At 70.9% G+C, this 56,049-nt stretch carries 52 protein-coding genes (2 of these 52 cut by a window edge); 29 read left to right on the top strand and 23 right to left on the bottom strand.

Features of this window, described 5'->3' with window-relative positions; all coding sequences use genetic code 11:
- From ACWGST_RS05195 to ACWGST_RS05175, 5 genes are all read left to right on the top strand, one after another.
- Window positions 1–274, top strand: the 3' portion of a protein-coding gene (locus ACWGST_RS05195) for a TetR/AcrR family transcriptional regulator (protein WP_452045587.1). Its footprint begins 305 nt before the window's first position; the window shows 274 of its 579 coding nt (coding positions 306–579); its start codon lies off the left edge, out of view; the stop codon is at window positions 272–274.
- Between the two features lie 4 nt (window positions 275–278).
- Window positions 279–1,490: an ROK family protein gene (locus ACWGST_RS05190; protein ID WP_452045586.1), complete on the top strand. Its 1,212-nt coding sequence runs from the start codon at window positions 279–281 to the stop codon at window positions 1,488–1,490.
- A gap of 159 nt (window positions 1,491–1,649) precedes the next feature.
- Entirely contained in the window at window positions 1,650–2,966 is a 1,317-nt protein-coding gene (locus ACWGST_RS05185) for an MFS transporter (protein WP_452045585.1), read from the top strand.
- A 10-nt stretch (window positions 2,967–2,976) separates the two neighbouring features.
- Complete coding sequence (locus tag ACWGST_RS05180; RefSeq protein ID WP_452045584.1) at window positions 2,977–4,488, top strand: carboxylesterase/lipase family protein; 1,512 nt, start codon at window positions 2,977–2,979, stop codon at window positions 4,486–4,488.
- 85 nt (window positions 4,489–4,573) lie between these two features.
- The gene (locus ACWGST_RS05175; RefSeq protein ID WP_452045583.1) at window positions 4,574–5,797 is read left to right on the top strand and encodes an ROK family protein; all 1,224 of its coding nucleotides are present in this window, start codon (window positions 4,574–4,576) and stop codon (window positions 5,795–5,797) included.
- On the opposite strand, the gene ACWGST_RS05170 is transcribed toward ACWGST_RS05175, so the two are convergent.
- On the bottom strand, window positions 5,749–6,540 hold the full coding sequence (locus ACWGST_RS05170) for a polyprenol monophosphomannose synthase (RefSeq protein WP_452045582.1): 792 nt from the start codon (window positions 6,538–6,540) through the stop codon (window positions 5,749–5,751). The genes ACWGST_RS05175 and ACWGST_RS05170 overlap by 49 nt on opposite strands.
- Before the next feature lie 196 nt (window positions 6,541–6,736).
- On the opposite strand from ACWGST_RS05170, the gene ACWGST_RS05165 reads away from it, so the two are divergent.
- Together ACWGST_RS05165 and ACWGST_RS05160 are read left to right on the top strand one after the other, a co-directional pair.
- Window positions 6,737–7,570 (top strand): alpha/beta fold hydrolase, encoded by an 834-nt coding sequence (locus ACWGST_RS05165; RefSeq protein WP_452045581.1) that lies wholly within the window; start codon window positions 6,737–6,739, stop codon window positions 7,568–7,570.
- Window positions 7,567–8,865: a hypothetical protein gene (locus ACWGST_RS05160; RefSeq protein WP_452045580.1), complete on the top strand. Its 1,299-nt coding sequence runs from the start codon at window positions 7,567–7,569 to the stop codon at window positions 8,863–8,865. Before ACWGST_RS05165 ends, ACWGST_RS05160 begins: the two co-directional genes overlap by 4 nt.
- Before the next feature lie 42 nt (window positions 8,866–8,907).
- On the opposite strand, the gene ACWGST_RS05155 is transcribed toward ACWGST_RS05160, so the two are convergent.
- Complete coding sequence (locus ACWGST_RS05155) at window positions 8,908–9,729, bottom strand: LLM class F420-dependent oxidoreductase (protein ID WP_452045579.1); 822 nt, start codon at window positions 9,727–9,729, stop codon at window positions 8,908–8,910.
- 89 nt (window positions 9,730–9,818) lie between these two features.
- Between ACWGST_RS05155 and ACWGST_RS05150 the strand changes: the two genes are divergently transcribed.
- Window positions 9,819–10,256, top strand: a complete 438-nt coding sequence (locus ACWGST_RS05150) for an Lrp/AsnC family transcriptional regulator (RefSeq protein WP_452045578.1) — start codon at window positions 9,819–9,821, stop codon at window positions 10,254–10,256.
- A gap of 6 nt (window positions 10,257–10,262) precedes the next feature.
- Window positions 10,263–10,640 carry a GntR family transcriptional regulator gene (locus ACWGST_RS05145; protein WP_452045577.1) on the top strand — a complete coding sequence of 126 codons (378 nt, stop codon included), beginning with the start codon at window positions 10,263–10,265 and terminating at the stop codon, window positions 10,638–10,640.
- Between the two features lie 37 nt (window positions 10,641–10,677).
- On the opposite strand, the gene ACWGST_RS05140 is transcribed toward ACWGST_RS05145, so the two are convergent.
- On the bottom strand, window positions 10,678–11,868 hold the full coding sequence (locus ACWGST_RS05140) for a RimK family alpha-L-glutamate ligase (protein ID WP_452045576.1): 1,191 nt from the start codon (window positions 11,866–11,868) through the stop codon (window positions 10,678–10,680).
- A gap of 18 nt (window positions 11,869–11,886) precedes the next feature.
- Here ACWGST_RS05140 and ACWGST_RS05135 point away from each other — a divergent pair, with 18 nt between their 5' ends.
- Window positions 11,887–12,378, top strand: coding sequence for an ATP-dependent zinc protease family protein (locus tag ACWGST_RS05135; RefSeq protein WP_452045575.1), 492 nt, complete (start codon window positions 11,887–11,889; stop codon window positions 12,376–12,378).
- A gap of 25 nt (window positions 12,379–12,403) precedes the next feature.
- Here ACWGST_RS05135 and ACWGST_RS05130 read toward each other — a convergent pair whose 3' ends face one another.
- Window positions 12,404–16,096, bottom strand: coding sequence for a proline dehydrogenase family protein (locus tag ACWGST_RS05130; protein ID WP_452045574.1), 3,693 nt, complete (start codon window positions 16,094–16,096; stop codon window positions 12,404–12,406).
- A 253-nt stretch (window positions 16,097–16,349) separates the two neighbouring features.
- Between ACWGST_RS05130 and ACWGST_RS05125 the strand changes: the two genes are divergently transcribed.
- Complete coding sequence (locus ACWGST_RS05125; protein ID WP_452045573.1) at window positions 16,350–17,366, top strand: LysR family transcriptional regulator; 1,017 nt, start codon at window positions 16,350–16,352, stop codon at window positions 17,364–17,366.
- A gap of 25 nt (window positions 17,367–17,391) precedes the next feature.
- Window positions 17,392–18,186 carry an META domain-containing protein gene (locus ACWGST_RS05120; protein ID WP_452045572.1) on the top strand — a complete coding sequence of 265 codons (795 nt, stop codon included), beginning with the start codon at window positions 17,392–17,394 and terminating at the stop codon, window positions 18,184–18,186.
- 28 nt (window positions 18,187–18,214) lie between these two features.
- On the opposite strand, the gene ACWGST_RS05115 is transcribed toward ACWGST_RS05120, so the two are convergent.
- Complete coding sequence (locus ACWGST_RS05115; RefSeq protein ID WP_452045571.1) at window positions 18,215–19,216, bottom strand: helix-turn-helix transcriptional regulator; 1,002 nt, start codon at window positions 19,214–19,216, stop codon at window positions 18,215–18,217.
- A 60-nt stretch (window positions 19,217–19,276) separates the two neighbouring features.
- On the opposite strand from ACWGST_RS05115, the gene ACWGST_RS05110 reads away from it, so the two are divergent.
- From ACWGST_RS05110 to ACWGST_RS05095, 4 genes are all read left to right on the top strand, one after another.
- A complete protein-coding gene (locus ACWGST_RS05110; RefSeq protein ID WP_452045570.1) occupies window positions 19,277–20,254 on the top strand; it encodes an ATP-binding cassette domain-containing protein in 978 nt (325 codons plus the stop codon).
- Between the two features lie 131 nt (window positions 20,255–20,385).
- The gene (locus tag ACWGST_RS05105; RefSeq protein ID WP_452045569.1) at window positions 20,386–21,201 is read left to right on the top strand and encodes an ABC transporter permease; all 816 of its coding nucleotides are present in this window, start codon (window positions 20,386–20,388) and stop codon (window positions 21,199–21,201) included.
- 71 nt (window positions 21,202–21,272) lie between these two features.
- The gene (locus ACWGST_RS05100; protein WP_452045568.1) at window positions 21,273–22,370 is read left to right on the top strand and encodes a tellurite resistance/C4-dicarboxylate transporter family protein; all 1,098 of its coding nucleotides are present in this window, start codon (window positions 21,273–21,275) and stop codon (window positions 22,368–22,370) included.
- Window positions 22,371–22,404: 34 nt separating this feature from the next.
- A complete protein-coding gene (locus ACWGST_RS05095; RefSeq protein WP_452045567.1) occupies window positions 22,405–24,090 on the top strand; it encodes a phytoene desaturase family protein in 1,686 nt (561 codons plus the stop codon).
- Window positions 24,091–24,099: 9 nt separating this feature from the next.
- Here ACWGST_RS05095 and ACWGST_RS05090 read toward each other — a convergent pair whose 3' ends face one another.
- Window positions 24,100–24,477 (bottom strand): hypothetical protein, encoded by a 378-nt coding sequence (locus ACWGST_RS05090; protein ID WP_452045566.1) that lies wholly within the window; start codon window positions 24,475–24,477, stop codon window positions 24,100–24,102.
- Between the two features lie 99 nt (window positions 24,478–24,576).
- Here ACWGST_RS05090 and ACWGST_RS05085 point away from each other — a divergent pair, with 99 nt between their 5' ends.
- Complete coding sequence (locus tag ACWGST_RS05085; protein ID WP_452045565.1) at window positions 24,577–25,083, top strand: SRPBCC family protein; 507 nt, start codon at window positions 24,577–24,579, stop codon at window positions 25,081–25,083.
- Window positions 25,084–25,181: 98 nt separating this feature from the next.
- Window positions 25,182–26,279, top strand: coding sequence for an AI-2E family transporter (locus ACWGST_RS05080; RefSeq protein ID WP_452045564.1), 1,098 nt, complete (start codon window positions 25,182–25,184; stop codon window positions 26,277–26,279).
- 2 nt (window positions 26,280–26,281) lie between these two features.
- On the opposite strand, the gene ACWGST_RS05075 is transcribed toward ACWGST_RS05080, so the two are convergent.
- Both ACWGST_RS05075 and ACWGST_RS05070 read right to left on the bottom strand, forming a co-directional pair.
- Window positions 26,282–26,839 carry an acyl-CoA thioesterase gene (locus tag ACWGST_RS05075; protein WP_452045563.1) on the bottom strand — a complete coding sequence of 186 codons (558 nt, stop codon included), beginning with the start codon at window positions 26,837–26,839 and terminating at the stop codon, window positions 26,282–26,284.
- A 129-nt stretch (window positions 26,840–26,968) separates the two neighbouring features.
- On the bottom strand, window positions 26,969–28,105 hold the full coding sequence (locus tag ACWGST_RS05070; protein WP_452045562.1) for a bifunctional 2-methylcitrate synthase/citrate synthase: 1,137 nt from the start codon (window positions 28,103–28,105) through the stop codon (window positions 26,969–26,971).
- Between the two features lie 235 nt (window positions 28,106–28,340).
- Between ACWGST_RS05070 and ACWGST_RS05065 the strand changes: the two genes are divergently transcribed.
- Complete coding sequence (locus ACWGST_RS05065) at window positions 28,341–29,282, top strand: hypothetical protein (RefSeq protein ID WP_452045561.1); 942 nt, start codon at window positions 28,341–28,343, stop codon at window positions 29,280–29,282.
- Window positions 29,283–29,364: 82 nt separating this feature from the next.
- Here the strand turns inward: ACWGST_RS05065 and prpB are convergent, their stop codons facing one another.
- Genes prpB through ACWGST_RS05050 form a run of 3 tightly spaced genes read right to left on the bottom strand, consistent with a single transcriptional unit; the run spans window position 29,365 to window position 32,977 of the window.
- Complete coding sequence (gene prpB, locus ACWGST_RS05060) at window positions 29,365–30,264, bottom strand: methylisocitrate lyase (protein WP_452045560.1); 900 nt, start codon at window positions 30,262–30,264, stop codon at window positions 29,365–29,367.
- Complete coding sequence (locus ACWGST_RS05055) at window positions 30,264–31,802, bottom strand: MmgE/PrpD family protein (RefSeq protein ID WP_452045559.1); 1,539 nt, start codon at window positions 31,800–31,802, stop codon at window positions 30,264–30,266. The genes prpB and ACWGST_RS05055 overlap by 1 nt, the downstream gene beginning before the upstream one ends.
- A 17-nt stretch (window positions 31,803–31,819) precedes the next feature.
- Window positions 31,820–32,977 carry an enoyl-CoA hydratase/isomerase family protein gene (locus ACWGST_RS05050; RefSeq protein WP_452045558.1) on the bottom strand — a complete coding sequence of 386 codons (1,158 nt, stop codon included), beginning with the start codon at window positions 32,975–32,977 and terminating at the stop codon, window positions 31,820–31,822.
- A gap of 30 nt (window positions 32,978–33,007) precedes the next feature.
- Here ACWGST_RS05050 and ACWGST_RS05045 point away from each other — a divergent pair, with 30 nt between their 5' ends.
- The gene (locus ACWGST_RS05045) at window positions 33,008–33,646 is read left to right on the top strand and encodes a LysE family translocator (protein ID WP_452045557.1); all 639 of its coding nucleotides are present in this window, start codon (window positions 33,008–33,010) and stop codon (window positions 33,644–33,646) included.
- A 170-nt stretch (window positions 33,647–33,816) separates the two neighbouring features.
- The gene (trhO, locus tag ACWGST_RS05040; protein ID WP_452045556.1) at window positions 33,817–34,722 is read left to right on the top strand and encodes an oxygen-dependent tRNA uridine(34) hydroxylase TrhO; all 906 of its coding nucleotides are present in this window, start codon (window positions 33,817–33,819) and stop codon (window positions 34,720–34,722) included.
- Between the two features lie 27 nt (window positions 34,723–34,749).
- Here trhO and ACWGST_RS05035 read toward each other — a convergent pair whose 3' ends face one another.
- Window positions 34,750–35,346, bottom strand: a complete 597-nt coding sequence (locus ACWGST_RS05035) for a TetR/AcrR family transcriptional regulator (protein ID WP_452045555.1) — start codon at window positions 35,344–35,346, stop codon at window positions 34,750–34,752.
- A gap of 105 nt (window positions 35,347–35,451) precedes the next feature.
- Here ACWGST_RS05035 and ACWGST_RS05030 point away from each other — a divergent pair, with 105 nt between their 5' ends.
- A complete protein-coding gene (locus ACWGST_RS05030; protein WP_452045554.1) occupies window positions 35,452–36,711 on the top strand; it encodes an FAD-dependent monooxygenase in 1,260 nt (419 codons plus the stop codon).
- A gap of 92 nt (window positions 36,712–36,803) precedes the next feature.
- Here the strand turns inward: ACWGST_RS05030 and ACWGST_RS05025 are convergent, their stop codons facing one another.
- The 3 genes from ACWGST_RS05025 to ACWGST_RS05015 are packed head-to-tail and all read right to left on the bottom strand — an operon-like array spanning window position 36,804 to window position 40,996.
- Entirely contained in the window at window positions 36,804–38,258 is a 1,455-nt protein-coding gene (locus ACWGST_RS05025; protein WP_452045553.1) for an aminobutyraldehyde dehydrogenase, read from the bottom strand.
- A 9-nt stretch (window positions 38,259–38,267) separates the two neighbouring features.
- On the bottom strand, window positions 38,268–39,686 hold the full coding sequence (locus ACWGST_RS05020; RefSeq protein WP_452045552.1) for an NAD(P)/FAD-dependent oxidoreductase: 1,419 nt from the start codon (window positions 39,684–39,686) through the stop codon (window positions 38,268–38,270).
- Window positions 39,683–40,996, bottom strand: a complete 1,314-nt coding sequence (locus ACWGST_RS05015; RefSeq protein ID WP_452045551.1) for a nucleotide disphospho-sugar-binding domain-containing protein — start codon at window positions 40,994–40,996, stop codon at window positions 39,683–39,685. Before ACWGST_RS05015 ends, ACWGST_RS05020 begins: the two co-directional genes overlap by 4 nt.
- 121 nt (window positions 40,997–41,117) lie before the next feature.
- Between ACWGST_RS05015 and ACWGST_RS05010 the strand changes: the two genes are divergently transcribed.
- On the top strand, window positions 41,118–41,726 hold the full coding sequence (locus ACWGST_RS05010) for a TetR/AcrR family transcriptional regulator (protein WP_452045550.1): 609 nt from the start codon (window positions 41,118–41,120) through the stop codon (window positions 41,724–41,726).
- Here the strand turns inward: ACWGST_RS05010 and ACWGST_RS05005 are convergent.
- From ACWGST_RS05005 to ACWGST_RS04990, 4 genes are read right to left on the bottom strand one after another with little or no spacing between them, the layout of a single operon-like run.
- Window positions 41,708–42,925, bottom strand: coding sequence for an ABC transporter ATP-binding protein (locus ACWGST_RS05005; protein WP_452045549.1), 1,218 nt, complete (start codon window positions 42,923–42,925; stop codon window positions 41,708–41,710). The two genes, ACWGST_RS05010 and ACWGST_RS05005, sit on opposite strands and share 19 nt — an antisense overlap.
- Window positions 42,922–43,782, bottom strand: coding sequence for an ABC transporter permease (locus ACWGST_RS05000; RefSeq protein WP_452045548.1), 861 nt, complete (start codon window positions 43,780–43,782; stop codon window positions 42,922–42,924). Before ACWGST_RS05000 ends, ACWGST_RS05005 begins: the two co-directional genes overlap by 4 nt.
- Window positions 43,775–44,671, bottom strand: a complete 897-nt coding sequence (locus tag ACWGST_RS04995; RefSeq protein WP_452045547.1) for an ABC transporter permease — start codon at window positions 44,669–44,671, stop codon at window positions 43,775–43,777. Before ACWGST_RS04995 ends, ACWGST_RS05000 begins: the two co-directional genes overlap by 8 nt.
- 4 nt (window positions 44,672–44,675) lie before the next feature.
- A complete protein-coding gene (locus ACWGST_RS04990) occupies window positions 44,676–45,779 on the bottom strand; it encodes a polyamine ABC transporter substrate-binding protein (protein ID WP_452045546.1) in 1,104 nt (367 codons plus the stop codon).
- Window positions 45,780–45,899: 120 nt separating this feature from the next.
- On the opposite strand from ACWGST_RS04990, the gene ACWGST_RS04985 reads away from it, so the two are divergent.
- Entirely contained in the window at window positions 45,900–47,072 is a 1,173-nt protein-coding gene (locus ACWGST_RS04985) for a hypothetical protein (RefSeq protein WP_452045545.1), read from the top strand.
- A complete protein-coding gene (locus ACWGST_RS04980) occupies window positions 47,036–48,004 on the top strand; it encodes an SIS domain-containing protein (protein ID WP_452045544.1) in 969 nt (322 codons plus the stop codon). The genes ACWGST_RS04985 and ACWGST_RS04980 overlap by 37 nt, the downstream gene beginning before the upstream one ends.
- Here ACWGST_RS04980 and ACWGST_RS04975 read toward each other — a convergent pair.
- From ACWGST_RS04975 to ACWGST_RS04960, 4 genes are read right to left on the bottom strand one after another with little or no spacing between them, the layout of a single operon-like run.
- A complete protein-coding gene (locus ACWGST_RS04975) occupies window positions 47,952–49,385 on the bottom strand; it encodes an LssY C-terminal domain-containing protein (RefSeq protein ID WP_452045543.1) in 1,434 nt (477 codons plus the stop codon). The genes ACWGST_RS04980 and ACWGST_RS04975 overlap by 53 nt on opposite strands.
- A 35-nt stretch (window positions 49,386–49,420) precedes the next feature.
- Window positions 49,421–50,047, bottom strand: a complete 627-nt coding sequence (locus ACWGST_RS04970; RefSeq protein ID WP_452045542.1) for a response regulator transcription factor — start codon at window positions 50,045–50,047, stop codon at window positions 49,421–49,423.
- Window positions 50,044–51,873 carry a sensor histidine kinase gene (locus tag ACWGST_RS04965; protein ID WP_452045541.1) on the bottom strand — a complete coding sequence of 610 codons (1,830 nt, stop codon included), beginning with the start codon at window positions 51,871–51,873 and terminating at the stop codon, window positions 50,044–50,046. Before ACWGST_RS04965 ends, ACWGST_RS04970 begins: the two co-directional genes overlap by 4 nt.
- A gap of 49 nt (window positions 51,874–51,922) precedes the next feature.
- Complete coding sequence (locus tag ACWGST_RS04960) at window positions 51,923–52,633, bottom strand: hypothetical protein (RefSeq protein ID WP_452045540.1); 711 nt, start codon at window positions 52,631–52,633, stop codon at window positions 51,923–51,925.
- A 107-nt stretch (window positions 52,634–52,740) separates the two neighbouring features.
- Between ACWGST_RS04960 and ACWGST_RS04955 the strand changes: the two genes are divergently transcribed.
- The 4 genes from ACWGST_RS04955 to ACWGST_RS04940 form a co-directional block, all read left to right on the top strand.
- Window positions 52,741–53,958, top strand: a complete 1,218-nt coding sequence (locus ACWGST_RS04955; protein ID WP_452045539.1) for a cysteine desulfurase-like protein — start codon at window positions 52,741–52,743, stop codon at window positions 53,956–53,958.
- Window positions 53,959–54,028: 70 nt separating this feature from the next.
- Complete coding sequence (locus tag ACWGST_RS04950; protein WP_452045538.1) at window positions 54,029–54,802, top strand: isocitrate lyase/PEP mutase family protein; 774 nt, start codon at window positions 54,029–54,031, stop codon at window positions 54,800–54,802.
- A gap of 196 nt (window positions 54,803–54,998) precedes the next feature.
- Window positions 54,999–55,898 carry an ABC transporter ATP-binding protein gene (locus ACWGST_RS04945; protein WP_452045537.1) on the top strand — a complete coding sequence of 300 codons (900 nt, stop codon included), beginning with the start codon at window positions 54,999–55,001 and terminating at the stop codon, window positions 55,896–55,898.
- Window positions 55,895–56,049 carry the 5' end (the start) of an ABC transporter permease gene (locus ACWGST_RS04940; RefSeq protein WP_452045536.1) on the top strand. Its footprint extends 676 nt past the window's final position, so only the first 155 of its 831 coding nucleotides appear in the window; it begins with the start codon at window positions 55,895–55,897; the stop codon falls past the right edge of the window. The genes ACWGST_RS04945 and ACWGST_RS04940 overlap by 4 nt, the downstream gene beginning before the upstream one ends.

The raw sequence follows: 56,049 nt of genomic DNA, 5'->3' as shown, positions 1-56,049 counted from the left end.
CTACGCCCAGCTCTCGACCGAGGCCGGCGACCCCGCGCACCCCTCGCACGAGTACTTCGTCGAACGCTACGCGGCGTTCCGCGAGTTGTTCGGCGGCATGCTGCGCGACGAGCAGGCTGCGGGCCGCATCGACGCCGACATCGACATCGACCGCGTCGGCAACCTCTTCCTCGCCGCCGCCGACGGCCTGCAGACCCAGTGGATGCTCGACCCCTCGATCGACATGGCCGAGCACGTCGCGTACCTCTGGCAGCTCATCACCCGCAAGGCCTGAGCGGATGCCTCGGCTCCCCCGTTCGCTCGTCTCCGGTGACGTCCGCCGGCACAACCTCACGATGGTGCTCGAGCACATCGTGACATCGGGTCCGAGCGCACGAAGCGAGATCGCCGAGGCGACCGGACTCACGCGTGGGGCGGTGACGGCACTCACGGCGGCGCTCACGAAGGCGAGGGTGCTCCGTGAGACGGATCCGGTCGCGACCGGAAAGGGTCGGCCGATCACGAGGCTCGAACTCACGGCCGCCGACCTCGCCATCCTCGCAACCCAGATCGATGCCGACAGCGCCACGGCACTCTTGACCAGCCTCGCCGGCGACGAGCTGTATCGAGTCTCCGAGCGGCATGGGCGCCCGATGGGCGACCCCGACGCCGTGCTCGACGTGCTGGCCGCGGTGACCGGCGATGCGCTCGATGCCGCGACCGAACTCGGTCGCCGCGTGGTCGAGCTGCCGATCGTCGTCTTCGCCCCGGTCGGCGGCGAGCCGCCCGTCGTGCTCACCGACACCGATCTGGCGTGGGACGAGGTCGACGTGATCGGCGGGCTGCGCTCGCGGCTCCCGGCGCTTCCCGAGAATGTCGGACTCGAGTCCGACGGCTGGCTCGCCGCCGGGGCGGAGCGGACGGCTCTCGGGAGCGCCGAGAGCATGCTCTACATCAAGAGCAACTCGGGAATCGGCGGCGCGATCCTCCAGAGCGGGCGCCCCGTCGAAGGGGCGCACGGTGTCGGCGGAGCGCTCGGCCATATGGCCATGGTCCCAGATGGCGCACTCTGCGACTGCGGGCAACGCGGATGCCTCGTGACCGTGGCCGGCCCCGACGTGCTGCTCGAGCGAGCGGGCCTCGCCGGTCTCGTCGCAGCGCGCGGTCTCACCGCAGCGCTCGACGAACTCTCGTCGCAGATCATCGCCGGCACGACGCCCGCCGCTGCAGCCTGGGCCGACGCCCTGCCGTGGATCGCGCGTTCACTCCAGGTGCTCTCGCTCGCGACCGACCCCGAGGTCATCGTGATCGGCGGGTTCTGGGCGGCGCACACCGCATCGATCGAGCACGCCTTCCGCGCGAACCGCCCGACGCTCGCCGAGGCTCGAGACGGCCGCTCGGCGATCCCCGCCGTGCTCGCCGGACGCCTCGGAGCCGACGCCGCGCTCCTCGGAGCCGTCTGGGCCGCTCGCGACGCCGTGCTCGGAGACCCGGGTCGCCTCGGTCTCTGACCCCATCGGGCGCGGCCCGATCGCGGCGATCCGCCCGACGTTTAGTTCAACGGTTGAATTTCGAACGGAATCGGCGCATACTCATTGCCGAGCGCTATTCGGTTTTCGCTCGGATGAGCGCGCCCCCACCCGGCAGTTCTCAATGAAGAGGAGCCACATTTGTCCATCCCACCCGCCGGCCCCGGCGACCCCACCGCCCTCATCGCGCCGACCGGCGCGATCTCGACCACCGAACCCATCCCCGGCGAAGCGCCCGCGAGCCCGCCGCCCACCAAGCGCACGCTGCCCGGCCTCCTCAGCGTCTCCCTTGCGCTGTTCGCCACGTATGCGGGCCTCATCGCCATCCTGCTCCCGATCCAGGTCGCCCGCATCGACGAGGCGAACAAGGTCGCGAACCTCGCGATCATCGTGACGACCTCCTTCGTGTTCACCCTCTTCGCCCAGCCGATCGTGGGCGCCATCAGCGACCGCACGCGTTCGCGCTTCGGACGCCGTGCACCGTGGATGGTCGGCGGTGCGCTCATCGGCGGCGTGCTGCTGTTCGGCATGGGCTACCTCGACTCGATCCTCTGGCTCACGATCTTCTGGGTGGTCATCCAGGTGTCGCTGAACGCCCTGCAGGGCCCGATGTCGGCGATCACGCCCGACCGCTTCCCGCGCGACAAGCGCGGAATCGCGAGCGCGATGTTCGGCCTCGGCATGCAGATCGGCGCGACCCTCGGCATCGTCATCGCCGGCCAGTTCGCCAAGAACGTCGGCATCGGCTACACGGTGTTCGGCGTCATCGTGATCGTCGTGACGATCGCCTACGTCGTCATCGACCGCGACTGGTCGTCGAAGGAGGCATCCGTCGAGCCCTGGAACTGGAAGGCGTTCCTCGGAGGCTTCTGGATCAACCCGAAGCAGAACCCCGACTTCGCCTGGGCGTTCACCGCCCGCTTCCTGTTCATGCTCGGCTACTTCGTCATCGCCGCCTACGGTCTCTACATCCTGACCGACTACATCGGCATGTCGCTCGAAGACGCTGCCGGGGCGCAGGTCACCCTGACGCTCGCCGGCCTCGTGCCCACACTCCTCGCGGTGGCCGTCTCGGGCTGGTGGAGCGACAGGATCGGCCGTCGCAAGGTGTTCATCTACGCGTCGTCGCTGATCATGGTCGCGAGCCTCGCATTCCCGCTGATCATGCCGAACATGACCGGCATGCTCCTCATGAACATCATCATCGGCTTCGGTTTCGGCTTCTACATGTCGGTCGACACCGCGCTCATGACCGAGGTGCTGCCCGGCGGCGGCAAGGACGCCGGCAAGGACCTCGGCATCCTGAACATCGCGACCAACATCCCCCAGGCGATGAGCGCGGCCATTGCAGGCCTCATCATCAGCGCACTCGGCGGGTACGCGATGCTGTTCGTGTTCGCCATGATCTTCGTCGTCATCGCGGCGATCGCCGTCGCACCCATCAAGAGCGTTCGATAGGAGCACCACCATGACCCAGACCGGCACCGAGACGACCGGCACCGAGACGTTCGTCGAGGTCGACACCACCGCGGGCAGCGTACGCGGTGCGTGGCGCGGCGAGCCCGGTACGGCCGAGGCATCCGCGGCGTTCCTCGGCATCCCCTTCGCCGAGGCGCCCGTGGGCGAGCTGCGCTTCGCCGCCCCGGTGCCGAAGGTGCCGTGGCAGGGTGTTCGCGACGCCCTCGAGTTCGGTGCGACCGCGCAGCGCGGCGACCCCGGCGTGACGCTCATCCCCGAGCCCAGCGTGCCGGGCGAGTCGACGCTCAACGTCAACGTGTTCACGCCGTCGCCCGCGACAGCCGAACCGGGCACCGACGAGGCGCTGCCGGTGCTGGTCTGGATCCACGGCGGAGGCTACTTCGCCGGCTCCCCCGCGAGCCTCTGGTACGACGGGCGCCGCTTCAACCGCGACGGCGTCGTGACCGTGACGATCTCGTACCGGCTCGGCTTCGACGGCTTCGGCTGGATCGAGGACGCACCCTCCAACCGCGGCATCCGCGACTGGCTGCTCGCCCTCGAGTGGGTGCAGCAGAACATCGCGCGGTTCGGCGGCGACCCCTCGCGCGTCACGATCGCCGGCCAGTCGGCCGGCGGCGGCGCGGTGCAGACGCTGCTCGGCATGGAGGCGGCGCAGCACCTCTTCCACGCCGTCTACTCGATCTCGGGGGCCACCGCCGACGTCACGCCCGAGCGCGCCGAGAAGTTCGGCCGCGAGTTGGCCGCGACGCTCGGTGTGGCGCCCACCCGCGCCGGGTTCGGCTCGCTCAGCGAGGAGGCGATCCTCGAGGCGCAGAAGAAGGCGACCGAGATGACGGCCGAGTCGTTCACGAGCTTCATCGACGATGGCCTCGCGCTCGGCCCGACCATCGACGGCGAACTCCTGCTTCGTCCGACGAACGAATCGTTCGCTGCCGGTGTCGGCGCCGACAAGCCGCTCGTGCTCGGTGCCACCGACGACGAGTTCTCGATGGTCTTCGCCGATGCCGAGAAGAAGATGCGGTGGATCCCGAAGTCGTTCATGCTGAAGAAGCTCGGCATGCCGAAGGCGAAGCTGAAGCCGTACCTCGCGGCGAACGCCGACGTCGCGGCAAAGGGCACCGCGCGCATCGGCGGCCGGTTCCTGACCGACCGCATGTTCCGCGTCGCGCTGCTGAAGACCGTGGCCGAGCGCGGCGAAGCACCCACGTGGGTGTACCGCTTCTCGTGGCCGTCGGGCACCTTCGGCTTCGCCGAGCACTGCCTCGACGTGCCATTCTTCTTCGACTGCCTCGACTCGATCGCCATCGAACCTCTCGCCGGGCCGAACCCGCCGCAGAGGCTCGCCGACGAGGTGCACGGCGGCGCCGTCGCGTTCGTCACGAAGGGCGAGCCGGGCTGGCCGCGATACACGGATGCCTCGCGCAAGACGCGCGTCTACGACACCCCGTCGATCGTAGTCGCCGACGGCTACGCGAGCGTGCGCCCGCTGCTCGCCGGCTGAGTTCGGCTCGCCGGCCGGGCCTTCGGCTCGTGTACCCCGAATGGGGTACGTGACCCGGAGGCCCCGTTGCACGCATGCTTCTCACATGACATCGGCCGGCGAGACCTCCGTTCCAACCACCGGCCCGCTCGACGAGGTGCATCGAGAGCAGTCCGCTCGACTCGTCGATCACCTCGTCGACCATGGGTCGGCGACCCGCAGCGAACTCGCCGCCGCCACCGGTCTGGGGCGGGGTGCGATCGCCGGGCTCACCTCGCGCCTGCTCGACGCCGGTGTGCTGCGAGCCGGGGCTGCGGATGCCGCGGGCGACCACCGCACGGCGCCGCTCACGCTCGCCGCGGCCGACCACGTGCTCGTCACGGCCCACCTCGGCCCCGACGACGCCGTGGCCACCATCGCCACGCTCGCGGGCGAGGAGCTGGCCCGGTTCACCGCACCGCTCGACGCCGACGGCACCCCGCTCGAACTGCTCGCCGTCGTGCTCGGCCGGGCCGTCGCCCGCGCCGACCGGGCCCCGAGGCCGATCGCCGACATCACCGTGCTCGTCGACGGCGCGGTCGCCGGCGTCCCCTCGGTCGTGCTCGCCGACGACCGGCTCGGCGTCGAGCCGGTCGACGTGCTCGGCGAGCTGCGGGCGCGCACGCCCGGCCTGGCGGAGGTCGAAGCGACCCTGCCCGTGCCACTCGCGCTCATGCCGGCTGCGATGGCCGCGGCATCCGTCGAGCTGGCGGACATCGGCTCACGCGACCTGCTCTACATCACCGGCGACACGGCCCTCGCGGCCGCCGCCGTCGTCGACGGCCGGCCGCTGCGCGGCGCCCACGGCCTCGCGTCCACGTTCGCGCACCTGCCGATCGTGTCGGGCGGCGTGCGTTGCGAGTGCGGGCAGCGCGGATGCCTCGCGACCGTCGCCTCGCCCGAGATCGTGCTCGAGCGCGCAGGACTCGCCGAGTTCGCCGCGGCGCACGGCCGGGTGGCCGCCCTCGACGAGCTCATCGTGCTGGTCGAGGCCGCCGACGACCGGGCACGCTGGTCGTGGCTCGATGCGGCGCTGTGGATCGGGCGGTCGCTGCAGATCGTGGCACCGACGCTCGACCCGTCGCACATCGTGGTCGGCGGCTACTGGGCCGCTCTCGTCGGCGACATCGAGACCTCGTTCCGCGACAACCGGCCGACGATCGGCGGCGGTGCCCTCGAGTCGATCCCCGCGATCGTGGCGTCTCGGCACGGCGGCGAGGCCGCCGTCGCCGGCGCCCGCCGTCAGGCGCGAGAGCGCTTGGTCTCGGATCCGTTGTCGCTCACCGGCTGAGGCAGCCCGCGGCCGAGCCGGCTGCGGATCCCCCAGCCGGTCACACGCAGCATCGCCTCGACGACGATGCCGGCGCTCATCTTCGAGCGGCCGCGCTCGCGCTCGACGAAGGTCACGGGCACCTCGACCACGGTGAGCCCGGCCTCGCGCGCGTGCCAGAGCATGTCGACCTGGAACCCGTAGCCGCGCGTGTGCACGTCGTCGAGCCGGATGCGGCGCAGCGCGTCGGCGCGGAACGCCCGGTAGCCGGCCGTCGCATCGCGTGTGGGCAGCCGCAGCACCCATCGCGCGTAGGCGCTGCCGCCGCGCGAGAGCAATTGCCGGTGGCGCGGCCAGTTCTCGATCGAGCCGCCCGGGATCCACCGCGAGCCGATCACGAGGTCGACCGGCGCGGCACCCGCCTCGACCGGCCCGGCGAGCGCGTCGAGCAACCGGGTGAGCTGCTCGGGCTGGTGCGAGCCGTCGGCGTCCATCTGCACGATCGGGTCGTAGCCCTCGGCGAGCGCCCACGCGAAGGCGTCGAGGTACGCCGCCCCGAGGCCGTTCTTCGCGGTGCGGTGCAGCACGCGCACCGAGGCATCCGTCGCCGCCATCTCGTCGGCCAGCGCGCCGGTGCCGTCGGGCGAGGAGTCGTCGACGACGAGCACGGTCGCCGTCGGCACGGCCGCGCGCACACGGGCGATGATCGCCGCGACGTTCTCGCGCTCGTTGTAGGTGGGGATCACCACCAGGGCTCGGGTCATCCCTCGAATCGTAGTCGCCCGACGGTGCCGGTCGCAGCGGTCTCGGCCACGCCGAGCCGCCCTCGGTCGCCCGAGGAGTACGGGCGGACGAGCAGAATCACCCTGCATGCTCCCGGAGGCTTGCCACGCCAGGGCGGCGGTGATGGACTGGGCGAGCGGGCACCCCGCGACATCCATCTGCAGAATCGAGGGCACCATGACGTTCATCACCGTCGGAACCGAGAACGGCACGCACATCGAGCTGCACGTCGAAGACCACGGCAGCGGTCAGACCGTCGTGCTCATTCACGGGTACCCGCTGAACGGCCGCTCGTGGGAGAAGCAGTCGGCAGCGCTGCTCGCCGCCGGCTACCGGGTCATCACCTACGACCGCCGCGGCTTCGGCATGTCGAGCCAGCCGACCGCGGGGTACGACTACGACACCTTCGCGGCCGACCTCGACACGATCCTGCGCTCGCTCGACGTTCGCGACGCCGTGCTCGTCGGCTTCTCGATGGGCACGGGCGAGGTCGCCCGGTACCTGAGCAGGTACGGCAGCGAGCGGGTCGTGAAGGCGGTGTTCCTCGCCTCGCTCGAGCCGTTCCTGCTGCAGACCGACGACAACCCGACGGGCGTGCCCGCCTCGGTCTTCGACGGAATCGAGCAGGCCGCCGTCGCCGACCGCTACCAATGGTTCGACGACTTCTTCCAGAACTTCTACAACCTCGACGAGAACCTCGGCTCGCGCATCAGCGAGGGCGCAGTGCGTGCCAGCTGGAACATCGCCGCAAGCGCATCGTGGTTCGCGTCGTCGGCCGTCGTGCAGTCGTGGCTCACCGATTTTCGCGCCGACATCGTGAAGATCGACGTGCCGGCGCTCATCGTGCACGGCACCGCCGACCGCATCCTGCCGATCGACGCGACCGGGCGCGAGTTCACGAAGCGCTTGCCGGCCGCCGACTACCGCGAGATCGAGGGGGCGCCGCACGGCCTGCTCTGGACCCACGCCGCCGAGGTGAACGAAGCGCTGCTCGAGTTCCTGGCGAAATGAGCGACGACGCGGCCGACGCCGCCGACGCCGCGCTTCGCGCTCGCATCGCGCGTCTGCAGCGCATCGCGTTCGGCGCCGGGTCGGCTGAGGCCGAGCGGCAGGCGGCCGCCGCCGAGCTCGACGAGGTGCAGCGAGCGGTGGCGGATGCCGCGGCGACCCGTTCGATCGGCGCGGCCGGGGGTGTCACCGGGGCCGGGGCGGAAGGCGCTGTCGATCGCGGCGGGGCCGATCGCGGCGGCGGGGCCGCCGCCGGTCTGGCCCCGCCGCCGGTCGAGCCGCTCTTCGAGCCCGCGCCCGAGCTCGCGTCGGCTCTGGCGCGAACGTCGGCTCGCGGCATCCGCTGGGCGATCGTCGCCGGTGCCGTCGCGCTCGCGCTCGGCATCGGCATCGGCTGGCAGCTCGGCGGCCGCCAGCCGGCGCCGCTCGTGAACCCGGCACCGACGCCCGCGCCGACCGTCGCGGCAGGCGGCTCCGCCGCACCGATCCGCCGGCTCGCCGCAGAGACCCCCATGGTCGGCGTGTTCGACCGCGCCCCGGTCGCAACCGACGCACTCGACGCCGCCACGATGCAGCTCCACGGTCTCGACGCGTCGAGCGCACGCCTCCTGCTGAGTCAGGCCGACGGGCTCGGAGTCTTCGGTGTTCGCCGCGGCGACGAGGTCTGCCTGTTCGTGAGCTATTCCGCCGGGACGAGCGACGGCGCCCCGGCCTGCACGAGCGGCGGCATCGGCGACGAGGGCGTTCGAACCACCGTCGCACGCACCGGCGCCGCGACGAGCGTGCGCTGGCGACCCGACGGCACGGTCGAGTTGCGGCCGAACGGCGGGCGCCTGCCGCCCGACACCGCAGACGCGAACGCTGCCGAGACGGGCGTCGACGTCTCCACCCCGGGCGCGCTCACCCAGGGCGAGTACCTCGCCGCGCAGCCGGTGGCCGTGCAGTCACCCGCGGCGGCGGTGTTCTCACGGCCCGCGACCGCGGCTGACGTGCCGACGATGGACCCGGGGACCGACCCCTTGAGCCCGTTGATCGACCTCGGCGTCGGCCCCCTCGAGTTCCGACTGCTCGCGACGAGGGGTGACGGGTTGCCCGTCTACGCCGCACGCAGCGACTCGGAGTTGTGTCTGCTGGCCGAGTTCGGCGCCGGCAGCAGTGCGGGCACGTGCACGACCGACGGCCGGCTTCCGTTCGACGGCCTGCACCTCAGCGCATCGATGAGCGGCAACTCGATGCCGAGCGTCGACGTGGCCTGGCACCCCGACGGCATGCTGACGGTGCAGACGCTGGGCGGGTAGGCGCTCGTAGCTCGACGCGGGTCACCCGCTCAACGCCCGCGTTCAGCCGTTCTTCGCGTCGCGCCAGGCGAGCCAGCGCCGCACCGGGGCGAGGTCGTAGCCGGGCCCGCCGATGCCGATCGTGAACAGCCGCACGCCGCCGGCGTAGAGCGCCTCGGCATGCTCCACGTCGTGGCCGGCACGGTCGAGTTCGTTCGAGATCGTGATCTCCGAGACATCCCGGCCCACCTGCTCACCCCAGCGGGCCAGCACGTCGCGCTTGTGAGCCAGCTCGTCGGGAGCCACGAAGGAATGCCAGATGTCGGCGTGCCGGGCGACGATGCGCAGCGTCTTCTGCTCGCCCTTGCCGCCGATCATCACGGGGATGCGGCGGGTCGGCGGCGGGTTCAGCTTCGCCCAGCGCGCCTCGATGCGCGGCATCGCCTCGGCGAGCGCGTTCAGCCGCGAGCCGCGGGTGCCGAACTCGTAGCCGTACTCGTCGTAGTCGCGCTCGAACCAGCCGGCGCCGGTGCCGAAGATGAAGCGGCCGACGCCCGAGCCCTTCGCCGAGATGTGGTCGAGGGTGCGGGCCATGTCGGCCTGCAGATCGGCGCCGCGGTACGAGTTGCAGTTCACGAGCGTGCCGAACTCGATGCGCTCGGTCTGCTCGGCCCAGGCACCGAGCATGCTCCACGCCTCGAAGTGCCGGCCGTCGCGGTCGCCCGTGAGCGGGAAGAAGTGGTCCCAGTTGAAGACGACATCGACGCCGAGCTCTTCGAGGCGCATCACGGTGTCGCGAATGGCGACGTACTCGGCGTGCTGCGGCTGCACCTGCACGGCCAGACGCACGGGGGAATCGGGGCGCGCGGGGGAATCGAGGGGCATCCCGCCAGCCTATGCGGGATCGCGCGGGACACGCATGAATTGTGCGCCGAGCGCTGTGAGAACGCAACGGATCGACATACAATCCGAGCATGGACAACCTCGATCGCGCCATCCTCGACCTCCTGCGGCAGAACTCCCGGGCCGGATACGGCGACATCGGGTCATCGGTCGGCCTCTCGGCGTCGGCCGTGAAGCGCCGCGTCGACCGGCTCGTCGCCGACGGCGTCATCCGCTCGTTCACGATCCAGGTCGACCCGACCGTCGACGGCATGTCGACCGAGGCGTACGTCGAGCTCTTCTGCCGCGGCACGGTCGCCCCCGACGAGCTCCAGCGCATCCTGCAGGGCGTGCCCGAGGTCGTCTACGCGGGCACCGTGACCGGCAGCGCCGACGCGATCGTGCACATGCGCGCCCGCGACATCACTTCGCTCGAAGATGCGCTCGAGCGCGTGCGCATCGCGCCGAACGTCGACCACACCCGCAGCGCGATCGTGCTGTCGCGACTGGTCAACCGCAACAGGGACTGACGGCGAATGGATGCCTCGGGCCTCGGCCTCTCGATCGACGCGAGCTCTGCGGCCGCGCCGTTCGAGCAGCTTCACGCGGCCGTCGTCGACGCCGTGCGCTCGGGCCGCATCGCGCCCGGCGCCCGTCTGCCGACCGTGCGCGCCCTCGCCGAGCGACTCGACCTCGCGGCGAACACCGTCGCCAAGGCGTACAAGGCGCTCGAAGCCGACGGCGTGATCGAGGGGCGAGGCCGGAACGGCACGTTCGTCGCCGAACACGGCGACCCCGGTGAGCGGGCCCTGCAGCTGGCCGCGGCCGACTACGCCGCGCTTGCGGGCAGGCTCGGCGTCGAAGCATCCGCTGCGCTCGCGATCGTCGGCACCGCGCTGCGCAGCCGCGGCTGACTGCTCGGCGACCCGGCCCCGGCCCGACCGCGCCGGGTCACTCCTCGGGGATCGGCTGCTTCGGCAGCTTGCGCACCTTCGAGCGGCGGCGCCGGCGCTCGGGGATCATCGAGCGCATCTCCTCGAGCCGCCCGAAGCAGAGCAGCCGGTCGCTCGCCTCGAGCAGCACGCCCTTGCGCGGGTTGGGAATCACCGTGCTGCCGCGGTGCAGGGTGAGCACCGTGATGTCGCGATCCCACAGGCCGGACTCTCCGATGGTCTTGCCCACGAGGTCGGCGTTGGTGTGCACGAGCAGTTCGGCGACGCCATACCCCGTCGAGACCGTGAGACGCTGCCGCACGTCGATCTCGGGGAACGCGACCTGATTCGCGATGTAGTCGATGATCGCGCCGGCGACGTCGAGGTTCGTCGCCGTCTCGATGCCCTGCAGGCCCGGCGAGGAGTTGACCTCCATGACGAGCGGGCCCTCGTCGCCCTCGAGCATGTCGACACCGGCGACGCGCAGCCCCATGATCTGCGCCGACCGCACGGCGGCCTCTTCGTACTCGGGCGTCAGCTCGACGGGCTCGACGATGCCGCCGCGATGCACGTTCGAGCGGAACTCGTCGCCGCTCGCGACCCGTCGCATCGCCGCCACCACGCGGTCGCCGACGACGAGGGCCCGGATGTCGCGGCCCCGACTCTCGGCGATGAACTTCTGGATCAGCACGTTCTGCTTCGTCGAGTGCAGGGTCTCGATGATCGCCTCGGCGACCTTCACCTGCGGGGCGAGGATGACCCCGATGCCCTGCGTGCCCTCGAGCAGCTTGATCACGACCGGGGCGCCGCCGACCCGCTCGATCGCCGGGCGCACGTCGGCGCGGTTGCGCACGAACGCGGTGGGCGGCAGCGCGATGTTGTGCCGCGACAGGATCTGGCTCGCACGCAGCTTGTCGCGCGCATTCGAGATGCCGTTGGCGGTGTTGGGCGTGTAGACGTCCATCTGCTCGAACTGACGCACGACGGCGGTGCCGAAGTACGTGATCGAGTTGCCGATGCGCGGCAGGATCGCGTCGTAGTCGCTCAACTGGCGGCCGCGGAACTGCAGATCGGGTTCGGCCCCCGCGAGGTCGATCGCGAACCGGAGCGTGTTCAGCACCTTGACCTGGTGCCCCCGCTGCTGGGCGGCGGCGCGCAGCCGCTGCGTCGAATACGACTGCGGCGCGCGTGAGAGGATCGCGAGTTTCATGCGGGGTGCCCTGCCAAGATGGACGATGTGACGGAGAACTCCCATTCAAGCACCATCGCCGGGTGGCGCGAATGGGTATCCTTGCCTGCACTCGAGGTGCCGTGGATCAAGGCGAAGCTCGACACCGGCGCGCGCACCTCGGCGCTGCACGCCTTCGACGTCGAGGAGTTCGAGCGCGACGGCGCGGCATGGGTGCGGTTCGGCGTGCATCCCTGGCAGGACTCCGACGTCGACGCCGTCGTCGTCGAGCGCCCCGTGCACGACCGGCGCTCGGTGCGCAGCTCATCGGGCCACACCGAAGAGCGCATCGTCGTGCTCATGGATGTCGTGCTCATGGGCCGTACGATGACGGCCGAGGTCACGCTCACCAATCGCGACGAGATGGGCTTCCGCATGCTGATCGGGCGCGAGGCCCTGCGGCAGGGCTTCGTCGTCGACGCGGCGCGGTCGTTCATCGGGGGGCGCGCGCCACGAGGCATCCGCCGCCGCAATCGCGGCCGCCCCGCGTGATGTTCGCTTCGCAAGAGGTCCGGGGTTAGATGATGCCTTGCGAGAGGGTCGTGGGGTTGCCGAATCGGTGGTTCGTGATCGAGATCGCCTGCTCGTGCAGGAACGGCAGCAGCTCGACCCGGCCCGAGGGCGTGACGGGGTGCGACCACACTGCGACATCCGGGCTGCCGTCGAGCGCCTCGGCGAGCGCGGTCGCCCCCGAACCCGCCGACTGCGCGTCGCCGCCCACGAGCCGCACGCGCGACGTGGTGATGCCGCCCTTCGCAGCGCGGGCGAGCCACGCGGCGTCGCCCTCGCGCACGACGCGGATCTCGCGTGCTGAGAGCAGCGTGCGCACGCCCTTCGGCAGGTCGACCGCGGTCGAGACGGTCAGCGGCGACTTCGCGAGCAGACCGGCCGCGATGATGCGGAGCCCCTCGGCGAGGCTCGCCTGCTCGCCGATTCGCACGGTCACGGGCAGCGGCCGGTAGCGGAAGAGGTTGCGCTCGGCGCCGACGCCCGAGACGTCTTTCACCACGCCGTATTCCTCGGCCCAGGCGAGCTCGTCGGAGAGGGCCGAGCGGCGCAGCACCTCGAAGGAGTCGAAGTCGAGCGCCGACTGCGACGCCTCGATGAGCTCGGCAACGCGCTTCTCGAGTCCGCGCAGATGCAGCGTGCTCGACGCCGCCCCGTGCTGCGGCAGCCACTCGCCGAGCCCGAAGAGGTAGTTCGGGCCGCCGGCCTTGGCGCCCGCGCCGACGGACGAGCGCTTCCAGCCGCCGAAGGGCTGGCGCTCGACGATCGCGCCGGTGATACTGCGGTTGACGTAGAGGTTGCCGGCCTCGACGCGGTCGAACCACGTCGCGAGCTCGTTCGAGTCGAGCGAGTGCAGGCCCGCCGTGAGCCCGTAGTCGACGGCGTTCTGCAGCCTGATCGCCTCGTCGAGGTTCTTCGCATGCATGACGCCGAGCACGGGGCCGAAGAACTCGGTGAGGTGGAAGTACGAGCCGGGCGCGACGCCCGTGCGGATGCCCGGTGACCAGAGCCGACCGGTGTCGTCGAGCTGCTGCGGCTCGACGAGCCACTCCTCGCCGATGCCGAGCTGGGTGAGCGCGTGCAGCAGCTTGCCGTTCGCGGGCTCGACGATCGGGCCCATCTGGCTCGTCGCCTGCTCGGGCCAACCGACGCGCAGCGAACGGGTCGCGTCGACGAGCTGACGGCGGAACCGCTCGGACTTCGCGACCGAGCCGACGAGGATGACGAGCGAGGCGGCCGAGCACTTCTGCCCCGCGTGCCCGAAGGCGCTCTTGACGACATCGGATGCCGCGAGGTCGAGGTCTGCCGACGGCGTCACGATGATCGCGTTCTTGCCGCTCGTCTCGGCGAGCAGCGGCAGGTCCTTGCGGAACGAGCGGAACAGCTGCGCGGTCTCGTAGGCGCCGGTGAGGATGACCCGGTCGACCGCGGGGTGCGACACGAGCTCGCGGCCGAGTTGACGCTCGCCGATGTCGACGAGTGCGAGGAGTTCGCGCGGGATGCCGGCCTCCCACAGCGCCTCGACCATGACCGCGCCCGAGCGCTGGGCGAGCTTCGCGGGCTTGATGATGACGCCCGAGCCCGCGGCGAGCGCGGAGAGCACGCCGCCGGCCGGGATCGCGACGGGGAAGTTCCACGGCGGTGTGATGACCGTCAGCCGCGACGGCACGAAGGTCGCACCCTGCACGTGATCGAGCTCGCGGGCGCGCTCGGCGTAGTAGTGCGCGAAGTCGATCGCCTCGCTGATCTCGGGGTCGGACTCGGCGATCGTCTTGCCGGTCTCGGCGGCCATGATCTCGATGAGACGGTCGCGGTTCGCCGCGAGCGCGTAACCGGCACGGTGCAGCACGGCGGCACGCTCGGCGCCGGGCAGTTCGCCCCAGGCGCGGCCGCGGGCGGCGACGGTCTGGATGACCCGCTCGAGCGTCGCGGCATCGTCGATGCGGGCCGCGGCGATCGTGTCGAGGCCGAGCCGGGTGCCGGGCACCCGCTCGAGGATGCGGCGGCCCCACTCGCGGTTCGGCGCGAGGGCCGGGTCGGTGTCGGGTTCGTTGCGGAAGCCCGGGGTGACACCCGGACCCGTCGGCATGTCGCTCGCTGAGCTTGTCGAAGCGAACTCATTGCCCCCTTCGACAAGCTCAGGGAGCGATTCCGACCCGCGGGTGATGCCGAGCACGACGCTCGTGAGCGACGGGTCCTCTTCATGCTCGGTGCCGGGCGCCGGGGCATCCGGAATCATCATGGCGGCCGCGAGCGTCTCATCGGTCCACTCGGTGCGGCGGTTCTGGGTGCGATTGGGGGCGGGCGCCGACGTGACCGTCGGCTCGAGGGCCGCGAGCGAAGCGAGGTAGCGGTCCTGCTCGCGCTGGAACAGCGGCTCGCTCGTGGCGAGCTCGAACACGGCCGACATGAAGTTGTCGTGGCTCGCGTTCTCTTCGAGCCGGCGGATCAGGTACGCGATCGCCACGTCGAACTCGCTCGGGTTCACGACGGGCGTGTAGAGCAGCAGGTTGCCGACGTCGCGGCGCACGGCCTCGGCCTGGCCGGTCGCCATGCCGAGCAGCATCTCGAACTCGACGCGCGAGTCGACGCCGCGCTCGCGGGCGGTGAGCCAGGCGTGCGCGACGTCGAAGAGGTTGTGACCGGCCACGCCGAGCTTGACGGCGTCGGTGCGCTCGGGCGTCATCGACCAGTCGAGCACGCGCTTGTAGTTCGTGTCGGAGTCCTGCTTCGAGCTGTAGGTCGCGACCGGCCAGCCGTGCACGGCGGCGTCGACGTGCTCCATCGCGAGGTTCGCGCCCTTGACGATGCGCACCTTGATGGGCGCGCCGCCGGCGCGGCGACGCTCGGTGGCCCACGCCGTGAGCTCCTGCATCGCGCCGAGCGCGTCGGGCAGGTAGGTCTGCAGCACGATGCCGGCCTCGAGGCCGCGCAGCTGCGGCTGGTCGAGCAGGGTCGTGAAGACCGCGATCGTCAGGTCGAGGTCGCGGTACTCCTCCATGTCGAGGTTGATGAACTTGCCTCTGCCGGTTGAGCCCGCCGAAACCGAGCTCTTCGCCGCAAGCTCGTAGAGCGGCGTGAGCTTCGCGACGACCTTGGCGACGGCCTCGTCGAACGACCACATCGAGAGCTGGCTGACGACGCTCGAGACCTTGATCGACACGTAGTCGACGTCGTCGCGCGCGAGGAACTCGTACGTGCCCGCGAGGCGGCGGTCGGCCTCCTCCTCACCGAGCACGGCCTCGCCGAGCAGGTTCAGGTTCAGGCGGTTGCCCGACTGCTGCCCATTCCCTTGGCGCAGGGTCGCGATGGCTGGGCCGAGCTTGTCGGGAGTGGCGTCGAGCACGAGGTGGCCGACCATGGCGCGCAGCACCCGGCGCGCGATCGGGATGACGATCCACGGCAGCACGGGGGCGACGACGCCGCCGACGCGGATGGCGGCCTTCAGGTACCAGGGCAGGAAGCCCGGCGTGAGCTTCGCGACCCGTTCGAGGTTGCGGCCCGCGACGCCGAGGTCTTCGGGGCGCATGACGCCGTCGACGAAGCCGACGGTGAAGTCGAGCCCGCGCGGGTCCTTCAGCACGCCGGCGAGGCGCTCGGCGGCGGGGTCGGCGGGGTGCTCCGCGCTCTCGGCGAGCCAGCGTCGCACGAGTGCGACGACGTGATCGGTGCTCGGCCGGGCGTCTGTGGCGGCGTTCGACATGGTCACGAGGGTATGTCCTTTGCTTGGTTCGGTGGGCCTGGGTCGGGCCGGATCGGCTCGCGCACGAGTGTCGCGCGCGCCTATCGGAATTCAGTATGCGCCGCGACATCCATTCGGTAAAGCGAATGAATCTGAACGATACTGTTCAGAAGAATCAACGAATTGAACGGCTCGACCGCCTCCTGCCTCGAGTTGCCCGAATCTGTACAAGAATGGGCGACTCGAGGAAGGGCAGCCGAGAGGAGGAGTCCTCATGCTCGACGTGCGACGCCTGCGGCTGCTCGTGGAACTGAACGACCGCGGCACACTCTCGGCCGTCGCAGAGGCGCTCTCGTACAGCCCGTCGTCGGTCTCGCAGCAGCTCAGCCAACTCGAGCGCGAGGTCGGGGTGCCGCTGCTCGTGCAGGTCGGGCGCCGCGTGCAGCTCACTCCGCAGGCCGAGGTGCTCGTGGGGCACGCCCGCACCGTGCTCGACCGACTCGAGGAGGCGGAGTCCGATGTCGCCCGTTCGCTCACCGCGGTCGGCGGCACGGTGCGCATCGCCGTGTTCCAGTCGGCTGCGCACGCCGTGGTGCCGCAGGCGCTCACCCTGCTGCGTACCGAGCACCCCGCACTGCGGGTCGAAATCACCGAGCGCGAGCCCGACGCCGGTCTCTTCGAGGTGTCGGCGCGCGACTTCGACCTCGCGATCGCCGAGCAGTACCCGGGGCACACTCGCGCGAGCCGCTCCGATCTCGACCGGGTGCAGCTCGTCGCCGACACCATTCGGCTCGCGCTGCCGCCCCAGCTCACCCGTTCCCGCGGAACGAAGCTCCGCGACGCCGCGACATCGGGCGCTTCGGCCGGGGGGCCGGATGGTGCATCCGCAGAGGCGCCCGCCCGACGAGGCGGCCCGGTCGCCTCGCGCGAGTACTCGCTCGCCGGAGCATCCGACATGCCCTGGGTGCTCGAGCCCGAGGGCACGGCCTCGCGCGAGTGGGCCGAGCAGCTCTGCCGGGAGGCCGGGTTCGAGCCCGACGTGCGGTTCGAGACCGCCGACCTCATGGCGCACATCCGCCTCATCCGCTCGGGCAACGCCGTGGGGCTCCTGCCCGACCTCGTGTGGGCGGGCGAGACGCCGAGCGTGACCCTCGTGGATCTGCCGGGGAATCCGGAACGCGAGGTGTTCACCTCGACGCGGCACGCCGCTGCCGACCGGCCGGCCGTCGTCGCCTGCCGCGACGCCCTCGCTCGGGCGGCACGCGCAACGGCGACGCCGTCGGCGCGCTGAGAATTCCGCTCAGTACACTGTGCCCATGTCACGAACGCTGCAGCGCCTCGCCCTGTCCGGAACGATCCTGCTCGCGGCGACGATGCTGGCCGCCTGCGCCGGCGACTCGGGCACCGGGCCGACCGACGACCCCGTCGACCCCGTCGGCACCTGGGGCGACGTCGCCGCCACCGGCGAACCCTCGCTCGTGCTCGGCGACGACGGATCGCTGACCGGCACGGACGGCTGCAATCGCCTGACCGGCACGTGGACCGCCGAGGCCGAGACGGTCACGTTCGTCGACGTCGCCTCGACGCGCATGCTGTGCGAGGGCGTCGACACGTGGTTGGCCGCCCTCGCGACCGGCACGATCGCCGGCGACACGCTCACCGTGTTCGACGGATCTGACAAGAAGATCGGCACGCTCGACCGCTCCGACGACGCAGCCGCGACCGGCACGGACACGGGTTCGAAGACCGGCACGGAGACCGGCACGGACACCGACTCGAAGACCGGCACGGAGACCGGCGCGGATGCCGCTGCCGCCGCCCTGTTCGTCGGCACCTGGGGTATCGAGGCCACCGGCACCGGCGAACCGTTCATCACCATCGCCGCCGACGGCACCGCGAGCGGAAACGACGGCTGCAACGGGTTCAGCGGCACGACCTGGACCCTCGACGGCGACACGATCACGTTCGCGGGCGGCGCGACCACGCTGATGGCCTGCGAGGGCGTCGACCCGTGGCTGGGCCGGATGTCGACCGCGGTCATCGACGGCGACACGATGATCTTCTTCGACACGTCGTGGAACGAGATCGGCACCCTGCAGCGCACGGCGTAGTGGACGCCGCGCCGCTCGGCCGTACACCTCACTCCCGAGCGGATGCCGCCGCGAAGCGCTCAGCCTGCATCGCAAGGAAGTCGAGCACCTCGGGCTCGCCTTCGACGCGGTAGCGCACGCCACGCGGCATCCACAAGAGGGCCATCGACAGGCTCTCGACCGACTCGGCCTCGAGCGGCCACGCGCAGTGCTCGGCGTCGATCGCGACGACGTCGCGGCCGTACCAGCCGAGGTGCTCGACGAGCGCGGCCCGGGGCGTCTCGACGATGACGCGCGCCGTGACGCTCCGGTCGCGCCAGCGCACCGAGGCCTCGACCCGCGTGCGTGCGTCGTCGTCGTTCATGGGCCGCGGCTCGAACCGCACGCGCGTCTGGAAGACGTCGCTCATGCGGTCGAGCCGGAACGTCCGCCAGTCCTCGCGCTGGCGATCCCACGCGAGCAGATACCAGCGCCGCGCGACGGGCACGAGCCGGTACGGCTCGACGACCCGGGCCGACGCCTCTCCCGCGGCATCCGTATAGGTGAAGCGCAGCCGCTCCGAGTCGCGGCAGCCGAGCGCGAGGAGTCCGAGCAGTTCGGCGTCGACCTCGGGAGACGGTCGGCCCGAGCGCGCCGACCCGGGTCCGGCGGTGCCCGGCCCACCCGTCGCCGCGTGCGACTGCAGCGCCTCGATGCGTCGGCGCAGGGCCGGCGGCAGCACCTGCTCGATCTTCGCGAGGGCGCTGAGCGTCGTGTGCTCGGCGCCGCGCAGGCCCGCCGTCGCCTGCGACCTCAGGCCGATCGCGATCGCAACCCCCTCGTCGTCACTGAGCAGGAGCGGCGGCAGGCCGGTGCCCGCCTCGAGGCGGTAGCCGCCGGTCGAGCCGCGGGCCGACTCGATGCCGTAGCCGAGCTCGCGCAGCCGGTCGACGTCGCGCCGCAGTGTGCGGTCGGAGACGCCGAGCCGGTCGACGAGTTCGCGCGCCGACCAGTGCCGGTGACTCTGCAGCAGGGAGAGCAGTTCGAGGGTTCGCGAGGTCGTTGCGGCCATGTTCCGATTCTCTCACGAAACAGGACAGAAACTGACCGGATGCCTCGGAAGACTGCAGATATGACGAACCAGATGATCTCCGCTCAGGGCCTCACGAAGACGTTCCCCGCCAAGGGGAAGGTCGTCGAGGCCGTCCGTTCCGTCGACCTCGAGGTCGGCGCCGGCGAGCTCGTCGCCTTCCTCGGCCCGAACGGCGCCGGCAAGTCGACGACGCTTCGCATGCTCACCACGCTGCTGCCGCCGACGAGCGGCGAGGCGATCGTCGCGGGCTGCGACATCCGCCGCGACCCCGCCGGCGTGCGCCGCCGCATCGGCTACGTCGGGCAGGGCAACTCGGGCGGGCACACCCAGCGCGTGCGCGACGAACTGCACGCTCAGGGCGCCTTCTACGGCATGGGCCGCCGTGAGACCCGGGCCCGCGCCGCCGAGCTGATCGAGTCGCTCGAACTCGGTCAGGTCGCCGGCCGCCAGGTGCAGTCGCTGTCAGGCGGCCAGAAGCGCCGGCTCGACATCGCGCTCGGCCTCATCCACCGGCCCGAGCTGCTGTTCCTCGACGAGCCGTCGACGGGCCTCGACCCGCACAGCCGGGCGAACCTGTGGGAGCACATCGTCGAGCTCCGCCGCGAGACCGGCACGACGATCTTCCTCACGACGCACTACCTCGACGAGGCCGACCAGCTCGCCAAGCGCGTCATGGTGATGGACCACGGGCAGGTCATCGCCGACGACACGGCCTGGGCGCTCAAGGAGTCGCTCGCGGGCGACCGGGTCGCGCTCACGTTCGATTCGGTCACGGATGCCGCAGCTGCCGCAGCCCGCATCGGCGGCGAGGCATCGGGGTCGGTCGTGACGGTCACCGCGCCCGGCGGCGATCGGGCGCTGCCCCGATACATCCGCTCGCTCGCCGACGCCGGGCTCGACGTCGTCGCGGCGACGCATCGGCAGCCGACCCTCGACGACGTGTTCCTCGCCCTCACCGGGCGCACGCTCCGCGAGGAGGCCGCCCACGCCGAGGCGGCCGACGCCGTCCTCGCCTGATCCTGCCCCGCGTCTGCAGGAAGAAATGCCGAAACCACGGCCGAAAACCAGGCCCGTGACGGCGAGTCACCCAGAAGTTCCTGCACTTCACGAACCACGAACCACGAACCCCGAACCTGAAAGGAACCACCATGAACACCATCGACCGGTCCCACACGGATGCTCGCGCCCACACCGACGTATCCGCCCGCCCGACGGGTTTCCTCCACGACACCGCCTCGGTGTTCGTCCGCGAATCCCGACCGCTCGTGCGCGACCCGTTCAGCGTCGTCTTCTCGCTCGTGCAGCCGCTCGTCTTCCTCGGCCTGTTCGGGCCGCTGCTCATCGGCGCCTCAGGCGGCGACGCCGCAGGCACGCTGCAGTGGTTCGTGCCCGGCATCCTCGTGATGGTCGCGCTGTTCGGCACGGCCTCGACGGGTGCGAACCTGCTCTTCGAGATGCAGACGGGTTCGCACGAGCGCACGCTCGTCGCGCCGCTCTCGCGCAGCGCCCTGCTCGTCGGGCGCGCCCTCAAAGAGGTCGTGCCGCTCGTCATCCAGGGCACGATCGTCGTGCTCGTGGCCGTACCGTTCGGCTTCTCGCTCGACGCGCCGGGCCTCATCGCCGGCCTCGCCGTGCTCGCCGTCTTCGGCATCGGCTTCGGCGCCCTGAGCTACTCGCTCGCGCTCGCCTGCCGCAATCGCGACTGGATGTTCTGGATGGTGCACCAGACCCTGCTGTTCCCGCTCATGATCCTCTCGGGAATGCTGCTGCCGCTCGAAGACGGGCCCGCATGGATGCAGGTCGCCGCGGCGATCAACCCGCTGAGCTACCTCGTCGGCGCCGAGCGGGCGCTGCTCGCGGGCGACTTCGGCGCACCGGCGGTCATCGGCGGCGTCATCGCGGCCGCCGTGACATGCGCGATCGGCATCGTGGTCGGCGTGCGGTCGATGAAGCGCGCAGCCTGAGGCCGTGCCCGCCCGGGAACGCAGCGATTTTTCACGTTCGCCTTCCCGCGGCGGGCCACTAGCCTGAGGGCGTGTCCACGCTGAGCCCACCGTCGAGCGAACAGCACAGCTCGTCGAGCGATCAGCGCAGCACATTGCCCTCCCGCGTCGATGCGGCGGTGAGCGGGCTCACGCCGGGCTATTTCGCGCTCGTGATGGCGACCGGCATCCTCTCGGTCGGCATGCGCACGAGCGGCGCGATGCCGATCTCGATGGCGCTGCTCGTCATCGCCGCCGTCGCCTACGTCGTGCTGGTGACCCTGAACGTCGTGCGACTCGTCCGCCATCCCGCCGCGATGGCGGCCGACTTCGCGGATCCGGCCCGGGCGTTCGGCTTCTTCACGTTCGTCGCCGCGACCTGCGTGCTGGCCAGCCGGCTGGTACTCGAAGATCTGCACGCCCTGGCGGTCGTGATGCTGCTGATCGCCGCACTGGCCTGGATCGCCCTGGGCTACACCGTTCCGTGGACGGCGGTGCTCGTGCAGCGCACGAAGCAGGCGCTGGCGACGGCGAACGGCACCTGGTTCATCTGGGCGGTGGCCAGCCAGTCGATCGCGGTGCTCGCGGCGACGCTGCAGGCGCACCTGCCCGAGGAATGGCGGCTGGCGATGGCGCTGCTCGCGGTGTTCTCGTGGTCGGTCGGCACCTTTCTGTACTGCGCGGTCGGCGTCTTCGTGGGCGTGCGCATGCTGGCCTACCCGTTCCGCCCCGCCGATCTCACTCCGCCGTACTGGGTCGCGATGGGCGCGACCGCCATCACCGTGGTCGCCGGCGCCCGCATCGTCGAGATGGCCGACGCCCCGATGGTCGACGCAACGCGCGGGCTCATCGCCGGTGCCTCGGTGTTCTTCTGGGCATTCGGCACCTGGCTCATCCCGCCGCTCGTGATCGCGGGCTACTGGCGGCACGTGCGCCACCGCATCCCGCTCCGCTACGAACCGACACTGTGGAGCATCATCTTCCCGCTCGGCATGTACGGCGTCGGCTCCCAGCTGCTCGGCGACGTCGACCACCTGCCGATCGTGCACGCCATCGGCGCCGTCGAGATCTGGATCGCCCTCGCGGCCTGGCTCGCCACCTTCACGGCGATGCTCGTCTCGATCTGGCGCATCCTGCGCCCCAGAGAGTGAGCCGGCCACGGCCCCGCTCGTCTACGCTCGTGGGATGCCCCACGACGTCGTGATCATCGGCGGCGGCCACAACGGCCTCACCGCAGCCGCCTACCTCGCCCGAGCCGGCAAGCGTGTGCTGCTGCTCGAACGGGCCGACCACCTCGGCGGCGCCGCCGTCTCTGCGCAGGCGTTCGAGGGCGTCGATGCGCGCCTCTCGCGCTACTCGTATCTCGTGAGCCTGCTGCCGCAGCGCATCGTCGACGAGCTCGGCCTCGACGTGCGGCTCGTGCGACGCCGGTACTCGTCGTACACGCCCGACCCGGCCGACCCCGAGCGGGGCCTGCTCATCGATCGAGAGGCCGGTGCCGAGGCATCCAGCGCATCGTTCGCTCGCGTGGGCGCAGCCGACGACGAGGCCGCCTGGCGGGCGTTCTACGCCGACACCGCGCGCCTGGCCGAACGCCTCTTCCCGACCCTCACCGAGCCGCTGCCGACTCGCGACGAGGTGCGCAGCCTGATCGGCGACGACCGCGTGTGGCGCGAGTTCGTCGAGTGCCCGATCGGCGAGACGATCGACGCCCGTTTCGCGAGCGACCTGGTGCGCGGCGTCGTCGCGACCGACGGGCTCATCGGCACCTTCACCGAGCTCGACGACCCCGCGCTCGACGCGAACCGCTGCCTGCTCTATCACGTCATCGGCGGCGGCACCGGCGACTGGGACGTGCCGGTCGGCGGCATGGGCGCCGTCACCGGCGAACTCGCACGGTCGGCCCGCGAGGCCGGAGCCGAGCTGGTCACGGGCGCAGAGGTCGTGTCGGTCACCCCTGAGGGCGAGGTGCGCTGGCGAGCGGACGACGTGCAGGGCGAGCGGATGTCGCGGGCCGACGTCGTGCTCGCGAATGTCGCACCCCCGGTGCTCGACCGCCTCGTCGAGGCGGGCACCTCGTCGCCCGCGCCCGCTCGACCCGCGGGTGTCGCCCCGCGCGACCAACCGCCGTTCAGCGACGACCTCATGGTCGTGCCGGGCGGTGTGCCCGCGGTCGTGCGCGAGCGACTGCGGGCGCTGCACGCCCCCGAGGGCGCACAGGTGAAGGTGAACCTCCTGCTCACCCGGCTGCCGAAGCTGCGCGACCCCGACGTCGCACCCGAGGCCGCGTTCGCCGGCACCTTCCACATCAACGAACTCGAGTCGCAGCTCGACTCGGCGTACCGCACGGCCGCTCGCGGAGGCATCCCGTCGCCGCTGCCGTGCGAGGTCTACTGCCACACCCTGAGCGACCCGTCGATCCTGTCACCTGAGCTCGCGGCATCCGGGGCCCACACCCTGACCGTCTTCGGACTGCACGTTCCGCACCGCCTGCTCGAGCGCTTCGACAACGACGATCTGCGCGAGCGGTTGCAGGCCGCGGTGCTCGACTCGCTGAACTCGGTGCTCGCCGAGCCGATCGAGGGCGTCATCGCGACGGATGCCGCGGGCCGCCCCTGCGTCGAGACGAAGACGACGCTCGACCTCGAGCGAGCGCTCGCGATGCCGGGCGGCAACATCTTCCACGGGCCGCTGTCGTGGCCGTGGGCCGAACCGGGCGCCGCGATCGAGACGCCCGCCGAACGGTGGGGCGTGGCCACGGCGCACCGGCGCATCCTGCTCTGCGGATCGGGTGCCGTGCGCGGCGGCGCCGTCAGCGGCATCGGCGGGCACAATGCCGCGATGGCCGTGCTCGAGCACGACGAGCTCTGAAGCCAGAGGTCAGAAGACGAAGAGCTGACCGAGCACCAGGATGGCGATCACGAACAGCACGATGATGGCGCCGACGATCGAGAGCGACTTCACCGAGAGCTTCGCGACGCCGTAGCCCACGAGGAACGGCAGCGCGAGCAGGAAGATCGTCACCATCCACCAGAAGAACTGGTAGCCGCCCTGAGTCGCCTCCGAGAGTCGACCGGCGAAGAGCTGCTGCGAATGCGGGGTCGTCGCGAACGTGAACGCGGCCGACAGCGGAATCGCGATGAACGCGAACACGATGAGGCCGGCGAGCGCACCCCAGAGCCCGCTCTTGCCCTCGGTGATGTCCAGCGCCTCTTCGTGCCCCGCGGAATTCTTGCCTGCATGCCCCTTGGAATTCATGCGCCCACTCTACTGGTCACGCGCCGCATGACGCGGCGGCATGCTGGCAGTTCCACACCTTCGGGATTAGCCTGAGGAGACGAGCGAACGGGGGCCGAGATGACCGCGAAACCGACCGGGCACTACGTGCTGAAAGACGACGGCCTGTACCTGCAATTCGACCGCCTCTTCCACGCCCCCATCGAGGACGTCTGGTTCAGCCTCACGAACCCGAACGCCATGCGCACCTGGATCGGCACCTACACGGGCAGCCCCGCGACCGGCGGCGTCCGGTTCCGCATGGAGGCCGAGGGTCAAGGCGAATGGCAGAACGTCTCGATCCTCGAGTGCGACGCGCCGCACCGCTTCACCGCCGACTCGGGCTCGGGCCCGACCGGCATCCGGCTCTTCTGCCACCTCGTCGAGGGCGGCGGCATGACGACGCTCACGCTCGGCCAGCGACTGCACGACCCGTCGGAGGCCGCCGACATGGGCCCCGGCTGGGACTACTACCTCGACCGGCTCGCGGCGGCCCGCGCCGGTGCTCCGCAGCCCGCCTGGGAGACCTACTTCCCGGCGTTCTCGCCGCACTACCGCGAGCTCGCGGTTCCGCGCGCGGCGCGCTGACTCGCCGCCGGCGACGCGGCCGGCCGGCGCGACGACGGTAACGGCGACGGGCGATGGATGTCGCGTGCCCGCGGCATCCCGAACCCTAGACTGTGCCCGTGAACACGGCAGACAGGCTCCGGCGGCGCTCGGCAGAACCCGAGACGCGAAGCGGGCTCTTCGCGAACCATCCATTCAGGTGGGGTTTCATCGTCACGCTCGGCGTGCTGCTCGCCCTGCTGCTCGCGATCATGGTCGTGAACCTGCAGAGCGTGCTGCTCTCGGTCTTCATCGCGGCCTTCGTCGCGCTCGGCCTCGACCCGCTGATCCGCTGGTTCCAGCGCCGCGGGCTGCCCCGCGGTACGGCGATCGTGATCGTGATCGTGCTGTTCGTCGCGGTCGTGGTCGGCATCATCTGGGTCGTCGTGCCGCCCGTCATCGGGCAGGCGGTGTCGTTCGCGAAGGCGCTGCCCGGCGAGATCAGGCAGTTGCAGGACTCGGGCTGGTTCGACCAGGTCAACGAGGCGACGAACGGCGTGTTCCAGACCGCGGTCGCCTGGGTCGGCGGTGTGCTCGCCGACCCCGACACGTGGACGGCGATCGGCGGCGGCGCACTGCAGTTCGGTGCCGCGCTGCTCGACGGCATCTCGACGAGCGTGTTCGTTGTCGTGCTGTCGATCTACTTCATCGCGACCCTCGACACCACCAAGCGCGCCTGCTACACGCTCGTCGCGGCGAGCCACCGCACCGAGGTCGAGGGCTACGCCGAGCGCATCATGCTCTCGGTCGGCAAGTACCTCAGCGGCATGGTCGTGCTCGCGTTCGCCAACGCGGTCTTCTCCACGATCCTGCTCATCCTGGTCGGCGTGCCGTACGCCCTGTTCATCGGTGTGATGGCGTTCTTCATCACGCTGATCCCGCTCATCGGTACCGTCATCACGACCGCGGTCATGACGGTCATCGCGTTGTTCGTGTCACCGGTGGCCGGCCTCATCGTGCTCATCGCGATGCTCATCTACATGCAGATCGAGGCGTACATCCTCACGCCGAAGGTCATGGGCAAGGCCGTGCAGGTGCCCGGCACGATCGTGCTCATCTCGGCGCTCGCGGGCGGCACGCTCATGGGCCTGCTCGGCGCCCTGGTCGCGATCCCGATCTCGGCGGGCATCCTGCTCATCATCCGCGAGGTGGTCATCCCGAAGAAGGCCCGTTCGTAGGGTCAGTGCCAGACCGAGGGTGCCGCTGCGCGCGTGGCCGGCAACGCGACATCCTCACCCCATCGTTCCATCCAGTCGGGGATGTCGTCGGCGCCCGAGACGCCGAGCGCCTCGACGATCTCCGACATCGGCACCGTGCCGCCCGACTTCTTGAGGAACCGGGCGCGGATGAAGCCCTGCGCGTAGATCTCGGGTTCACCGCCCGCGCCCGGGCGCACGAAGCGCTGCTCCATGTAGACCGCCTTGTCGTCGTGGCCGACGAGGCGCGACTCGATCGTGAACCGGTCCCACAGCTGCAAGGACTTGCGGAAGGTGATCGTCTCGCTCGCGACGACCGGGTACCAGTCGTTGCCGCGCATCATCGCCCAGACGCCGTTGCGCACGAGCATGTCGAAGCGCGCGACATCCATGATCGAGAAGTAGACGCCGTTGTTCATGTGCCGGTTGATGTCGAGGTCGGTCGGCAGGGTGATGAAGTTCGTGCGCGCGACATCCCAGTGCCCGAGGTCGGGCTTGCGTCGCGAGAGGAACAGCACGTGGAGCAGGGTGCGGAAGAACATGTGCATGGTCTACGACTGTAGGCCGAATTCGTCGTGATCATCGAACATTGGCGAGAACCACAGTCGAACACCGGATGCCGCGGCTCTCGTTGTGCGAGGCCGCGGGTGCGCCCGCGAACGGCGCTCGGTTCAGCCCTTCGCGGGCACGTGCCGTTCTTCGACGCCGTTGTAGACCGACAGCGGGCGGATGAGCGCGTTCGACGCCGCCTGCTCCATGATGTGCGCCGTCCAGCCGGTGATGCGGCTCGCGACGAACAGCGGGGTGAACGTCATGGTGTCGAAGCCCATGAGGTGGTAGGTCGGGCCGGCCGGGTAGTCGAGGTTGGGCTTGATGGCCTTGCGCTCGGCCATCGCCTGCTCGAGGCCGACGTAGAGCTCGAGCAGGTCGGGCCGGTCGTAGTACTCGACCATGCGCTCCATCGCGTCGCGCATCGTGGGAACCCGGGAATCGCCGTTCTTGTAGACGCGGTGCCCGAAGCCCATGATCTTGCGCTTCTCGGCGAGCGCGGTGTCGAGCCAGGCCGCGGCCCGCTCGGCGCCGCCGGGGCCCGTGCCGATCTCGTCGAAGGCGTGCATGACGGCCTCGTTCGCGCCGCCGTGCAACGGGCCCTTGAGCGCGCCGATCGCCCCGGTGACCGCCGAGTAGAGATCGGAGAGGGTGCTGGTGATCACGCGGGCCGTGAAGGTCGAGGCATTGAACGAGTGCTCGGCGTAGAGGATCATCGACACGTCGAAGGCGCTCACCACCGGCAGCTCGGGCAGCTCGCCGAAGGTCTGCCAGAGGAAGTTCGCCGAGAAGCCGAGGTCGCCCCGCGGCTCGACGAACTCGAGTTCGTGCCGACGCCGCTGGTCGTAGGAGACGATCGAGGGCAGCTTCGCGAGCAGGCGCATGGCCTTGTCGAGGTTGGCCGCGACGCTGTCGTCGGGAGTCGCGGGGTCGCTCGCGCCGATGACCGAGACGGCGGTGCGCACGACGTCCATCGGGTGGGCGGTGAGCGGCAACTCGTCGATGATGCGCTTGACGTCGTGGTCGAGGCCGCGGAGCGAGCGCTCGCGTTCTTCGAAGTCGGCCAGTTGCGCGTCATCCGGCAGCTCGCCGTACCAGAGCAGGTAGGCGACCTCTTCGAAGGTCGCCGAGGCCGCGAGCTCCTGCACCGGGTAGCCGCGGTAGAGCAGTGAGTTCGACTCGGGATTCACCTTCGAGATCGCGGTGTAGTCGACCGGCACGCCGGCCAGACCCTTGTAGATCTCCTGCTGATCGCTCATCGTGCTCCCTTGCTCGTTGCTCAGCTGTCGACGCGCTCCCCCAGCCTAGAGCCCCGGCCTGCGCTCGCACCCATCCGGTGCCCGGGTTCACGACAGTTGTGGCGGGTCGGGCGCCCCTCCTACCCACAACAACTGACGTCACCACGCCTCCTCCACACCTGGGGATGAGGAGATCCTCTCCACAGGTGCGGGGTTGGTGGCGCGTCGGGCGTGCCGCGACGGCGAAGATCAGCCGGTGACCCGACGTCAAACGCTTCCACCCGCGCTCGATGGGGCCGCGTTCACGGTGTACGAGGCACGGACGGCCGGGGTGTCCGCCGGGCGACTGCGTGCGCACGACCTCGAGCGGCCGACCCGGTCGGCACGGATGCCTTGCGGTGCGGGCCTCGCCGTGAGGTGCTGGTCGGTGCTCGGCGTCCTCCCCGCCCACGCGTTCGCCTGCGGCATCACCGCCGCCGAGCTGCACAACCTGCCCGTGCCGAGGTGCCTGCGCTTCGAGACATCCGCTCTCTTGGACATCGGGGTACCCGCCCCCGGCCGCGCTCCTCGGCGAGCCGGCCTGCGATGTCGCAGCCTCCGCCTCGTCGACGACGACATCGAAGTTCGCGGCGGCATCCGTGTGACCACCGTGGCGCGCACATGGTGCGATCTCGCTGTGACGCTCACCGTCCCCGAGCTCGTCGCCGCGGGCGACGTTGCGCTGCAGCGCGTCGGGTCCTCCGCCCTGGCGATCGCCATCGAACGCCACCCAGATCACCGTCTTCGTGCTCGCCTGATGATCGCCTTCGCCCTGCTCGAAGCGGCATCCGAGTCCCCGAAGGAGTCCGAACTCCGGGCGCTCGTCGTGCTCGCCGGTCTGCCGCGGCCGAGGGTGAACGCGCAGGTCTTCGACGGCAGGGGTCGGTTCGTCGCTCGTGTCGACCTGCTGTTCGAGGAGTACGGCGAGGTGCTCGAGTACCAAGGCGACCACCACCGCTCCTCGACGACGCAGTGGCGGCGCGACCGCACCCGCGAGTCCGAACTCGAGGCCCTCGGTCACCACGTGACCGAGGTCACCCAGTTGGACCTCGATCTGCCCCGCTCCCTCATCGAACGAGTGGCAATGAACCTCCGGCGTCGCGGGTGGACCGGCGAGATCATGCTCTCCAAATGGTTCCCCGAGCGGAGCCGACGGTGACGGCGGTGGTGACGACAGCTGTTGCGGGTCGAGTCGCGTTCGCACCCGCAGCAGCTGCCGTCATGGGCGAGCGGATGCCGCGTCAGCGGGCGACGCGGAAGTTGAAGATACCGGTATCGAAGCGGTTGTAGCCCTCGTAGTCGATGAGCTCGTAGAGATCGGCGCGGTGCTGCATCTCGTCGAGCTTGCCGACGAGCGAGCCCGTGGACTCGATCTCGTCGAGGCCGCGACCCGCGGCTCCCATCGCGATGCGCAGCAGCGACACCGGCCAGATGACGAGGTTCATGCCGACATCGGCGAGCTGCTGCACGGTGAACAGCTCGCTCTTGCCGAACTCGGTCATGTTCGCGAGGAGCGGCACGTCGACGGCCGCACGCACGGCCTCGAACTCGGCGAGCGAGCGCATCGCCTCGGGGAAGATCGCGTCGGCACCGGCATCGACGAGCGCCTTGGCACGGTCGACTGCGGCGGCGAGCCCGTCGACCGCGGCGATGTCGGTGCGCGCCATGACGAGGAAGTTCGGGTCACGACGGGCGTCGACCGCGGCGCGGATGCGCTGCAGGGCGGTGTGCTCGTCGACGACCTGCTTGCCGTCGAGGTGGCCGCAGCGCTTCGGGTTGATCTGGTCTTCGATGTGGAGGCCCGCGAGCCCCGCGTCCTCCATCTCCTGCACCGTGCGGGCGACGTTCATCGGCTCGCCGAAGCCCGTGTCGGCGTCGATGATCGCGGGCAGCTCGGTCATGCGGGCGATCTGCTTGCCGCGACCCGCGACCTCGGTGAGGGTCGTGAGGCCGATGTCGGGCAGGCCGAGGTCGGCACTCAGCACCGCGCCCGAGATGTACACCCCCTCGAAACCCTTCTGCTCGATGAGCCGAGCGCTCAGCGGATTGAAGGCGCCGGGGAACCGCATGATCTCGCCGGTCGCGAGCCGCTCGCGGAACAGCCGGCGCTTCTCGGCGGGCGGCGTCTGGGAGTACAGCATCAGAACAGCCCCTCGGGTACCTCGACGCCGACGAGCGCGCCCGGCGCCACGGTGAAGGTGAGGCCGCCGAGCTCGTCGGGGCCGAGCTCGGGCAGACGCTGCGCGACGTCGAGGAAACGCTCGATCTCGTCGGGCGTCAGCGCCCACTCGGCGAGCGTGCGGAACTTCTGCACGTACTGCTCGCGGGCGAACGGGCGGGCACCGAGCGGGTGCGCGTCGGCCACCGCGATCTCGTCGACGATCTCTCCGCCGTCGGCGAGCGTGATGACGACTCGGCCGCCGAACGCCTTCTCGGCGATGTCGTTCGAGTGGTAGCGGCGCGTCCACTCCTCGTCTTCGACGGTCGTGACCTTCTTCCACAGCTCGACGGTGTCGGGGCGGTGGGCGCGCTCGGGCGCGTACGACTCGGCGTGATCCCACGAGCCGTCTTGCAGGGCGACCGTGAAGATGTAGGGGATCGAGTGGTCGAGCGTCTCGCGCGAGGCATCGGGATCGTATTTCTGCGGGTCGTTCGCGCCCGAGCCGATCACGTAGTGCGTGTGGTGGCTCGTGTGCAGCACGATCGACTCGATGCGCGACGGGTCGTCGAGGATGAGCGGGTACTCCTCGTGCAGCTTGCGCGCCAGGTCGATCCAGGCCTGCGCCTGGTATTCGGCCGAGTGCTCTTTCGTGTACGAGTCGAGAATCGCGCGCTTGGCCTCGCCGTCGTCGGGCAGCGGCACCTCGTACGAGCCGTCGGGTCCGTCGAGGAGCCACGCGATGACGCCGTCTTCGCCCTCGTAGATCGGCACGGGACTCGTCTGACCGCGCATCGCGCGGTCGACCGCCTCGACGGCCATCTTGCCGGCGAACGCGGGGGCGTGCGCCTTCCAGGTCGAGATCTCGCCCTTGCGCGACTGCCGGGTCGCGGTCGTCGTGTGCAGTGCCTGGCCGATGGCCTGGAAGATCGTCTCCTGATCGAGGCCGAGCAGGGTGCCGATGCCGGCGGCGGCCGACGGGCCGAGGTGGGCCACGTGGTCGATCTTGTGCTGGTGCAGCGAGATCGCCTTCACGAGGTCGATCTGGATCTCGTAGCCCGTCGCGATGCCGCGCACGACGTCGCGACCCGTGAGGCCGCGATTCGCGGCGAGGTGCTGCGCGACGGCGACGATCGGCGGGATGTTGTCGCCCGGGTGCGAGTAGTCGGCTGCGAGGAAGGTGTCGTGGAAGTCGAGTTCGCGCACCGCCACGCCGTTGGCCCACGCGGCCCACTCGGGGCTCGTGCGGCGTGCGGCATCCGCACCGAAGACGGTCGCTCCGTCGCCGCCGATCGAGACGGGGTGCGCGAGCGCCTGGCTGCGCGCCGAGACGACCGGACCGCGGGCGATGGATGCGGCCGCGACGGCGGCGTTGTCGATGACACGGTTGACGACCATGTCGACGACGTCGTCGTCGAGTTCGACCGGGTCGATCGCGACGGCGGCCAACTGCCAGGCCAGCTGCCCCTCGCGGGCCAGGTTCTCGTCGCTCCGATGGGTACGCAAGTGGTGGGTCTTCACCCACCCCACGCTACCGGTTACCGCCGGTCGGCGGGCCAGACGGGCTCGAAGCGGGCCTCGTCGAGCACACGCGCCGCGAGCGTGGGATCGACCTCGGCGAGCGTCGACGGGTTCCAGCGCGGGTTGCGGTCTTTGTCGATGACCTGGGCACGGATGCCCTCGCGCAGGTCGTGCTGCTCGATGAACCACGACACGAGACGGAACTCCTGCTCGAGGGCGGCCTCGAGGCTCGGCAGGGTGCGGGCGCGGCGCACGGATTCGAGGGTGACGGTGAGCGCGGTCGGCGAGAGCGTCTCGAGCTCGTCGGCGGCGGCAGCGGCGTAGGCGGATGCGGTCTCGATACGCTCGCTGCGCTCGCTACTCGACCACCGGGAGGTGTGCTCGCCACCCGACCACCGGGAGGTGTGCTCGCCACCCGACCCGCGGTGGGGGAAGGCCCGCAGCCGCGTGATGATCTCGCCGACGGTCGGCGCCGAGTAGCAGGCGTCGACCCAGTCGCGGGCGAGCGCGAGCGTCGAGGGGCCGGGCGTCTCGTCGAAGAGCATGACGATCTCGGCGGGAGTGCCGGGGTCGGCCCGCTCGGCGAGCGCCTGCACGAGGTGCCCGAGCCGCTCCGACGGCACGAAGGCATCGGCGAAGCCCGCGTGCATCGCGTCGGCCGCGTCCATCGTGCGGGAGTTGAGGGCGAGGTGCACCCCGAGTTCGCCGGGCGCCCTGGCGAGCAGCCAGGAGCCACCGACATCCGGAGTGAAACCGATGCGGGTCTCTGGCATCGCGACCCGCGAGCGCTCGGTGACCACGCGGATCGCGGCGTGACCGGCGAGGCCGATGCCGCCGCCCATCGTGATGCCGTCCATGATGGCGACGACGGGTTTCGGGTAGCGCGCGATCGTCGCGTCGAGCCGGTACTCCGCGCGGAAGAACGCCCGGGCCTCCGCGTGATCGTCGTTCGCGGCGTAGCCGTAGAGCTCGCGGATGTCGCCGCCCGCGCAGAAGCCGCGCTCCCCCGCGCCGTCGAGCACGACGACACCGACCTCGGTGTCGTCGCGCCACGCCTCGAAGATCACCGCGAGCTCGCGGATCATCTCGTAGCTCAGGGCGTTCAGAGCCTGCGGACGGTCGAGCGTGACGTGGCCGACACCGTCGGCGACGCTCGCGGAGATGTGGTCGCTCACGTGTGCCACCGTAGCGCGTAGCATCCTTTCGTGGTCCCCATCGAGAACCTGCTGGCGTTCACCGCCGCCGCGATCATCCTGATCGTCATCCCGGGCCCGAGCGTGCTCTTCTCCGTCGGCCGCGCGCTCGCGCTCGGCCGAGTGGGCGGGCTGCTCAGCGTGCTCGGCAACGCCCTCGGCCTGCTGCCGCTCGTCGCCCTCGTCGCGCTCGGCGTCGGCGCGGTGATCGCACAGTCGGTCGTGCTGTTCACGATCCTGAAGTTCGCCGGCGCGCTCTACCTCGTCTACCTCGGAATCCAGGCGATCCGTCACCGCAAGGATGCCTCGGCTGCCCTGACCGGCGCGGTGGCACGTCGATCGCACTGGCGGCAGCTCGGCGAAGGGTTCGTCGTCGGCGCCACGAACCCGAAGACCATCGCGTTCTTCGTGGCGGTGCTGCCCCAATTCGTGTCACTGTCGTCGGGGTCGGTGGCGCTCCAGATGCTCGAGCTCGGACTCGTCTTCTTCGTGCTCGCCGTCATCAGCGACAGTGCATGGGCGCTCGCCGCGGGCGGCGCCCGCGACTGGTTCGTGAAGTCGCCGAAGCGCGCCGAGCACCTCGCGGCCACCGGTGGAGTGATGATGATCGGGCTCGGCGGCGTGCTCGCCCTGACCGGCAGCAACCACTGACCCAGCGCTCGCGCTTTCTCTGTCGCGAACGGGCAGCCGATGCCGCCCGCGCCGCACAGAGGCGACCACGAGTGCCCGTTCGCGCCTGTGGAGAGTGGGCGCGGGGGCGCGGGGGCGCGGGGGCGGCGACCTCGCAGCGAGCGCCGAGCGAGCGCCCGTAAGATCTCGGGGTGGCCATCGCCAAGATCCTGCTCTACTACGTCTTCACCCCGCTCGCCGACCCCGACGCCGTTCGGCTCTGGCAGCGCGACCTCGCCGAATCGCTCGGGCTGCGCGGGCGCATCCTGATCTCGGAGCACGGCCTGAACGGCACGCTCGGCGGCGAGCTGAAGGCGTTGAAGCGCTACGTGCGCAAGACCCGCGAGTACCCCGCCTTCAAACACATCGACTTCAAGTGGAGCGCGGGCACCGGCCTCGACGAGCACGGCGCGAGCGCCGACTTCCCGAAGCTCAGCGTCAAGGTTCGGGGCGAAATCGTCTCGTTCGGGGCGCCGGGCGAGCTGAGCGTCGACGACGCCGGCGTGCAGGGCGGCGGCACCCGGCTCTCCCCAGAGGCGCTGCACGAACTCGTGGCCGCGCGCGGCGACGACGTCGTCTTCTTCGACGGACGCAACGCCCTCGAGGCGGCTATCGGCCGGTTCGCCGGCGCCGTCGTGCCCGACGTCGAGACCACCCGCGACTTCGTGGAGCTCCTCGACTCGGGCGAGTACGACGAGCTGAAGGGCCGCCCCGTCGTCACCTATTGCACGGGCGGCATCCGCTGCGAGGTGCTCTCGAGCCTCATGACGAGCCGCGGCTTCGGCGAGGTCTACCAGCTCGAGGGCGGCATCGTGCGCTACGGCGAGCGATTCGGCGACGACGGCCTCTGGCAGGGCTCGCTCTACGTCTTCGACCAGCGCGGCTCGATCGACTTCAGCGACCACGCCGCCGTCATCGGCACCTGCGCACGCTGCGGCAGCGCCACCAACAGAACCGCCAATTGCACGGATGCCTCGTGCGACGCCGAGTTCGTACTGTGCGCGTCGTGCGGCGCCGCGACGTGCGAGCTGCACGCCGGGGCGGCGCCGGTCGAGTAGCGACGCACCCCGGTGGTCGAGTAGCGATCACCGAGTTGTGCGCTCGCCGGCGGGCGACTCTGCGCCCGCGATGACGGCCACCGCTCGGGCGAGCTCGTCGCCGCTCGGCAGACTGTCGGGCGCGAGCAGCCACAGGATGCCGAGACTCTGCACGAGCGCGAAGTCGAGCTTCGCGACGGCGTCGACCTGCTCCTCCGAGAGTTCGGGGCGCGCCGTGCGAAGCTGCTCGGCGATGCCCAGGTAGCCCTCCCCCGCCGCCGTTGCGAGGTGCCGGCTGGCCTCGGGGTCGCGCAGTGCGCGCACGGTGTTGTCGAGGCTCGCGAGCAGTGTCTCTCGGTTCGCCGCGAACACCTCGGGCATGCGGTTCCAGAGCTCGGCGAAGCCGTCGAGCAGCGGCAGCCCGGCCGTCTCACCGACGACCGCCTCCATGCCGTCGCCGATGCCGTCGCCGAGGGAGGCCATGAGCGCCTCGGTGATGAGCTGCTCCTTCGAGCCGAAGTGGTAGCCGATCGCGGCGAGGCTCACGCCCGCCTCGGTCGCGATGTCGCGGGCGGTCGCCTTCGCGACCCCGCGCTCGACGATCACCCGGCGCGCGCCCGCCAGCAGGTCCTCACGATTGCCCATGCATGGATTGTACGCGAGCGATTCAGACATTCGTACTAGACATGCGTCTCAATTCTTGTTAGACATACGTATGAGACGAACGTCTGAATCGAGAAGGGCACGGCGATGACCACCGACACCACCCCGCACATCCTGATCTCCGGCGGCGGCATCGCCGGGCACGCGCTCGCCCTGCAGCTCGTGCGCAGCGGCATCCGCACCACCGTCGTCGAGCGGGCCGACGCTCCCCGCCCGGGCGGCCAGGCCGTCGACCTCCGCGGGGCGAGCCGCGAGGTCGCCGAACGCATGGGTCTCATGCCCGGCATCCGGGCGCGGCTGCTGCACGAACTCGGCCTCTCCTACGTCGACGGCGCGGGCCGCGTGTTCGGCCGTATGTCGATGGAGGACTTCGACGGCAAGGGTGCGGTCGCCGAGATCGAGATCGCCCGCGGCGACCTCGACGAGGTGCTGCGCGACCGGCTCGCGGCTGCGAACGCGGCCGCACCAGGCCTGCTCGACCTCCGCTATGGCGACCGCATCACGGCGATCACACAGGATTCCGACGGCGTCGACGTCGTCTTCGAGCACGCGCCCGCCGAGCGGTTCGACCTCGTCGCGGGCGCCGACGGCGTGCACTCGGCGACCCGCCGCCTCGCCTTCGGGCCCGAGAGCGAGTACTCGACGTATCTCGGCGGCTACATGGCGTTCTTCACGCTGCCGACTCCCGACGACGTCGAGCCGGGCTGGTTCTCGATGCGGTTCGTGCCGGGGGCGACCTTCGGCATCCGCCCCGACTTCGACCCGTCGACATCCAAGGCGATCATCACGCTCCGCGTCGACCGCGACCCCGCCCTGCGCGGCGAACGGGCCGCGCAGGAGGCGCTCGTCCGTCGGTCGCTCGAGGGCGCCGGATGGCACGCTCCCACGGTGCTCGACGCCATGCCCGCGGCATCCGACTTCTATTTCGACGAGCTGGCACGCATCGACGTTGCCGAGCCTGCGAACGGCCGGGTCGTGCTCATCGGCGACGCCGCAGCATGCGGCTCGCCGATGTCGGGCATGGGCACCGCGACCGCGATCATCGGCGCCTACCTGCTCGCCGCCCGCATCGCCGAGACACCGGGCGACCCGGCGGCCGCCGCCGAGCGGTACGCGAGCGACATCGTGCCGTTCGCCGAGGCCGGCAAGAAACTCATGGGCGGCGGCATCCGGCGCATGGTGCCGGCCAACCGCTTCGAGGCGTTGATGTCGCGCGCCATGACGGGCCTCATGCTCTCGAGGCCCGCCCGCCCCCTCGTGAAGCGCATGTTCGCCGCGAACCAGGATGAGCTGCCACTCCCCGCGGTGGCCGCGGCTCGCCCGTCGGCCACTGCGCCGATCGAGTAGCGCAGCACGCCGCTGGTCGAGTAGCGACGAAGGAGCGTATCGAGACCCCGTGCGGTGGTCTCGATACGCTTCGCTACTCGACCAGCGGAGATCTAGGCCGGCCGGAAGCCCGTCGTCTCGGGCGGCGGCGCGTGCCGGATCATGAGGTGGCGCGTGACCGAGTAGTCGAGCATCGGCTCGATCGACATGTCCTTGCCGAAGCCCGAGCCCTTGACGCCGCCGTGCGGCGCCTCCGACGCGATCGGCAGGTGGTCGTTGACCCACGTCACGCCGACGTCGAGCGACTGGCTGACGCGCAGGGCACGTGAGACGTCCGAGGTCCACACCGACGACGCGAGCCCGTAGGCGCTGTCGTTCGCGAGCGCGATGCCCTCGGCCTCGCCGTCGAACGGGAGTACGACGAGCACGGGGCCGAACACCTCGCCCTGCACGATCTCCGACGACTGGGCGGCGCCGACGAGCAGGGTGGGCGCGAAGTACGAGCCGACGCGGTCGATCGCGTGCCCGCCGACGAGCGCCTCGGCGCCCTCGGCGACGGCGCGCGAGACGAAGCCCTCGACGCGCGAACGGTGCAGGGCGGAGATGAGCGGGCCGATGTGGGTGTCGGGGTCCATCGGGTCGCCCGCGACGATCGCCGAGATGGCGGCGCGAAGCGCGGCGACGCCGTCGTCGTAGACCGAGCGCTCGAGGTAGACGCGGGTCGCCGCGGTGCAGTCCTGACCCGTGTTGTAGGTCGCACCGAGGGCGACGGCGTGCGCCATCGCCCCGAGGTCGGCATCCTTGAACACGATGACGGGCGCCTTGCCGCCGAGCTCGAGGTGCACGCGCTTGACACCCTCGACCGCACCTCGCATGACGGCCTTGCCGGTCTGGGTCGAGCCGGTCACGCTCACCATGTCGACCTCGCGGTGCGTGACGAGCGCCTGCCCGACCTCGGCGTCGCCCGTGACGACGTTGAAGAGACCGGCGGGCAGCCCCGCCTGCAGCGCGAGCTCGGCGAAGCGCAGCGTCGTGCGCGGGGTGGCCGGTGCGGGCTTGACGATCACGGCGTTGCCCGCGGCGAGCGCGGGGCCGGCCTTCCAGATCGCCATGATGAGCGGGAAGTTCCAGGGCGTGATGCCTGCGACGACGCCCACCGGGCGGCGCGTCATGATCGAGGTGTACCCGTTCGAGAGCGTGCCGGCGCCCGTGCCGTCGAGCGAACGCGCGGCACCCGCGAAGAAGCGCAGGTTGTCGATGCCGAACGGCAGTTCGCCGTCGAAGGCCGTCGTCCACGGCTTGCCCGAGTCCTCGACCTCGAGTCGGGCGAGGTTCTCGGCGTCGGCCTCGAGCGCGTCGGCGAGGCGCAGCAGGGCGAGCGAGCGCTCCCCCGGCGTCTTCGCGGCCCACTCGGGCTGCGCGGCGCGCGCCGCCGCTGCGGCATCGTCGACCTCGGCGACGCCCGAGGCGGTGAACGACGCGACCTCCTGCTCGGTCGCGGGGTTCGTGATGACGGTGTCGCCGCCGCTGCCGGCGCGGTAGTCGCCGATGAAGGTGCCGGTGGTCATGGTCATTCCTTAGGAGTTGAAGCCGAGGCCGAAGCGGTCGAGGGTGCGGAGCCAGAGGTTGCGCCGCCCCTCGTGCGCGTCGGCGGCGAGGATCGAGTGCCGGGTGAACTGGATGATGGGATTGCGGAACGGCTCGGGCGGAATCGGGAACGGCCGACGCCGCACGATGTCGTAGCGCAGCCGAGACGTCGCCTCTCGAGCGAGCAGGTCCAGCGCGACATCCGCCGAGAACCGCGACGCGCCCACGCCGAGGCCGGTGTGGCCGACCGCGTACGCGACCCGGCCGCCGCGCGCGGTGCCGTAGGCCGCGGTGAACCGGGTGGTCGAGTCGATCGGGCCGGCCCAGCGGTGCGTGAACGAGAGCCCGCCGAGCTGCGGGAAGGTCTCGAAGAAATGCCGGGCGAGCAGTTGGTGCGAGCTGTCGCGCTGTTCGAGCCGCGCGTCGACCTTGCCGCCGCGGTAGTACACGGCGTCCCATCCGCCGAAGAGGATGCGCCCGTCGGCGGTCGGCCGGTAGTAGTGGAACTGGTTGCCGGCGTCGGTGAGGCCCTGCCCCTCGGCCCAGCCGATCGAGGCGCGCTGCGTGTCGGTCAGCGGCTCGGTCATGAGCACGTGGTCGTAGAGCGGCATGATGTAGTTGCCGAGGCGCTTCAGCGGCGACGGGTACGCGGCCGTCGCGATGACCGCGTGACGGGCGTCGACGTGTCCGAGCGCGGTGCGCACGCGCACGCCGGCGCCGTTCGTCTCGATGCCGGTGGCTGCGGAAGCCTCGAAGATGCGCACGCCGCGGCGCCGGAGCTCCGCGGTCATCCCCCACGCGAGCCGCGCCGGGTCGACGAGCACGGTGCCCGTGCGATCGCGCAGCCCGCCGAGGTAGGTGGGCGAGTGCACGTCGGCCTGCAGCTCATCGCGCGACTGCAGTTCGAGCTCGACGCCGTGCTGCGCGCCGAGTTCCTGCGCCTCACGCAGGCCGCCGAGCTGCCACTCCTCGATCGCGATCGTGGTCTTGCCCGAACGGCGCAGGTCGCAGTCGATGCCCGCGGCCTCGATCGTGGCGACGAGCTCGGCGAGGTTCTTGTCGCCCTCCTCGGCGAGCGCGCCGACCTGGTCGGGCCAGATCGCGGTGCCGTGCGTGAGGCCGTGCGTCAGCGAGCTCGCGACGAAGCCGCCGTTGCGACCGGTCGCGCCGTGCGCGACGCGGTCGGCTTCGAGCACGACGACGGATGCCTCGGGCTCGCGCTCGAGCGCCCGCCACGCCGTCCACAGCCCCGTGAAGCCCGCGCCGACGACGACGAGGTCGGCTTCGACCCGGTCGATGAGCGGCGCACCGAGGCCGGGGGCGTCGGCCCGGTCCATCCAGTACGGGGTGGGCGCGGCGCCCTCCAGGGCGAGCGCCGCGGCATCCTGCGCCTGTAGCACCTTGCTCACACGCGCTCCGAGACCGCGACGCGCTCGATCACGTCGGCGGCGCTCGCGAGGCCGTTGCGTGAGCGGATGTCGGCGCCGACGGCAGCGATGCGCTCGCGCAGCGCAGTGTCGGCGAGCAGCGTCTGCACGGCACCCCGCAGCTCGTCGGGCGTGAAGCGGTAGGGGTCGAGGCGCAGGCCGAAGCCCTTCTCGTGCACGCGCTGGGCGTTGTCGTACTGGTCCCAGAAGAGCGGCAGCACGATCATGGGCTTGCCGAAGTGCAGGGCCTCGGTGGTCGTGTTGTTGCCGCCGTGGGTGATCACGAGGTCGGCGAGGGGCAAGAGCTTCGTCTGCGGCAGGAACTCGGCCCCCCACATGTTGTCGGCGAGCTCGAACTCGTCGTGCAGCGGCCCCTTCGAGACGATGACGTTCACGGGCGCGTCGGCGAGCGCGGCGATGACCCGACGCATGAGCTCGACGTCGGCCGAGCCGAGCGAGCCGAGGCTGAAGTAGACGAGCGGGCGCGAGCCGTCGGTGAAGGCGGCGGGCAGCTCGGGCACCTCGGTCTCGGTCTCGCGCACCGAGGAGTCGACCCGGTGCCAGCCCTCGGGCAGGGGCCGCTCGGCGTCGTAGTCGAGGGCCTCGGGGTACACGTAGACGTTGGCGTCGCCGTGGTGGATGAACTCGAGATCGGGCAGCGGCGCGCCGCCCTGCTCTTGCACCCACGCATCGTAGGCCCGCCAGAGCGTGCGGTGCGTGCGGTCGTACTCGGCGCGGAACGCCGCCCAGCCGGCCCGATCGTCGTCGGCGAGTCCCGAGAAGGCCGGCGCGACGTCGTCGCCGGGCACCTCGAGCGGGTTGCACGAGACGATGCGCACGAACGGGCGGCCCGCGGTCTCGAGAGCCGGGAAGGTCAGCACGTTGTCTTCGATGATGACGTCGGGCTGCACGCGCTCGATGATCGCCTTCAGCTGCGGCTCGCAGTACTTCGCCCCGTCGACGAGCGCCTCCCAGATCGGCAGCACGACGGTCTCGAGCTGCTCGGCTGTGGTCTTCTGGAACTCGGGCGAGATCTCTTGGATGTAGTCCTTCCAGAACTGCCCGGCGTCTTGCTCGACCTCCACCTCGGGGGCCGGGGCGAGGTCGACGAGGTCCTCCTCGAAGCCGAGGGCGGTGAGCTTGCCCTCCCACGAGCGCTCGGCGGCGAAGACCACTCGGTGACCGCGCTTCAGCAGCTCGTTGCCGATGCCGATGCAGTTGTTCGTGGGCCCGTAGGCGCTCTCGGGCATGAACAGGAACGTGCGGCGCTCTTCAGTCAACGGTGACTCCATTCGACAATTCCTTGCAGGTGGATAGAGAGAATTCTTGCCGTGAAACCCGTGTGTTTTCAAGTCGATTCGGCCTAATATTGACCAACGATGCAGACAATGTGTCTGATCTGAAGGGACGACGATGGCCAGGCCGAAGCGCCAGGAGGAACGGCGGAGCCAACTGGTGGCCGCGGCGCAGCGCGCCATCGCAACGCACGGACCCGACGGCGCGCGACTCAACCGCGTCGCCGAAGAGGCCGGCCTCACCTCGGGCGCCGTGCTCTACTACTACCCCGACATCGACGAGCTCATGTTCGAGGCCAACCGTGCCGGCATGGAGCGGTTCTACGAAGAGCGCGTGCGCATGCTCGAGGCCCTCGACGACGACCCCGTGCTGCGCCTCACGGCCCTGCTCGACTGGGGTCTGCCGAGCGGATCCGGCGACACCGAGGTGCGACTGCTCTGCGAGCTCGGCGGCTCGGCCGGCCGCAACCCGGTCATGGCGGCGCTGCTCACGACCCTCTACGACCGCCAGGTCGGCATGTACCAGGTCGTGCTCGAGCAGGGCGCCGCCCGCGGCGACTTCGTCCTCGCTCAGCCCTCGCTCGTGATCGCTCGCAACCTGGTCGCCCTCGAAGACGCCTACGGCTACCGCATCATCGCGAAGCACCCGTCGCTCGACCACGCCGCGGCGCGCGAGCTGCTGCTCGCGTACGCACGGCTCGCGACGGGTCACGCACTCACATCCTGAGGCGACGCGGCCCCGGGCTCCGAGGCGGTCGACGCTGCGGTGCCGGATGTCGCGGGGCCCGCGCCTGCGGCAGCATCCGAGCCTGCGCTCGAGCCTGCGGCGGCTGAGGCCTCGCCCGCAGCGGCGGCTGCACCGCCATCGCCGGCGCCGGCACTCGAATCCCGCGCGACCGCGGTGGCCCGCCCGAACCGCACGCCGACACGCTCGCCGCGCTCGAGCCGGGTCGCCCCGTGCACGGTCGCGAGCAGCGGGTCGGCGTGGCCGGGCACCTCGACCGAGATCGTCGTCGAGCCGCCGAGGAAGTAGGTGTCGACCACCGTGCCCGACAGGCCGGTCGCCGCATCCGTCGTCAGTTCGACGTCTTCGGGTCGCACGACCGCCGACGCCGGCACCCCGGCCGAGAGCGAGTGCGAAGCGGCGACGTCGCCGAAGCCCGGCACCTCGACGCCCCCGGCAGTCGCCGTGCCGTCGAGCAGGTTCGCCGTGCCGATGAACGACGCCACGAAGCGCGAGGCGGGGTGTGCATAGAGCTCTTGCGGCGAGGCGAGCTGCTCGAGGCGCCCGTCGCGCAGCACCGCGATGCGATCGGCCATCGACATCGCTTCTTCCTGGTCGTGCGTCACGACGACGAAGGTGAGGCCGACCTCGTGCTGCAGGCGCTTGAGCTCGAGCTGCATCGAGGCGCGAACCTGGCGGTCGAGCGCCGAGAGCGGCTCGTCGAGCAGCAGCAGCTTCGGCCGCTTCACGATGGCGCGGGCGAGCGCGACGCGCTGGCGCTGGCCGCCCGAGAGCTGGGTGGGGCGACGCTTGGCGAGCGGGCCGAGGCCGACGACGTCCATCACCTCGGCGACCCGCGAGCGCACCTCGGCCGCGCCGAGGCCGTCGGCCTCGAGGCCGTAGGCGACGTTCTTCGCGACGCTCATGTGCGGGAAGAGGGCGTAGCTCTGGAACATCATGTTGACCGGCCGCTTGTGCGGGGGCAGGCGCAGCAGGTCTTCGCCGTCGACCTCGATGCGGCCCTCTGCGGGCGTCTCGAAGCCGGCGATCGCGCGCAGCAGCGTGGTCTTGCCGCATCCCGACGGGCCGAGCAGGGCGAAGAACTCGTTGTGGGCGATGTCGAGCGAGACGCCGTGCAGCGCGACGGTGTCGCCGTACACGGCGCGAACGCCGTCGACGCGGAGCAGGGGGGCGGAGCTCATCGTGTGGATCCTGTCAGTCGGGTCAGTCGTTGCGCCGCGATCACCGTCACGACGCTCATGAAGAGGAGGAGGGTGGCGAGGGCGTTGACCTCGGGGGTCACGCCGAACCGCACCATCGAGTAGATGACGATCGGCAGGGTGGGCTGCGTCGGCGCCGTCGTGAAGAACGCGATCACGAACTCGTCGATCGAGAGGGTGAAGGCGAGCAGCGCGCCGGCGACGATGCCCGGTGCGAGCTGCGGCAGCGTCACCCGCATGAAGGTGCGCACCGCCCCGGCCCCGAGGTCGCGCGAGGCCTCTTCGAGGCTCGGGTCGAGGTTCGCCATGCGGGCGAGCACGATCGCCGTCACGAACGCCGTCGCGAAGACGCCGTGCGCGAGGATCACCGAGTGCAGCCCGAGCGTCACGCTCGCGAGCGAGAACAGCGTGAGCAGGCCGATGCCGAGCAGCAGGTCGGGCAGGATCGCCGGGGCGATCGCGAACGCCCTGATGAGCCCGCCGCGCGTGTAGTGCTGGATGCCGTAGGCGAGCAGTGTGCCGAGCACGGTCGCGATCGCGGTGGCGCCCGTCGCGACGATGAGCGTGTTGCCGAGGCCCTGCATGATCTTCTCGTCGGCGAAGAGCTCGGGGTACCAGCGCAGCGAGAATCCCTTCCAGACGAAGAGGTTCTCGGAGGCGTTGAAGCTCATGATCACGACGATGAGGATCGGCACGTACAGGAACACGTAGCCGAGCCAGAGGGGCACGAGGATGCCTCGCGGCTTGCGGATCGCGCGCGGGCGGGCGTCGGGCTCGATCTCCCGCATCGCGGTCGTCGAGGGGTTCGCGGCGGTGTCGACCGCACTACGGTCAACCACGGCGCGGTCCTTCCGTCAGGCGGCGCGAGACCGCGGTCTGCACGACGATGACGATGACGAGCAGGATCGTGAGCAGCAGGGCGAGCGTCGCGCCGAAGGGCCAGTCGCGGGCCTCGAAGAACTGGTCGCGCACGAGGTTGCCGACCATGATCGTCTTGCCGCCGCCGATGAGCTCGGGGATCACGAAGTTCGACATCGCGGGCACGAACACGAAGATGCAGCCCGTCAGCGCGCCCGGGATCGAGAGCGGCAGGGTGATAGTGCGGAACGCCCGCCAGGGCGTGGCGCCGAGGTTCGTGGCCGCCTCGCGGAGCGAGGGGTCGAGCTGCTGCAGCGAGGCGTAGAGCGGCAGCACCATGAGCGGCAGGTACATGTACAGCAGCCCCACGACGATCGCCTGCGGCGTGTACAGCATGCTGATCGGGGCATCCGTGATGCCGAGGCCCTGCAGCCACTGGTTCACCCAGCCGGCGTTGTTCAGCAACAGGATCCACGCGTAGGTGCGGATCAGGAAGTTCGTCCAGAACGGCAGCACCACGGCCACGAGCGCGACGGTGCGCCACTTCGGCGAGAGCCCCGCGATCGCGTACGCCATCGGGTAGCCGATGGCGAGGGCGAGCAGGGTCACGACGCCGGCGAGCACGATCGACTGCAGGATGACGCCGACGTAGAGCGGCTCGAGCAGCTTCACCCAGTTGTCGAGCGTGAACTCGAACACGATGCCGCCGAAGCGGCCGCGCTTGAAGAAGGTGTAGAAGGCGAGCAGGCCCACCGGCAGCGCCATGAACAGGATCAGGTAGATCAGGCCCGGCGCGAGGAAGGGAACGGGCGCCAGCCCCCGCCGCACCTTGCGTGCGGCGGGGGCGGGCCTGTGGTGCGTCGAGGTCACGGTGCTAGTTCGTGGCGAGCACTTCGGCGTTCAGGTCGACGTACTTCAGGGTGTCTTCGCCGAGGTCGATGATGCCCTCCTGCTCCATGAGCTCGTCGACCGTGATGCCGAGGGTCGGGTACGCCTCGATGAGCGCGGGGTCGAGCGCATCCATCGCAGCCTTGTTCGGCACCTTGTAGAGGATGTTCTCGGCCACCCAGGTCTGCACCTCGGGGTCGAGGATGTAATTGATGAAGGCCATCGCCGCCTCTTTATTCTTCGACGACTCGAGCACCGTCATGGTGTCGGTCCAGAGGTCTGAGCCCTCTTCGGGCACGACGAACTTGATCGACGGGTCTTCGGCGATGCCGTAGTTGCACCAGCCGTCCCATGCCTGCACCATCGCGGCCTCGCCCGAGACGAGCTTCGAGTAGAAGGTCGTGTCGTCGTAGGCGAGCAGCGTCGACTTGGTCTTCAGCAGCTGCTCTTTCGCGGCGGCGAGTGCGTCGTCGTCGGTCGTGTTGATCGACTCGCCGGCGGCCTTCAGCGCGGGCTCGGCGAGCCAGCGGTCGGTCGAGAGCATGGTGGTCTTGCCGACGAGTTCGGGCTTCGGGTTGAGCAGGTCGTTCCACGAGGTGGGGTCGTAGCCCGTGAGGTCGGGGCGGTAGCAGAGGCCCGTCGTGCCCCACGCGTATGGCTCGGAGTAGACGTTGCCCGGGTCGTAGGCGAGCTCGAGCGCCTCGGGGTAGAGGTTCTCCTCATTCGGGATGAGCGACTTGTCGAGCTCGGCCAGCAGACCCTGCTCGCCGAGCGCCTGGGCGTACTGCCCCGAGACGAAGGCGACGTCGATGCCCGAGTCGGCGCTCGCGGTGAGCTTGGCCACGATGTCTTCGTTGGTCGTGTGGTTGACGATCGTGGTCTTCACGCCGGTCTCGGCCTCGAACTTCTCGGCGAGGTCTTCGGGCGAGTAGTCGGCCCAGATCGAGACGGTGAGCGTCTGCTCGCTGAGGTCGGCGTTCGGATCGAGCGTCTCTGCTGCGCCACCACCGCCGGAGGAGCAGGATGAGACGGCGAAGGCGAGGGCGATCGTGCCGGCCGCAGCCGCCACGATTCGTCGCGTCGTGGTCATGTGGTACCTCCATGGCAGTCGGGAAAGGTTGAGCGATTGTTGCACCAGACATCAAGAAACCGCAATGGTTCATGGAAAGGACTGGAGTGACGGTTGCCGAATAGTTACAATCCGAATTCAATGAACTCGATCTTGCAGGGCGAGCGCATCGTCGTCGGCGACCATGTGCTCGCCGTCGACCCCGACGGCCGGGTGCTCGTCGACGGCGATCGGCCGGCCGCCGGCGACGGCATCGCGCGGTCGCTCGCGCGGCTCGTCGACGAGACGGTGGCGACGGATGCCCCGGAGCGGGCGATCACCGTCGACCAGACGAACACCTCGGTGATCCTCGGCGACCGGCTCATCGTCAAGCTCGTCGGCCGATGGCGCGCCGCCGACCGGGCGGCCGCACTGCTCGAGCGGCTCGCGGCGGCCGGCTCCGACGACGTCGACCGCTTCGTGGGGCGCGTCGAGTGGCGCCACCCCTCGCTCGGCACCTCGACCCTCGCGATCGTGACCGAGTACCTGCCGGGTGCGGTCGACGGCTGGACCTGGGCCGTCGACGACGTCGTCGCCGCGCTCGACGGCGGGCCCGAACCCGAGTGGCCGGCACTGCTCGGCGAGCGCATCGCCCGCATCCACGGCGTGCTCGGCGCGGGCGCCGGTCGCGCCGATGCAGAGACCCCGGCGGCCAGGGCCGACCGCGCCTCGACCGCCCTGCGATCGGCGTTGCGCCTCGCGCAGGGCGACGCCGGGGTGCGGCTCCGCAATCGCCACGAATCGTTGGCCCGCGACATCCGCTCGCTCGGCACGGCCGCCCCCGGCCTCGAGTTCCCGATCCACGGCGACCTGCACGTCGGTCAGGTGCTGCGCTCCCCCGGCCCCGACGGCGGCGCTCGCTACACGGTCATCGACTTCGACGGCGATCCGCAGCTGGCCGCCGACGAACGCGAGGCACCGGATGTCGCGGCACGCGACATCGCCCACATGCTCGTGTCGTTCGACCTCGTCGCCGCCGTCGTGCAGAAGCGGCTGCAGCGCGGCGACGCCCGCGCCTTCGCGTGGGCCGACCGGGCGCGGCGCGCGTTCCTCGACGCGTACCGCGAGCACGTGCCGAACCCCGAGCTGCTCGACGAGGCACTGCTGCCGGGCTTCGAGGCCGAGCAGCTCGTCGCCGAACTGCGCTACGCCGACCGCTTTCTGCCCGCCTGGATCTACGCGCCGGATGCCGCGATCACGCACCGACACCCATCGACGAACGAACACCCGGAGGAACCGTGGACACCGCCGCCTTTCGAGCCGACCTCGAGCTGATCCCCGAGACGCTCGACGCCCTGGCCGACGCCCTCGACGCCGGCCTTCCCGGCCTCGACCGGTTGCCGACGCTCGGCGCGTCGCGCGTGCTGGTGCTCGGCATGGGTTCGAGCCGCTACGCCGCCGACGTGGTCGCCCGGCGCTACCGCGCGGTGGGGGCGAACGTCGTCGTCGAGCTCGCGAGCGCCGAGCTGCTGCCGCCCGCCGCGCCGGATCTCGCGGTCGTCGCCGTCTCGGCCACCGGGGGCAGCGTCGAGGTGCTGCGCGCCGTCGAGCGCTATCGCGGCGCCGGCCGGCTCGTGGCCGTCACGAACCGGCCGGAGTCGGCCCTCGGCGAGGTCGCCGACGTCGTCGTGCCCCTGCTCGCGGGGGTCGAGGCGTCGGGCGTGGCCTGCCGCACGTTCCGCGCGACGTTCCCCGTGGTCGACGCCGTACTCGCCGAGCTTCTCGGCACCGCGCCCGACGCGCGGTTCGACGCGGCATCGGTGCGGGCCGCATCGGTCGCGAGCCGGATGCTGCTCGAGACGGCCGCCGACTGGCTGCCGCCGCTCGCCGAGCTGCTCGCCGCGCCGATGGGCACGTGGGCGCTCGCGCCCGCCGAGCGCGCGTCGAGCGCGCAGCAGTCGGCGCTCATGATGCGCGAGGTGCCGCGCCGCGCCGCCTACGCGTCCGAGACGGGCGATTGGTCGCACGTCGACGTGTACCTCACGAAGACGCAGGACTATCGGGCGCTCGTGTTCGCCGGCTCGGTATGGGATGCCCAGGCCCTCGACTGGATGGCGCAGCGCGGCTCGCGCTTCGCCGCGATCGGCCGCGAGCTGCCCGGCGCCGAGCTCACCCTGCGGTTCCCCGGCGACGAGCACGACGAGATCGCGGCGCTCACCGAGGTGCTCGTGGGCGAGCTCGTCGCCGACCACTGGCTGCGGGCCTGAGGCGCGGGCTCCGTCGCCGGCGCGCGTATGAGCGGGCGGCGCGGCTCGAGAGCGCGAGCAGCACGAGGATGTCGAGCGCGACCGTGATGAGCGTCGTGCGCAGCGTGATCTCGCCGCCGCCGAGGAAGTCGACCGCCGACCACGTGATGCTGATCGTCGCGAAGACCATCACCGTCACGCGCGCCCAGTTGCTGCCGCGGTAGACGAGCAGGGCGAAGACGAGTTCGACCGCGAGCACGACGCCGCCTGCGACGAGCACGATCGCGAGCAGCGCGTTCGACGCGGCGTCGGCCTGGCGATCGGAGTCGAGCGGCACGCCGAGGTCGTCGACCAGCACCTGCCGCCACTGCATGGCGAGCGAGATGAGCCAGACCACACCGGCGATGACGCGCAGCACCACGAGCACCGCCCCGAACACCGTCGCCACCGGGCGGCGGGCGGCCGCGACATCCGCCGCCGTTGCTGCCGACGCGGCCGCCTCGGCCGCCTGGGCCGGACTCAGGAGTGCAGCCGCGCCGGTGTCGACGACCGGCAGGTCGCCGTCGGTGCTGATCGTGTCGCCGCCGCCGTTGCGCGAGTGGTAGCCCGTCGAGAAGTCGGCGAGCACGTCGACCCGGGCCGTTGGGTTCGCTGCGAGCACGGAATCGACGATGTGGTCGCGCTCGACGTCGGTGTCGGCGTCGATCTTGTGCGTGATCTGCAGGGTGAACAGCGAGAAGCCGACGGCGCGGTCGAAGGTGCCGGCCGCGAGCCAGTCGACCCGGCGCCCGCCCGGCAGCAACCAGCCGTCGGGCGTGCGCCAGAAGCGCACGTGGTGGCGCTTGGCGGGGTTGCCCTCGACCTCCTGCTGATACGCGAAGTCCTGCTGGCGGCTGAAGAGGAACAGCGGGCTGACCGGCGCTTCGTCGTAGCTCTTGCGAGTGATCGTCGAGGTGATGATGCGCCAGCTCGACCTGCCGGTCACATCGTCGGCGCGGGTCCATCCTGCCTGGGTCATCGCCGCGTGCACCGAGGCCTCCTCGCCGTCGAAGGCGAGGTTCACGGGGTCGCCGAGCAGTCCGTCGCTCGTTCGGGCGCGCCCGATGAAGTAGTCGGGCACGTAGATGCGCGTGAGGATGCGGTGCAGTCGCGGCAGCACGAGGTAGGCGAGCACGAGCCAGAACACCACGAAGAAGGCGATGCCGAACCAGCCGAACGAGAACGACTCGGTGAACACGAGCCACGCGAGCCAGACCGCCGCGATCCCCGCATAGACGAAGAAGAAGCCGTCGAGCAGCGCGGTGAACGAGACCCTGCGACGGCGCGCGTCGGAAGCGGGCGCCCCGCCGATCGCCGTTCCGTCGGTCAGGTCACCGGATGCCTCGGCCCCCGCCTGCCCCATCCCTGCATGCTATCCGCGGCCGGCGCGCACCGCGTTCATTCCGGAGCGTCGCGGTTCGCCCGCACGATGCGGGACGCGGCCTGCCGGTCGTCGGCGCCAAGCTTGACGAGGATCAGCGAGACGTAATTCGCCACCGTCTTCGTCGAGAGGTTCAGGCGCTCGGCGATCACCGGGTTCGCGAGGCCGCGACTCATGAGTTCGGCAATGGCCGCCTCGCGCGGGGTCAGCCCGAGCGCCGCGCCCGAGTCGGAGGCTGCGCCGCCGAAACCGGGGCGCGGCACGCCCGCGCCGATCCACAGGGCGCCGGCGAGCGCGGCGTCGATCGCGGCAATGATCTGCTCAGGCGGCGCCTGCTTCACGACGTAGCCCGAGGCGCCAGCCTGCAGCGCAGCCCGCACCGACTGCTCGTCGTCGTAGAGGGTGATCACGACGACCCGCACCCCCGGCAGCTCGGCGACGATGCGCTCGGTCGCCTCGACGCCGCCGAGTTCGGGCAAGCCGAGATCCATCAGCACGAGCTCGGGGCGGGTATCGAGCACGACGTCGATCGCCTCTGTGCCGCTCGACGCCTCGCCCACGACCTCAAGGCCGCTCGCTCGCAGCAGGGCGACGAGCCCCTTGCGGAAGATCGGGTGGTCGTCGACCACGACGATGCGATTCACGCCGCCACCCAACTCGGCACAGGCAGGCGTACGGAGACACGCGCACCGCCGCTCGGGGTGTTGCCGAATCGGGCGGTACCGCCGAGTTCGAGCGCGCGCTCCCTGATCGATGCGAGACCGAGGCCGCCTGCGGCCCGCCGCGGCATCCCGATGCCGTCATCGTCGACCTGCACGTGCAGTTCGTCGCCGCGGCGCTCGAGGGTGATGCGGCACGTGCCCGCCTGCGCGTGCCGCCGCACGTTCGCGACCGCCTCCTGCACGATGCGGAGCGCCGCGAGATCGACCGCGGCCGGCAGGCCGAGCGCACCCTCGGGCGCGATCACCTCGACGGCGAGCGCGTCGGCGCTCTGCCCGTGGACGCGGTCGCGGATGGCCGCGACGAGCCCGCGATCGTCGAGGATCGGGGGCCGCAGTCCGTAGGCGATCTCACGGGACTGCACAACCGCGGCCTGGATGTCCTCATGCAGTTCTGCCGCCTGACGCGAGAGCTCGGCGTCGATCGAGGCCGCGCGCTTCGCAAGCGCCGCCGCACCGAGGCTCAGCCCCGACAGCGTCGGCGACAGGTCGTCGTGCAGGTCTCGGCGCAAACGCTTGCGCTCTTCCTCTCGAGCGAGCAGCAGCCGGGTGTGCGCCTCGCCGAGCTCGGCGAGCGCCCGCGCCCCGTGCAACGCCGGCGCAGAATGCAGCGCGATGCGGCCGACGACCTCGCGGTCGAGGGCGGTGAGCGACGACTCGCCCGGCCGTGGCGGCACCGACAGCACCCCGAGCTCTTCTCCGTGGAAGACGATCGGGAACCGTTCGACGCCGGGATCGGGTTGCTCGCCGACGTGCGGCAGCTCGCCGACGTGTGCGGCGAACACCTCGCCGTGCAGGGCGGCGCCGTCGAGGAACAAGGCGTCGACGACGCTTCTCACGATGACGACCGCGACCGCCTCCTGGTCTGAGCGGTTGTCGAGTCGCTCAGCGAGCCGGGCCACGGCGAGCGCGGCATCGGTCCGGCCGCGGTAGACGATGCGGGTGGCGAGCCGCGCCGCGCCGCCGATGACGGGCACCGCGAGCACGGTGACGGCGGCGGCGCCCCACCAGCCCGCTGCCGAGGTGCCCGCTCCCCCGAGCGACGCGATGCCCGAGGCCGCCCAGTAGGCGGCGGCGAGTACGGGGGCGGCGAGTGTGGCAACGAGCAGCGAGCGGAACGCGGCATCCACGTTCCACAGTCTCGGCCGCAGCAGGCCGACGGCGGGGCCGAGCAGTATCGGCACGACCGCGAGGTTCGCGAGGCCCTCGTTGACCGCACCGCCCTCGCCGACCGCACCTCCCCCGCCGACCGCGCCCGCGATCGCGAGCACGAGGTAGAGCTCGACGCCCAGCACGGTGCCGAGCAGGGCCCACCGCACCGACTCGCGCTCAGCCGTTGTCGAGCGCCGAAGGTAGCGGTACACCTGCGCGCCCACGATCAGCAGCTCGCCGACCGGCACGATCCACCACCACGGCTGTGCCGACAGCCGATGCCCGCTGACGACCTCGGCGAGGTACCAGAGGGCGCCCGCCGCCACCGGCCAGACGATCCACCGGGGCACGAAGCGCCCGTCGGGGTAGGTGGCGAGCAGCACCGGGAAGGCGGCGAACCAGAGCTGCGCGAACCGTGCGTCGCCGAGCAGCAGGCTCACCGCGATCGAGACCAGCATCACGACGAGCGCTGCGGTGGGAAAGAGCGCCCTGGCCCCTGCCGGCGCCCGCACCGCACGGATGGCGAGGAGCACCACGAGCGCACCGGCGACCGCAACGACGGTCGCCCGGGTGGCCACGAGGAACGCGCTGCCGTCCATGGTGCTCCGATCCTCGCATCCCGGGTGCCCGCAGCACCAGCAGTCGAACTCAGGCTGTGTGCCGCGCCTTCACAAGGAAGACGATGCCGGCGGTGAGCGTGAACCCGAGGCCCGCGAGCGTGCCCCACGGCGGTGCGAACGGCACGAGCAGCTGCGCGGCCATGACGACCGAGGCCACGGTCGCCGCGATCGAGAGCGGCCAGCCGATCACCCCGCGTCGTCGGCCGATGGTCGCCAGCGCGATCAGCCACCACGCGAAGCCGACCACGAAGAGCATGATCGCGCTCGCGAGCACGACGCTCAGCAGCTGATAGAGGCCGAGTTGCGTCGCACGGTCGGGAGCGAGTTCGCCGAGGTAGGCGCCGACCGAGGTGTACGGCGCGACGCTGAGGCCCGCGACGAGCAGCCAGGCGAGTGCGGCCATGATGCCGAGGAGGTGCGACACGACGGCGGTCGTCGAGATCGGGAAGTCCGACAGCCGGGCGAGGCGGCCGACGGCCGTGACGAAGTACAGCAGGCCCACGCCCACCGCCACGAAGATCGCCGCCTCGGCAACGCCGTTGAAGGGGTGCGATGCCACGAACGCGGCGTCGACGCCGTCGACGAGGTCGGCCGACGCGATCGAGACCAGCACGGGCTGCAGGAACCATGCGATCGCGGCGCCAATGCCGCCGAACCCCGCGGTGCGGAGGAGCCGGCGTCTCGTTTCCGATGCCGGTGATGCGTCGAGCGCCGCGGCGCTCCGGTCGATGCGGGTCATGAGCGTGTTCCTTCCGGATCATGTGGTGCGATGCACGCAGCCTCCTCGATCGATGTCCCGGGATGGCAGGGAACCCCACTCACGAATCTGCGGCTATCCTCACCTGCATGTCCTACGACGTCTCGCGCATCCGTTCCGAGTTCCCGTCGCTCGAGAGCGGGTGGGCGCAGTTCGACGGCCCCGGCGGCACGCAGACCCCGCGATCGGTGGGCGACGCCGTGGCATCCACTCTCACCGGCCCGCTGTCGAACCGCGGAACGGTCGGGGTCTCCGAAGAGCGCGCCGAGGCGGCGGTGCACGGGTTCCGGCTCGCGATGGCCGATCTCGTGAACGGCCACCCGCGCGGCATCGTGCAGGGCCGCAGCGCCACCCAGCTCGCCTACGACTTCTCGCGGCACCTCTCGAAGCAGTGGGCGCCCGGCGATGAGGTCGTCGTGACCCGGCTCGATCACGACTCCAATGTGCGGCCGTGGGTGCAGGCCGCCGAGCGCGTCGGCGCCGTCGTGCGCTGGGCGGACTTCGACCCGGCCACGGGCGAACTGCCGGTCGGGGCGATCGCCGCCGTGCTCTCGGATCGCACCCGGCTCGTCGCCGTCACCGCTGCCTCGAACCTCATCGGCACCAAGCCCGACGTCCCCGCGATCGCCGCTGCCGCGCACGCCGCCGGCGCCCTCGTCTACGTCGACGGCGTGCACTACACGGCGCACGAACTGCCCGACGTGGCGGCCCTCGGGGCCGACTTCTTCACGTGCTCGCCGTACAAGTTCCTCGGACCGCACTTCGGCGTGCTCGCGGCCGCGCCCGAACTGCTCGAGACCCTGCAGCCCGACAAGCTCGCGCCCTCGACGAACGTCGTGCCCGAGCGATTCGAGTTCGGCACCCTGCCCTACGAGTTGCTCGCGGGCGGCACCGCGGCGGTCGACGCGTTGGCGGGTCTGGCGGGCATGTCAGGGGCGGTGGATGTCGCGGGCTCTCGCCGCTCGCGACTCGCCCGCTCGTATGCGGCGCTGCACGAACACGAAGAGACGCTGCACGCTCGCGTCGAGGCCGGACTCGCCGAGCTGCCAGGGGTCACGGTGTGGTCGCGCGCGTCGCGCCGCACACCCACGCTGCTCATGACGTTCTCGGGCCACGAGGCATCCGACATCACCATGCGCCTCGCCGAACGGCAGGTGCTCGCTCCGAGCAGCAACTTCTACGCGCTCGAGGCCTCTCGGCGCCTCGGGCTCGGCGACGCCGGCGGGCTCCGCGTCGGACTCGCGCCCTACAACGACGCGGACGACGTCGAACGGCTGCTCGACGGGCTCGCCGCCGCGCTCGGCTGAGTGGGGGCGGCGTCACGTCGCCATCGCCATCGGTCGTGCTCGCGTCCGTGGGTCGACATACGCTGGCAGCATGACCCTCGCCGAGACCGCCGCCGAACTCCGCCGCCTGCACACCGACCCCGAACTCCTCCAGGTGGTGAACGTCTGGGATGTCGTGAGCGCCACCGCGATCGCCGCCCTGCCGCAGACCCGCGCCATCGCCACCGCGAGCCACTCGATCGCCGCGACCTTCGGCTACCCCGACGGCGAGCAGATCCCCGTCGAACTCATGCTCGACATGTGCGGGCGCATCGCGCGCGCCGTCGACGTGCCCGTGAGCGCCGACCTCGAGGCGGGCTACGGCGACGCCGGAGACACCATCCGCCGCGCGATCGGCGAGGGCATCGCCGGAGCGAACCTCGAAGACCAGTTGAAGCCGCTCGCCGACTCGATCGCAGCCGTCGCCGCCGCGGTCGCCGCCGCCGAGGCCGAGGGCGTGCCGTTCGCCCTGAACGCGCGAACCGATGCGTTCCTCCGTGGTCGCGAGCGCCCCCTCGAGGTCAACATCGCCGATGCGATCGAGCGCGGCCGCGCCTACCTCGACGCCGGCGCGACGAGCGTGTTCGTGCCCGGCATGTTCGGCGACGAGGTCGTCGCGCAGCTCGTGGCCGGCATCGGCGACCAGAAGGTGACGCTCATCGGCCTGCCCGGCGTGCCCGCGCCCGCCCGGCTGCAAGAGCTCGGCGTCGCCCGCGTCTCGTACGGACCCACGACGCAGCGCGTCGCCCTCGGCGCCCTGCAAGACCTCGCGGTGAGCCTCTACGACGGCGGCGTGCTGCCCGAGGGCATCCGCCCACTCAACTGACGGCGACCTGCCATCGGCGGTGCCGACACGGGCGTCGTCGGGTCGTCGGCGGCGCCGCCCGAATCTGCGAATGCGCCGCGTCACAGCCGCATCCGGCCGCGCCGGCTCGCTAGGGTGAAGTGAGGCGGCCTGGCTGCCCGGGTCGTGCGGGGGTGCGACCTGCGCGACCGGGCTCGCCCCCACGTGAGGAGAGCGCATGGCGAGCGGCATTCCTATCGAGATCTCGGGGCTCAGCAAGCACTTCGGCCCGGTGACCGCGGTCGATGACTTGAGCTTCACCGTGCAACCGGGCAGGGTCACCGGGTTTCTCGGTCCGAACGGCGCCGGAAAGACCACGACCCTGCGGGTACTGCTCGGGCTGCAACGTGCGAGCGCCGGCACCGCGACCTTCGGCGGCACGCCGTACGCGGAGCTGCCGCGGCCGCTCGAGACGGTGGGTGCCGCGCTCGACGCGAACTTCCACCCCGGTCGCACGGCGCGCAATCACCTCAAGGTGTACGCGAGGGCCGTCGGGCTGCCGACCGCGCGCGTGCAGACCGTGCTCGAGCAGGTCGGCATCGCCGAGTACGCCGACCGCCGCGCAGGCGGCTACTCGCTCGGCATGCGGCAACGGCTCGCGCTGGCGTACACCCTGCTCGGCGACCCCGGCGTCTTCGTGCTCGACGAGCCGATCAACGGCCTCGACCCCGAGGGCATCAAGTGGATCCGCGGCTTTCTGCAGAGCCTCGCCCGCGAGGGCCGCACCGTGCTCGTCTCGTCGCACCTGCTCAGCGAGGTGCAGCAGAGCGTCGACGAGGTCGTCATCATCGCGAAGGGCCGGCTCATGAAGAGCGGCACCCTCGCGAGCCTCGAACTCGACTCGGCGCCCCGCACGATCGCCGACTCCCCCGACCGGCCGGCCCTCGCCGCTGCGCTCGACGCGGCCGGCCTCGAATACACCGAGGGCCGCAGCGGCTTCATCGTGACCGAGCCCGACCCCGCCAGGGTCGGCCACGCCGCGTTCGTCGGCGGCGTCGAACTCGCGGCCCTGCACCGCCTGAAATCGGGTCTCGAAGAGTCGTTCCTCTCGCTCGTCGGCGGCGGTGACGAGTCGTGAATCTCGTGCGCGCGATCGGCTCCGAGTTCCAGAAGGTCTTCACCACGCGCATGTGGTGGCTCCTCGCCATCCTGCTCGCCGCCTACGTCGCGCTCATGGCGGGCGGGTTCGGCGCGTTCCTGGGGTGGGCCGTCGAGAATCCGGATGCCGC

This window comes from Agromyces sp. NPDC055520, from assembly GCF_053619715.1.
Note: the sequence above shows the minus strand (reverse complement) of the source record. Positions and strands in the feature narration are given on the sequence as shown.

Excerpts from the sequence above, each read along its gene's own strand:
- ACWGST_RS04985 (WP_452045545.1), top strand. The coding sequence starts at position 45,900 with ATGAACTCGATCTTGCAGGGCGAGCGCATCGTCGTCGGCGACCATGTG.
- ACWGST_RS05115 (WP_452045571.1), bottom strand. The coding sequence starts at position 19,216 with ATGGCCGCAACGACCTCGCGAACCCTCGAACTGCTCTCCCTGCTGCAG.
- ACWGST_RS05190 (WP_452045586.1), top strand. The coding sequence starts at position 279 with ATGCCTCGGCTCCCCCGTTCGCTCGTCTCCGGTGACGTCCGCCGGCAC.
- ACWGST_RS05090 (WP_452045566.1), bottom strand. The coding sequence starts at position 24,477 with ATGAATTCCAAGGGGCATGCAGGCAAGAATTCCGCGGGGCACGAAGAG.
- ACWGST_RS05105 (WP_452045569.1), top strand. The coding sequence starts at position 20,386 with ATGAACACCATCGACCGGTCCCACACGGATGCTCGCGCCCACACCGAC.
- ACWGST_RS05135 (WP_452045575.1), top strand. The coding sequence starts at position 11,887 with ATGGACGATGTGACGGAGAACTCCCATTCAAGCACCATCGCCGGGTGG.
- ACWGST_RS05175 (WP_452045583.1), top strand. The coding sequence starts at position 4,574 with ATGACATCGGCCGGCGAGACCTCCGTTCCAACCACCGGCCCGCTCGAC.
- ACWGST_RS05015 (WP_452045551.1), bottom strand. The coding sequence starts at position 40,996 with ATGGAGTCACCGTTGACTGAAGAGCGCCGCACGTTCCTGTTCATGCCC.
- ACWGST_RS05025 (WP_452045553.1), bottom strand. The coding sequence starts at position 38,258 with ATGACCACCGGCACCTTCATCGGCGACTACCGCGCCGGCAGCGGCGGC.
- ACWGST_RS05110 (WP_452045570.1), top strand. The coding sequence starts at position 19,277 with ATGACGAACCAGATGATCTCCGCTCAGGGCCTCACGAAGACGTTCCCC.
- ACWGST_RS05125 (WP_452045573.1), top strand. The coding sequence starts at position 16,350 with ATGCTCGACGTGCGACGCCTGCGGCTGCTCGTGGAACTGAACGACCGC.
- ACWGST_RS04965 (WP_452045541.1), bottom strand. The coding sequence starts at position 51,873 with ATGGACGGCAGCGCGTTCCTCGTGGCCACCCGGGCGACCGTCGTTGCG.
- ACWGST_RS04945 (WP_452045537.1), top strand. The coding sequence starts at position 54,999 with ATGGCGAGCGGCATTCCTATCGAGATCTCGGGGCTCAGCAAGCACTTC.
- ACWGST_RS04955 (WP_452045539.1), top strand. The coding sequence starts at position 52,741 with ATGTCCTACGACGTCTCGCGCATCCGTTCCGAGTTCCCGTCGCTCGAG.
- ACWGST_RS05035 (WP_452045555.1), bottom strand. The coding sequence starts at position 35,346 with ATGGGCAATCGTGAGGACCTGCTGGCGGGCGCGCGCCGGGTGATCGTC.
- ACWGST_RS05180 (WP_452045584.1), top strand. The coding sequence starts at position 2,977 with ATGACCCAGACCGGCACCGAGACGACCGGCACCGAGACGTTCGTCGAG.
- ACWGST_RS05165 (WP_452045581.1), top strand. The coding sequence starts at position 6,737 with ATGACGTTCATCACCGTCGGAACCGAGAACGGCACGCACATCGAGCTG.
- ACWGST_RS05160 (WP_452045580.1), top strand. The coding sequence starts at position 7,567 with ATGAGCGACGACGCGGCCGACGCCGCCGACGCCGCGCTTCGCGCTCGC.
- ACWGST_RS04975 (WP_452045543.1), bottom strand. The coding sequence starts at position 49,385 with ATGGGGCAGGCGGGGGCCGAGGCATCCGGTGACCTGACCGACGGAACG.
- ACWGST_RS05155 (WP_452045579.1), bottom strand. The coding sequence starts at position 9,729 with ATGCCCCTCGATTCCCCCGCGCGCCCCGATTCCCCCGTGCGTCTGGCC.
- ACWGST_RS05150 (WP_452045578.1), top strand. The coding sequence starts at position 9,819 with ATGGACAACCTCGATCGCGCCATCCTCGACCTCCTGCGGCAGAACTCC.
- ACWGST_RS05130 (WP_452045574.1), bottom strand. The coding sequence starts at position 16,096 with ATGTCGAACGCCGCCACAGACGCCCGGCCGAGCACCGATCACGTCGTC.
- ACWGST_RS05075 (WP_452045563.1), bottom strand. The coding sequence starts at position 26,839 with ATGTTCTTCCGCACCCTGCTCCACGTGCTGTTCCTCTCGCGACGCAAG.
- ACWGST_RS05030 (WP_452045554.1), top strand. The coding sequence starts at position 35,452 with ATGACCACCGACACCACCCCGCACATCCTGATCTCCGGCGGCGGCATC.
- ACWGST_RS05005 (WP_452045549.1), bottom strand. The coding sequence starts at position 42,925 with ATGAGCTCCGCCCCCCTGCTCCGCGTCGACGGCGTTCGCGCCGTGTAC.
- ACWGST_RS05140 (WP_452045576.1), bottom strand. The coding sequence starts at position 11,868 with ATGAAACTCGCGATCCTCTCACGCGCGCCGCAGTCGTATTCGACGCAG.
- ACWGST_RS04990 (WP_452045546.1), bottom strand. The coding sequence starts at position 45,779 with ATGACCACGACGCGACGAATCGTGGCGGCTGCGGCCGGCACGATCGCC.
- ACWGST_RS04960 (WP_452045540.1), bottom strand. The coding sequence starts at position 52,633 with ATGACCCGCATCGACCGGAGCGCCGCGGCGCTCGACGCATCACCGGCA.
- ACWGST_RS05010 (WP_452045550.1), top strand. The coding sequence starts at position 41,118 with ATGGCCAGGCCGAAGCGCCAGGAGGAACGGCGGAGCCAACTGGTGGCC.
- ACWGST_RS05120 (WP_452045572.1), top strand. The coding sequence starts at position 17,392 with ATGTCACGAACGCTGCAGCGCCTCGCCCTGTCCGGAACGATCCTGCTC.
- ACWGST_RS05085 (WP_452045565.1), top strand. The coding sequence starts at position 24,577 with ATGACCGCGAAACCGACCGGGCACTACGTGCTGAAAGACGACGGCCTG.
- ACWGST_RS05145 (WP_452045577.1), top strand. The coding sequence starts at position 10,263 with ATGGATGCCTCGGGCCTCGGCCTCTCGATCGACGCGAGCTCTGCGGCC.
- prpB (WP_452045560.1), bottom strand. The coding sequence starts at position 30,264 with ATGCTGTACTCCCAGACGCCGCCCGCCGAGAAGCGCCGGCTGTTCCGC.
- ACWGST_RS05070 (WP_452045562.1), bottom strand. The coding sequence starts at position 28,105 with ATGAGCGATCAGCAGGAGATCTACAAGGGTCTGGCCGGCGTGCCGGTC.
- ACWGST_RS05170 (WP_452045582.1), bottom strand. The coding sequence starts at position 6,540 with ATGACCCGAGCCCTGGTGGTGATCCCCACCTACAACGAGCGCGAGAAC.
- ACWGST_RS04950 (WP_452045538.1), top strand. The coding sequence starts at position 54,029 with ATGACCCTCGCCGAGACCGCCGCCGAACTCCGCCGCCTGCACACCGAC.
- ACWGST_RS05095 (WP_452045567.1), top strand. The coding sequence starts at position 22,405 with ATGCCCCACGACGTCGTGATCATCGGCGGCGGCCACAACGGCCTCACC.